Here is a 54543-nt window from a genome sequence, read left to right on the forward strand (position 1 = left end):
GACGGCGGTGAGGGGCCGGACGGCGGCGGAGCCGCCGCGCAGGACGGAACGGCCGACGACCCGCCGGGCGGTTGGGAAACGGGCGTTCCGCCCCGGAGCGGGCTGGGGGAGGCCGGGCTCCAGCCCGGCGCCGTTCCGCTGGCCCGCCCCATGGAGATCGGCGCGGACGTGGGGTGGGACGAGAACGACTGGGCGCAGGTGCGCACCAGGGCGCAGCGCGCCGGGCGCGCCTACGTGTGGCTGAATCTGGTCGAACAGCGGATGCGCGCGGTCGTCTCCGCCGTGCTGCGGCCGATCTACGAGCCGGTGCACGGCGAGGAGTGGGTCATCGCCGCCGCGGGCCCCGCGGGGCAGGAGTGGGTGCAGCGGGCCGTCGCCGTGCGGGAGGTGAGCCGCCGCAAGGGCTATCTGCTCGATCCGGCGGACGACACCCTGATCTCCTTCCTCACCCTGCCGCAGTTGCGCGAGCTGATGGTGCAGCACTGGCCCTGCTTCGAGCCGTACTTCGCCGACCGCAGGGAGGTGGAGCTGGCGCTGGACGAGCTGGAGGTCGCCCGCAGCGCGGTGGCACGCAACCGCGCACTGTCCGAGACGGTGCTCGCGCAGGCCGAACGGATGTGCCGCAGGCTGCTGGAGGTGCTGGGCGCGGCTCCGCGGGGTGCCGCCTCGGTGGAGCGGCTGCCCGTCGACGCCGTCGAGGAGCTGGTCGGAGACCGGTTCGCGGACGTGGTCGGCGTCCATGCGGACCGTGTACGGCTGCAACGTCAGCTGCCCGCCGAGGACCTGTTCGCCGGGGCGCGCAGGCTGGACGCCATCGGCATCGGGCTCAACCTGCTGGTGCAGAACTACAGCGGGCGGCGGCTCGTGCGGCTGGCCGAGGCAGGATGCCGGGTGCGGCTGTTGTTCATGAACCCGGCGAGCAGCGCGCTGCGCCGCAGGGAGCGGGAGCTGGGCCTCAAGAAGGGCGAGCTGGCCCGCTCGGTGGAGACCAACATCCTGCACATGCGGCGGGTCCGCTCCCGGCTGCGGGACGACGGGGCGTTCGAGATCCACGTCTTCGACGAGACCCCGCGCTTCAGCGCCTACCTGGTCGACGGCGACGGTTCCGACGGCCTGGCCGTCGTCCAGTCCTACCTGCGCCACGCGCGCGGCATGGAGACCCCGGCGTTCGTCCTGCGCGGCCCGGGCCGCCAGGTGTCCGACGACTACGACGTGGAGGGGGCGCTCTTCCCGCTCTACCGCGAGGAGTTCGACCACTTCTGGGCGGACTCCCGTCCCGTCTCGTAGCCCCACGCGACCGCCACGGCACATACGGTGTACGGCATGACGAGGTATGCCGCGCTGTTGCGAGGGGTCAATGTCGGGGGGCACAACAAGGTGCCCATGGCCGAGCTGCGCACGGTCATGGCCGAACTCGGGTGGGGCGATGTGCGCACCTACCTGCAGAGCGGCAACGCGGTGTTCACCGCGGAGGAGGAGGACCCGCGCCCCGTACTGGAGCGGGCGGTCGCCGAGCGGTTCGGTGTCCAGGTGTCCGCTCTGGTGCGGACGGGCGAGGAGTTGCGGGCCGTCGCGGCGGCCTGCCCCCTCCCCGTGGCGGAGCTGGATCCGGCCAAGCTGCTGGTGCTGTTCATCGAGGAGGAGCCGGCCGCCGACCACTTCGCGGCGCTGGACGCGGACGCCTTCGCGCCCGAGGAGTTCCGGCACGTGGGGCGTGCTGTCTACTGCCACTTCCCGCACGGGATGGGCCGCAGCAAACTGGTGCCCGCGCTGGAGGGCGTGCGGCCCCGGCTGACCATGACGGGGCGCAACTGGCGCACGGTCCAGCGCCTCATCGAGCTGACCAGCTGAGCCCCGCGCCTGAGGGGCCGGCGCGGGTGCCGGGTGGACGCCGTCCGGGCGCCGTGTGGGCGCCGCTTGGATGCCGGGTGGCCGGCGCGTGGACGCCGCTCGGGTGCCGCGCGGGTGGTTTCTCGGCGGTGTTGTGTCTGTCACAGAACGACATGTCACTTGAGCCGTACACGGCAATCCGACAAGGATTCGATCGGTCCGACACCGGATCGGTCAACCGCCACCAGCGAAAGGCTCCCTGGGCATGCCACTTCACGGCGCACGGAACACCAAACGACGGATATCCCTCGCGCTCGGCGCGGCGCTCGCGGTCGCGGGCGGGGCGACACTGCTCACCCTGCCCGCCGGCGCGGGCGCCCCCCAGGAGGGCACCGTCCTGGGCGCGGACGCCGAGGGTGCCGTCAAGGGCAGCTACATCGTGGTGCTCGACAAGGGCGCCGGGACTGCCAGGGCGCAGGCCGCCACGGAGGCGAGAAGCCTCTCAGGCGAGTACGGCGGCACGGTCGAGCACACCTACCACGCGGCGCTGACCGGTTACGCGGCCGAGGGGCTCAGCGCGCAGGAGGCGCGGCGTCTCGCGGCGGACGACAAGGTCGCCAAGGTCGTGCAGGTACGGCGGATCCGGGCGCAGGCCACCCAGACGGACCCGCCCTCCTGGGGTCAGGACCGCGTCGACCAGGCGGCGACGAAGCGGGACGGCAAGTACACCTACCCCGACAGCGCGGGCGCGGGCGTCACGGCCTACGTCGTCGACAGCGGTATCCGCGTCAGCCACCAGGACTTCGGCGGCCGCGCCGCGAACGGCTACGACGTGGTCGACGACGACAAGACCGCGCAGGACGGCGCCAACCACGGCACCCACGTGGCCGGCACCATCGCGGGCACGAAGTACGGCATCGCCAAGAAGGCCGATCTGGTGGCGGTGCGCATCCTCGGCGACGACAACAAGGGCACCACGGCCGACGCCGTCGCGGGCATCGACTGGATGATCAAGGACCACGAGGGCAAGGAAGGGCCCGCGGTCGCCAACATGAGCATCGGCGGCTTCAAGGACTACGCGCTCGACGAGGCGGTGGAGCGCGCCGTCGACGCGGGCATCACCTGCGTGGTCGCGGCGGGCAACTACAGCAGCGACGCGAGCGAGGCCTCCCCGGCGCGCGTGCCCGAGGCGATCACCGTGGCGGCGAGCGACCAGAACGACAAGCAGACGGACTTCTCCAGCTACGGCAAGAGCGTCGACCTCTACGCGCCCGGCATCGACGTCGTCTCCGCCAGCAACAAGAGCGACACCGCCTCCATGGCCGGATACGGCACCTCCATGGCCACCCCGCACGTCACGGGCGCCGCGGCGCTCTACCTGAGTGAGCACAAGACGGCCACCCCGGCGCAGGTCGCCACCGCGCTGACGAACGGGGCGACGAAGGACGCCATCGCCAACCCCGGCGCCGGCACGCCGAACCGGCTGCTGCGCGTGCCCAAGTAGCCTGCTATGCGGTGTGGTTGGCGGGCTCGTAGCGGTCCTGAACGGGCCACGGCCGTGCTCGCTCGGAGCACCGACCGCACCACCCGCCTCACCCGTTGCGTGTGTCACACCCGCACGGAGAACTTGAGCTGTGCGCGCCCATCCGACAGGGTTTCGAACCAGTCGGCGACGGTCCTGCGCCCCACCCGGGGCGCAGGACCGTCACCCCCCACACGACACCAGGAGAGGCGCTCCCCGCATGGCAACGCACGTGGCCCGCAACACCAAACGCCGGATATCCCTCGCGATCGGGGCGGCTGTCGCCCTCGCGGGCGGCGCCACCCTCCTCACCCTCCCCGCGGGCGCGGCACCCGCCGAGGGCACCGTCATCGGGGCCGGCTCCCACGACGCCGTCAAGGGCAGCTACATCGTGCTCCTCAAGAACGGCGGCTCCGCGCACGGCAAGACCTCCGCCACCCGCGTCGAGAGCGCGGGCAAGGGCCTGGCCGACGAGTACGGCGGCAAGGTCGCACGCACCTACGGGTCGGCCGTCCACGGCTTCAACGCCACCGGTATGAGCGCACAGGAGGCCAGGCGCCTGGCCGCCGACGACCAGGTCGCCCAGGTCTTCCAGAACCAGCGCATCACCACCACGGCCGCCACCCAGAAGAACCCGCCCTCCTGGGGCCTGGACCGTATCGACCAGACGTCGCGGAAGCTGAACAAGACCTACACCTACCCCTCGGGCGCGGGGGCCGGGGTGACCGCGTACGTCATCGACACCGGCGTGCGCATCGGCCACAAGGACTTCGGCGGGCGCGCCTCCTACGGCTACGACGCCGTCGACGAGGACAAGACGGCCCAGGACGGCAACGGCCACGGCACCCACGTCGCGGGAACCGTCGCGGGCACCCGGTACGGCGTCGCCAAGAAGGCCGACATCGTGGCCGTGCGCGTGCTCGACGACGAGGGCTCCGGCACCACCGCGCTCGCCGTGGCGGGCGTCGACTGGGTCACCGAGCACCACAAGGGCCCCTCCGTCGCCAACATGAGCCTGGGCGGCAACAAGGACGCGGCCCTCGACGCCGCAGTCCAGCGCTCGATCTCCTCCGGCGTCACCTACGCCGTCTCGGCCGGCAACGAGGGCGCCGACGCCTCCACCTCCTCGCCGGCCCGGGTGCCCGAGGCGCTGACCGTGGCCGCCTCCGACAAGAAGGACGCGCAGGCGGAGTTCTCCAACCACGGCAAGCTCGTCGACCTCTTCGCCCCCGGTGTCGACATCGTCTCCGCGAGCAACAAGAGCGACACCGGCACCGCCACCATGTCGGGGACCTCCATGGCCTCCCCGCACGTGGCAGGAGCCGCCGCCGTCTACCTGAGCGGCCACAAGGACGCCACCCCGGCGCAGGTGACCGCGGCGCTCACCAAGGGCGCCACCGCCGGCGCGGTGACCGATCCGGCCAAGGGAACGACCGACAAGCTCCTTCGCGTGGTCAAGTGACCGTCTTTCACGGTCAATTGTGAGCTCCTCCTGTGCGTAACCCCGGTTTTCCGGGTAAGCGCAACACCAGGCCCGCCGTGCCCTCCCCCCACGGGGCACGGCGGGCCTTCGCCGTGCCGGGGCCCCAGCGGCGGCGCCCCGCCGCGGCGCGCACGCCCGCGCACGGTTCATACGGACTTCACACGCCGCCCGTTGACGCCCCCGCGGAGCGGCTGGCAGGCTCCATGTCGTGAGCCAGTACAGGAACCTCGTAGCGCGCCTGCACGTCGATCTGCGACGTCACGCCAGCGCGCTGTGTGCCCCCGCCTGCGCCTGACGCGCGCCCGCAGCTCACCTCTTCCCCCTGCCGACGGCAGCGGACCCCGCCCGCCCCACGTCTGCCACAGCCCCCGCGCCGCGTAAGGCCCCGCACGCCAGGCGGGCCGCGCCGACCGGGACCGGCACCAAGGCGTCCGCACCGCGACTGACAGCCATGCCCCCTTCGGCCGTACGCCCGACGCGGACGGCCCACACCCGGCACGGAACGTCCGCGCGCCGTCGCGCTCCGCAACGCAACGGAAGGCACCCGTGCGCCCTCACCAGCTCCGCAGACGGGAGTTCCTCGCCCTCACCGGCCTGACGACCCTCACCGCCACCACCGCGACAGGCTGCGGGCGCGCCTCCGGCAGGTCCGGCGTCCCCGACGACACGCTGCGCTACCAGGGCTGGGCCGGGACCGCCACCCCGGCCGAACTCGCCGAAGACCTCGGCTACCTGCGCGGCCTCACCCTCACCTGCGTCGGCAACACCACCAGCGGTCCGCAGGACATCCAGGCCGCCGCCTACGCCGACCTGCCCGAGGTGCTGCGCACCTTCGCCGACCGGCTGTGGGCCGTGCACACCAACGACCACGACTACGCCGAACCGAAGAACCAGGCGGCGGCCGAGCGGCGCAAGGTGTTCACCGCGCGCCGCTGACAGACCGCGCACCCCGTGGTGCGCGTCCACCCCGTCAGCGGCGAACGGTCCCTGTTCATCGGCGGATTCGCCCAGCGCCTCGTCGGTCTGGGCACCGAGGAGTCCCGCGACCTGCTGCGGATCCTCCAGGCCTACGTCACCCGTCCCGAGAACACCGTGCGGTGGGCCTGGGCACCCGGCGACCTCGTGCTGTTCGACAACCGCATCACCCAGCACTACGCCCCCGACGACTACGGCGACCTGCCCAGGAAGCTGCACCGGGTCACCGTCGCCGGTGACGTGCCCGCCGGTGTGGACGGCGCGCTCAGCCACGTCGTCGAGGGCGACGAGGCCGCCCACTACACCCCCGCGGCGGCCTCCCGATGAGCGCCGGGGCCGCCGCCGTCCTGACCGGGAGTCCGCCGCGCGTGCTGCGGCTGCCCGCCGCCGAGGGCATCCGCGTCGACCGCGAGCGGCGCACCGTCCACGTCGACGCCACCGAAATCGACCTCACCTACCTGGAGTTCGAGCTGCTGGCGCACTTCGTGGAGCAGCCGCACCGGGTGCACACCCGGGTGCAGCTCGTCAGCGGAGTGTGGGGCTACGGGGAGCACGTCGGGGACGGGCGCACCGTCGACGTCCACGTCGCCAGGCTGCGGCGCAAGCTCGGAGCGCGCTACCGCGCCCGCATCGTGACCGTGCGGCGCGTCGGCTACAAGTACACGCCGTAGCCCTCCCCGGGGCGTGGCCCCGTGGCCCTGCTGCCACGGGGCCACGCCCCGCACCCACGAACTCACGCACCCAAGGACCCCCCACGGCACTCATCCTCACCCTCGCGGGCAGCCCCTCACCCTCCAGCCGCACGGAACGGCTGCTGCGTGAGGTGGGCGCACGTACTGGCGCTGGACTACGCACTGCGCCCGGTACTGGCCGCGCTGGGCGGCCACGCCCAGCTCCGCGGCCGCTTCGTGCTGGACGAGCACCTCGCCCCCGAGCCCGGCGACCCGGCCGACGGCGGCGCCGGCCGTATCGGTAGTGCCGGCGCCGCCGTCGGTATCGGCGGTGTCCGGCCCGACCAGCGGCGACAGCCGCCACGTGGTGGGTGGCGGCCACGGCAGCCCGCTGAAACGGGGCGAGCGCCGACCGCCTTCCCACACTCGGCTACCTCACCCAGATCGCCCGCGCCGCCGAACAGCTCGGTTTCGAGGGCGCGCTGACGCCGACCGGCGCCCAGTGCGAGGACGCCTGGCTGACGACGGCGATGCTCTCCCAGCAGACCGAACGACTGAAGTTCCTGGTCGCCTTCCGGCCGGTAGCCAGCTGTTTCGAGCTCGCGCTGGGCGAGGGCGAGCCTAGGACCCGCGCGGCTCACTGGATGTTCCCCGCCTCGCGTAGACCCCGAGGCGTAGCCCGTCGATGGCTACCTCGGGGGTTTACCCCACGGCACAACCAGTGGTTGACGCGACCCAACCTGCGACAGACCTACGGTTGGCACCGACGTCATCGGGTCCGTAGGGGATCGCGATGCGAGAGCTAGGGGGAAGCATGAACGCACGCGGAACACCGTTACGACGCGGCATCGCAGCCACCGTCCTGGGGCTCGCGCTCGCCGGTGGGATGTCCGCACCCGCCCACGCCGGCACCACGGCACAGGGGAGCTCGTCGGCAGCCGTCGAGGCAGCCCGTCCCCCGTCGGGCGGTGAGGGGAGCGCTACAGGGGTTGCTGCCTGCCGTACTCGCGTAACCTACTGGGGCCACACCGGCTACAAGAAGTGCGGCACGAGGACCGCCGCGGTCGACTGGAACCGAGACGGTCGCACGGACGAGATATTCGTCGTCGCTCCTAACCGAACTGTCTGGCATACCTGGAAGGCCGCGGGCCGCTGGGTGGAAATGCCGGGCAACGGACGAGCTGACGAGATGCGCGGCTCGGCAGAGACCGGCAACCCCTCCCGGCGCTGTGTCATCGTCTACGTCAACAACGCGTCCAATCCCTACTGGCAGAACTGCTTCTACAACGGTCGCTGGCACGACTGGGGCGTCACCGGATAGTCACCACCGCGACCGGCAAGACAGCAGCCACCGCCGCCTGCAGACGGCGGTGGCTCGCTCGGTTCTCAAGGCGAAGAGCCCCGGGGCTGAGCTCGACAAGAGGAGCCCCCGCGGGGCTCCTCGTCATGCCGCTGAGGCGGTCAGGGCGGGTGCCAGGGCGGCTGCGTAGCGTTCGAGTACGACGCGGGCGACTTCCGGGGCGGGGCCCAGGACGGGGGCGAGAGCGTCGGCGCCGGCCTCGCGGGCGCCGGCGGCGATGCGGTCGGGGAGGCGGCCTGGGGCCAGCACGTACGGTGCCACCGCCACCCGGCGCGCTCCCGCCGCGCGCAGGTCCCGTACGGCGTCGGCGGTACGGGGCGCCGAGGCGGAGGCGAACGCAGGCCGCACGGCACACCAACCGGTGGTACGCCGCCACTCCCGCGCGATTGCTGCGATCACTGCGCTCGCCTCCGGGTCAGAGGAACCGGCCGCCGCCAGGACGACGCCGGTGTGGGGCGCGTCGCCGGGCGCCACCCCGGCCGCGCGCAACCGCCGCTCCAGGGCGACGGTCAGTGCGTGGTGCGGGCCCAGGACGTCCGCTTGGCGGACGGTCAGGCCCGCCAGTGGCGCGCTCTCCTCGGCCAGCACCCCGGGGATGTCCGTCTTGGCGTGGAAGGCGCGGGTCAGCAGCAGCGGGACGGCGACGACCTGCCGCGCCCCCGCCGCGTGCAGCGACCGCAGTGCGGTCCCCACCGACGGCGTGTCGAAGTCGAGGTAGCCCACCGCCACCCGCAGCCCCGGTGCGCGCCGCCGCACGCGGGCGGTGAGGGCGGCGACCGTGGCGGCGTGCCGCGGGTCGCGGCTGCCGTGCGCGATCAGCAGCAGCGCGGGGGAGGCGGGGGTGAGGGGCGTGGCGCGGGACAGGGACATCAGCGCAGCAGCCCCCGGTGGCGCAGGACGCGCCGTTCGACGGGCGCGAAGACGAGCAGTTCGATGCCGATGCCCACCAGCAGGATGAGCAGGATCGCGCCCAGGACGAGCGGCATGTCCTGGTAGGAGCGGCCGGTGTCCAGCAGCCGGCCGAGTCCGACGCCCAGCTCGGGTGAGGTCGCGATCAGTTCGGCCGCCATCAGGGACCGCCAGGAGAACGCCCAGCCCTGCTTGAGTCCGGCGACGTAGCCGGGCAGCGCGGCGGGCAGCAGTACGTGGCGGACGCCGCGCAGTCCTCGTGCGCCGATCACCTTGCCCGCGCGCAGGTGCAGCGGGTCGATCCGGTCGACGCCCGCGACCAGGCCGTTGGCGATGGAGGGCACGGCGCCCAGCAGCACGACGGCGTAGATGGTGGCGTTGGTCAGCCCGAACCAGATGATCGCCGCCGGCACCCACGCGACCGAGGGCAGCGACTGGAGTCCGGAGAGGATCGGTCCGATCGCGGCGCGCACCGGCCGCACCCTGGCCACCAGCAGCCCCAGCGGCGTCCCGACGACGAGGGCGACCCCGAAGCCCAGCGCCCCGCGGGAGACGCTCTGCCAGACGACGCCGAGGATCGTGCCCTTGTACCACTCCTCGGCCAGCGCGTCCCACACCATCAGCGGGCTCGGCAGCTGGTAGTCGGGCTTGAGGCCGAGCGCGAACGCCGCCTGCCACAGCGCCAGGACCAGCACGACCGCCAGCACCGGCGGCAGCACCTTGCGGCGCAGCACCTCCCGCAGCGCGGGGCGCGCCGTGGCGTGGGTGTCCAGCGCGTCGAGCCCGGCCCCCAGACCGGCCAGGTCGCTGCCGGACGCCGGGGTCTCGCGCGCCGCCGTGGTGACCGCCGCGCTCGTGGCCTTCTCGTCGTCGTCGGGTCGCGGCCTTGAGGCCGTCGGCTGGGTCTCAGTGCTGGCCATGGCGGCGGATCTCCCCCCGGAGCTGTTCGGTGATCTCGACGGACAGCGCGGCCACGTCCGCGTCCTCGATACGGCGCGGGTGCGGGATGCCGACCTCCCACTGTCTGGCGACGCGGCCCGGCCGGGAGGAGAGCAGCACGACGCGCTCGGCCAGCCGTACGGCCTCGCGGACGTTGTGCGTGACGAAGAGCACGGCGACGTTCGTCTCGGACCAGACGCGGGTCAGCTCCTCGTGGAGGACGTCGCGGGTGATGGCGTCCAGCGCGGCGAACGGCTCGTCCATCAGCAGCAGCCTGCTGTCCTGCGCCAGCGCGCGGGCCAGCGCCACCCGCTGCCGCATGCCGCCGGACAGCTCGTGGACGCGCTTGGTGTACGCGCCCCGCAGCCGTACGAGCCGCAGCAGCCGTTCGGCCTCGTCGGGGCGGTCCGTCTTGGGCATGCCGCGCATCTTCAGCGCCAGTTCGATGTTCTTGCCGGCGGTCAGCCACGGGAAGAGCGCGTGTTCCTGGAACATCAGTGCCGGGCGTCCGCCGGGCACCTCGATGGCGCCGGTGGTGGGGGCGTCGAGGCCCGCCACGAGGTTGAGCAGGGTGCTCTTGCCGCAGCCCGAGGCGCCGAGCAGGGTGACGAACTCTCCGGGGGCGACGTCGATGCTGATGTCGTCCAGTACCTGCTGGGGGCCGAACGCCTTGGTCACGTGCGTGAGGCGGGCGGCGGTGCCGGTCGCTGTGGTCACGGTCACTGGTTCACCTCCTTCTCGTAGGGGCTCAGGCTTCTCGTCGGGGGGGGGCTCGGGGCTCACCGGTGGCCGAGTCCCGCGTCGGTCACGGCGGGGCGGCCCTCGCTCTCGAGGACCCGGTTGAGCGGGGCGAGGTCGTAGATCCCGGCCAGGTGCGGCTTCTTCAGCAGTCCGGCCGCGGCGGCGTGTTGTGCCTGCTTGCGCAACGTGGCGGCCAGTGGGTCGTCCGTCACCTCGATACGGCGGAAGGCCGCGTCGAGTACGTCGCCGGGCAGTGGCTTGCCCGCGTCGCGCTGGAGGGCCTGGTTGACGTACTTCTTCGCGGTGCCGGGGTGCGAGCGGATCCACGTGTTGGTCCGCACGGAGCCGCGCAGCACCGCCTCGACCACGTCGGGATGCTCGCTGAGGAAGTCCTGGCGCACCACCAGGTTGGTGGTGACGAACTTCCCCTCTTTCCACAGCTTTCGCTCGTCGAGCAGGACCTTCCCGCCTTCCGCCACCAGCTTGGAGGCGGTCGGTTCGGGGACCCAGGCGCCGTCGATGCCGCCCTGCCGGAAGGTGGTGGGGATCTCCTTGTTGTCCTGGCGCAGCACCGAGGTGGCGCCCTTGCCGGTCTCCGGGTCGACCTCGATGCCCTTGCTCCGCAGGTGGTGCAGGAGTGCCACGTCCTGCGTGTTGCCCAACTGGGGTGTGGCGAGGGTCTTGCCCTTGAGGTCGTCGAGCGAGGTCACCTTCTCCGGGTCGACGACCAGGGAGGCGCCGCCCGAGGTCGCGCCCGAGACGATCCGCAGGTTCTTCCCGCCCGACTGCACCCACCCGTTGACGGCGGGGGAGGGCCCGACCCAGGTCATGTCGACGGCCTTCGCGTTGAGCGCTTCGACGGCGGAGGGCCCGGCGTTGAAGACCTGCGTGGAGACCTTCGTGCCGCCCAGCTCGCGCGGTATCGGGCCGCCGGACCGCAACCCCACCAGGGGGGTGGCGTGGGTGACGTTGGGGAAGTACCCGAGCTTCACCTCGTCGAGCCCGTCGACCTTCTTGCCGCCCACGGGCGCCGGGTCGCCGCTCTCGACGGCCTTCGACCCGTACCCGCAGCCCGCCGTCACGAGCAGTGCGGACAGGACGGCGAGAGCCGCCGGGGCCCGGCGGGAAGGGCGTGGTGGCAGGGCTGGGATGCGGGGCACGGAGGTGTCCTCTCAAGGGGGCGGCGGACGCGGGGCGGTGTCCGTGCGGTGTCCGGGGGTGCCGGGCCTCACGGACGGCGGACGGTGAGCGGGGCGTACGGGGGCGGTACGCACCTCACCGTGCGCATCGCCCCACTCCGCCCTGTCCGCTGCCGCGCGCGCCGCTGCCGATGCGGCCGCCGGTCTGGTCGAAGGTCGAGAAGACCTCTGTCGGGATGCCCATGTCTGTGAAGGTCCCAGTCCAGGAGCCCCGGCCCTAGAAGTCCCAGCCCGCGTCGTCGGCGGCCGTGGCCACCGGCGTCTCCGCGTCGGCGAAGGCCTCGCCCGCCATGCCGGCGGTGAGGGTGCTGCCGTCGGAGGGGTCGACGAGGAGGAAGGAGCCGGTGCGGCGGGAGCGGGCGTAGGGGTCGAGGGGCAGGGGTTCGGCGGTGCGCAGCACGACGCGGCCGATGTCGTTGGCCACCAGCTGTCCCGGCGCGGGGTGCTGGGACAGGTCGGCCAGGGTGAGCCGCGAGGGGATGTCCTTGACCAGCGCCTTGACGGTGCGGGTGGCGACCTTGAGCAGGACGCGGGCGCCGGGGGTGAGGGGCGTGTCGTGGAGGTGGCAGACGGTCGCGGTCACGTCCTGGCTCGGTACCAGGTCGGCCTCGCTGGGCGCGAGCACGTCGCCGCGGGAGATGTCGAGGTCGTCGGCGAGCCGGAGGGTGACCGACTGGGGTGCCCAGGCCGTCTCGACGGCCCGGCCGAGGGCGTCGATCGCGGTGATGGTGGAGGTCTGCCCCGAGGGGTGGACGGTGACGCGGTCGCCGACGCGCACCACCCCCGAGGCGAGCTGCCCGGCGTAGCCCCGGTAGTCGGGGTGCTCGGCGGTCCGCGGTCTGATGACGTACTGCACGGGGAAGCGGGCCGCGTCGTCGGTGGGGTCGTGGGTGACCTGCACGGTCTCCAGGTGTTCGAGGACGGTGGGCCCCGAGTACCAGTCCATGTGCGCGGAGGCGTCCACGACGTTGTCACCTTCGAGCGCGGAGATGGGGATGGCCGTCACCTCCGGCACCCCGAGCGAGGTGGCGTACGTGGAGAACGCGTCGGCGATCTCGGCGAAGACGCTCTCCCGGTAGTCGACCAGGTCCATCTTGTTGACGGCGAGGACGACGTGCGGGACGCGCAGCAGCGCGGCCACGGCGGCGTGCCTGCGGGTCTGCTCCACCACGCCGTTGCGCGCGTCCACCAGGACGACGGCCAGCTCGGCGGTGGAGGCGCCGGTGACCATGTTGCGGGTGTACTGCACGTGTCCTGGCGTGTCCGCGAGGATGAACCGCCGCTTGGGCGTGGCGAAGTAGCGGTAGGCCACGTCGATGGTGATGCCCTGCTCCCGCTCGGCCCGCAGGCCGTCGGTCAGCAGCGCCAGGTCGGGCGCCTCCTGGCCGCGCTCGTGCGAGGCGCGGGAGACGGCCTCCAACTGGTCGGTGAGCACCGACTTGGAGTCGTGCAGCAGGCGGCCCACCAGGGTCGACTTGCCGTCGTCGACGCTGCCGGCGGTGGCGAAGCGCAGCAGCGACGTCGTCGCCGCGGCCGCGGTTCCCAGCGCTTGGCTGTCCAGTGTTCCGGTCATGGTCAGAAGTAGCCTTCCCGCTTGCGGTCTTCCATCGCGGCTTCGGAGAGCTTGTCGTCGGCCCGGGTGGCGCCGCGCTCGGTCAGCCGGGAGACGGCGATCTCCGCGATCACCTTCTCGACCGTGTCCGCGTCCGAGTCGACGGCGCCGGTGCAGGACATGTCGCCGACCGTGCGGTAGCGCACCTGCCGCCGCTCGACCCGTTCGCCGTCCTTGGGGCCGCCCCACTCGCCGGGCGCCAGCCACATGCCGGAGCGGGAGAAGACCTCACGCTCGTGCGCGTAGTAGATCGCCGGGAGTTCGATCTTCTCCCGTGCGATGTACTGCCACACGTCCAGCTCGGTCCAGTTCGAGAGCGGGAAGACGCGGACGTGCTCTCCGGGCGCGTGCCGGCCGTTGTAGAGCTGCCACAGCTCGGGGCGCTGGCGCCTGGGGTCCCAGCCGCCGAACTCGTCGCGCAGCGAGAACACCCGCTCCTTGGCGCGTGCCTTCTCCTCGTCGCGGCGGCCGCCGCCGAAGACGGCGTCGAACCGGCCCGAGGAGATGGCCTCCAGCAGCGGCACCGTCTGCAAGGGGTTCCGCGTCCCGTCGGGGCGCTCGCGCAGGGTGCCGGCGTCGATGTACTCCTGCACCGAGGCCACGTGCAACCGCAGCCCGTTGCTCGCCACGGTGCGGTCCCTGAACTCCAGCACCTCGGGGAAGTTGTGCCCGGTGTCCACGTGCAGCAGCCCGAACGGCACCGGCGCCGGCGCGAACGCCTTGAGCGCCAGGTGCAGCATCAGGATCGAGTCCTTGCCGCCCGAGAACAGGATCACGGGGCGCTCGAACTCCCCCGCGACCTCCCGGAAAATGTGCACCGCCTCCGACTCCAGGGCGTCGAGATGCGAGAGCGCGAATGGGTTGTCGGTCTCTTCCGGTACGGTCACCGCCGTCGTCACAGCAGTCCCCTCTCCCTCAGCAACGTGTGCAGTGCCGTGGCCGACTCGGTGACACTCCGGCCGTCGGTCTCCAGCCGCAGATCCGGGCTCTGAGGCTCCTCGTACGGGTCGTCCACGCCGGTCAGCCCGGTCAGTTCGCCGGCCGCCTGCTTCGCGTACAGGCCCTTCACGTCCCGCTCGGAGCACACCCGCAGCGGCGTGGCGACGTGCACCTCGAGGTACGGCGTGCCCTCGGCGGCGTGGCGCTTGGCGACGGCCTCGCGGCTGTCGGCGTACGGGGCGATGACGGGCACCAGCACGGTCACGCCGTGCGAGGCCAGCAGCTCGGCGACGAAGCCGATGCGCTGCACGTTGGTGTCCCGCTCCGCGCGGGAGAAGCCGAGTCCCGCGGAGAGGAAGGTGCGGACCTCGTCGCCGTCCAGCACCTCGACCCGCCGGCCCTCGCCGCGCAGCCGCTCGGCCAGCGCGGTGGCGATCGTCGTCTTGCCCGCGCTCGGCAGGCCGGTCAGCCACACGGTGGCGCCGCTTGCCCCGCTCATCACGTCCCCCTGCTCTTCTCGGTCATCCGTCATCCGTGCAGCCCGCACTCGGTCTTGCCCCGCCCGGCCCACCGGCCCGCGCGCGCGTCCTCGCCCTCCAGCACGCGGCGGGTGCACGGCGCGCAGCCGATGGAGGCGTAGCCGTCGCTCAGCAGCGGGTTGGTCAGGACGCCGTGTGCGGCGACGTAGTCGTCCACGTCCCGCTGGCTCCAGCGGGCGATGGGGGAGACCTTGACCTTCCCGCGCTTCTCGTCCCAGCCGACGACCGGGGTGTGGGAGCGGGTCGGCGACTCGTCGCGGCGCAGCCCGGTGGCCCACGCGTCGTAGGCGCGCAGCCCTTCTTCCAGCGGCTGCACCTTCCGCAGCGCGCAGCACAGGTCGGGGTCGCGGTCGTGCAGCCTCGGGCCGTACTCGGCGTCCTGCTCGGCCACCGACTGGCGGGGCGTGAGGGTGTGGACCTCCACGTCCATGACGGCCTCGACGGCGTCGCGGGTGCCGAGGGTCTCGGGGAAGTGGTAGCCGGTGTCGAGGAAGACGACGCGGACGCCGGGGAAGACGCGGGAGGCGAGGTGCGCGACGACGGCGTCCTCCATGGAAGAGGTGACGCAGAAGCGGTGGCCGAAGGTGTCGGCGGCCCAGCGCAGGATGTCCAGTGCGTCGGCGTCCTCCAGGTCGCGGCCCGCCTGTCCGGCCAGCTCCTCCAGCTCCTCGGCGGAGCGCTGAGCTGGTATGTGCGCGATGCTCATGACGTGGGGTCCTCTCCGTGTGCCGACCGCAGCCCGGAGGCCAGCAGCCCCAGGAACTTCAGCCGGAAGGCGCGGTTGCAGGCGGCGCACTCCCAGGCCGCGCCCTGCCCCGGGGCCGTCGCCTCCTCGCTGGGCCGCAGGTCCTCGTCGCCGCAGTAGGGGCAGTGGAACGGCGCGGCCCTCTCCCCGCCTTCGGCCGAGCTCATTTCAGGTCTCCCTCGTCGGCGCGAGCCGCCCACTGGGCGAACCGTTCGCCGTCCTCGCGCTGGTCCTGGAAGGCGCGCAGCACCCGTTCGATGTAGTCGGGGAGCTGGTCCGCCGTCACCTTCAGGCCGCGCACCTTGCGGCCGAAGCCCGGCTCCAGGCCCAGCGAACCGCCCAGGTGCACCTGGTAGCCCTCGACCTGGTTGCCGTCGGCGCCGGTGAGCAGCTGTCCCTTCAGGCCGATGTCGGCGACCTGGATGCGGGCGCAGGAGTTGGGGCAGCCGTTGAGGTTGATGGTGAGGGGCTCGTCGAAGTCGGGGAGGCGGCGCTCCAGTTCGTCGATGAGCCAGGAGCCGCGGCCCTTGGTCTCCACGATGGCCAGCTTGCAGAACTCGATGCCGGTGCACGCCATGGTGCCCCGCCGGAAGGGCGAGGGCCGCGTCGACAGGTCGAGCGCCTCCAGCCCCTCGGTGAGCGAGGCCACCTGCTCCTGCTCGACGTCGAGCACGATCATCTTCTGCTCGGCCGTCGTGCGCACCCGGCCTGAGCCGTGGGCCTCGGCCAGGTCGGCGATCTTGCTGAGCGTAGTGCCGTCCACGCGGCCCACCCGGGGGGCGAAGCCCACGTAGTAGCGGCCGTCCTTCTGCTGGTGGACGCCGATGTGGTCGCGCCACTGCTGCGGAGGCTGCTCGGGCGCCGGGCCGTCGAGCAGCTTGCGTCCCAGGTACTCCTCCTCCAGCACCTGCCGGAACCGCTCCGCGCCCCAGTCGGCGAGAAGGAACTTCAGCCGGGCGCGGTTGCGCAGCCGCCGGTAGCCGTAGTCGCGGAAGATCCCGGTGACGCCCTCGTGGACGTCGGCGACCTCCTCCAGCGGCACCCACGCGCCCAGCCGTACCCCCAGCTTGGGGTTGGTGGACAGCGCGCCGCCCACCCACACGTCGAAGCCGGGCCCGTGCTCGGGGTGGTGGACGCCCACGAAGGCCACGTCGTTGATCTCGTGCGCCACATCCAGCAGCGGCGACCCCGAGACGGCGGTCTTGAACTTGCGGGGCAGGTTGGAGTAGGCGGGGTTGCCGATGACCCGGCGGTGGATCTCCTCGATGGCCGGGGTGCCGTCGATGATCTCGTCGGCGGCGATGCCCGCGACGGGCGAGCCGAGGATGACGCGCGGGACGTCGCCGCAGGCCTCGGTGGTGGACAGCCCGACGCTCTCCAGACGCCGCCAGATCTCCGGCATGTCCTCGATGCGGATCCAGTGGAACTGGACGTTCTGGCGGTCGGTGATGTCCGCGGTGCCGCGCGCGAACTCCTGCGAGATGTCGCCGACGACGCGCAGCTGTCCGGTGGTCAGCCGGCCGCCGTCGATGCGGACGCGCAGCATGAAGAACTCGTCGTCCAGCTCCTCCGGCTCCAGCACCGCGGTCTTGCCGCCGCTGATGCCGGGCTTGCGCTGGGTGTAGAGGCCCCACCAGCGCATCCGGCCGCGCAGGTCGGCGCCGTCGATGGAGGCGAAGCCGCCCTTGGCGTAGATCGTCTCAATACGTGTCCGTACATTGAGACCGTCGTCGTCCTTCTTGGTCTGCTCGTTGCCGTTCAGCGGGGTGAAGTGGCCTGCGGCCCACTGCCCTTCGCCGCGGTGGCGTCCCGCCTTGCGGCGGGCGGGGGCTGTGGGAGCTGGGGGGCGCTCGGAGGTGTCGGCCATGGCTCAGATCCTTCGGGCAGGGGGCGCGGGCACACGCGTGGCGGGTGCGGTCGGGTACGCGGACGGGCGGGGCCCGGCGCGCGGTGGCGGACCACCACGCGGGAAGCGCCCGTACGCGGGGGATGCGGCGACGCCGTCCGGAGGCTGTGCCCGCGACGGTGAGGGCGATGGCCTGGGGCCGGGCTCAGGGAAAGGCGTCGGAAGAAGGGTGTCGATACGGCGGTGCTGTGACTGTCAGCCCGCCGGACAGATGGCGCTGGACACGCGAACGAGGTCGACGTGACGTCGACTCACCAAGGCGATTCCAGCGCGAGACATGACGGAAGCGTCGCACGCCCGTCAGACGCCAGTCCACTGCCATCCGTATGATGGACAAAAATATACCGGATGGCGAGACGGCGGCGAGACGGGGCGGTGCGGCTCCGCTGCGGTCCTGCTCAGGGCCTGTCGCGTTCTCGCCGCCCGCCCGGCTGTGTGGCGGGCGGCGCCGCCCGCCACACAGCCGGGCGGAATCCGAACGGGGCCGGTTCAGTGCGGGGACGTGCGGCGTGCGGTGCGGGCGGGCCACCCGGCTGCGGCGTACCAGACCAGAGCCGCACACGCGAAGGCGGTCGCCGCGCTGACGAGCGACCTTGTCGCAGTGTCGGGCCGTAGCGCGGAGGCGAGGGCGATGACGGACGCCAGCGCAAGGGTGAGGGGGGCCGGCGTACGGGGGCTCTCCGCCATGTCCGGCGTGGCGGCCGGCGGCAGGAGCCACGTGGCCAGGCTGGAGCAGACGCAGGCCAGCAGCGTGGCTCCCAGGACCTCGCTGGGCCGGTGCCCGCCGAGGGTCGCACTGGCGGCGGAGATGCAGGACAGCCACAACACGCCGATGGCGACGGCGTAGGGGCGGATGCGGGGGGAAGCCACGAGAGCGGCGGCGAGGGTCAGCGCGGCGGGGATGGCCGTGTGACCACTGGGAAAGCCCTGGTCGAGGAGGTTCTCCGGCGCGCCCACCAGGTCGGGGCGGGGAAGCACCGATGTGAGTACCTGCTTACCTCCCGTCGCGCAGATGACGACCCCGAGCGCCGCGCACCCCTGCCACCAGCGCCGCCGCACCGCGGTGACGGCCGCGACAACGGCCAGGCCCACCAGCAGGGTGGGTTCGGCGCTCAATTCCATCGGTGGCAGGGGAATGGAGCCGTACTCCGCCCCGGACAGGGGGTAGATCCAAGCGGTGTCGCGTCTCTCGCCGAGGCCGAACAGGTAATTCTCGGCTCGTTGCCCCCAGGGGGTGCAGACGCCGAGGAGGTAGACCGCCACAAGGCCCAGGCCGTGCAGCGCAGTCGGCATCCAGGGCCGTGGTGTGCGCGGCGCCCCGGGACCGAGGGGGGCGTGCGGGGGTATCTCCGAAGCCTCCGCACGGCGCGGGCGCAGGGGCGGAGAGTGGTACGGGGTCATCGTCGTCCTGTTCTGGAGTAAGTCCTGTACCAGTGCTGGGCGAAGTCCTGTACCAGCCGCACGTCTTGTGGCGCGACCGGGCCGCCGGCCCCGGTCGGTGGCGCCCGCCGGGGCGCTCTATTCGACGAGTGGCTGTTCCCGTTGGCGCTGGGCGGCGTACGCCATGGCGGGCAGCGGCGCCACGAGCAGGAGGAGGCCGACCAGTTCCGGAACGGCCTGCATGAACGCGTCCGGCTGGGCGACGATCGCCTGCGTACGCACGAGCGCGACCGCGGCGACGGGGATCAGCCACCGACGGTCGCCGGTGGCTGCCGTCGCCGCCCCCGAGGCGAGCAGCGCGACGATTTCGAGAAGGGCCAGACCGCGCTGGAAAAGCGGGCTGACGGAGGTGATGTGCAGTCCACCAGCCGTGATCATGGCGAGCGCGACGGGGGCCAGCCAGCGGTATGAGCGGCGTCGCAGGCGGCTGGGGCGGCAGAGCGCCAGCACGGTGCACGCGGCGCACAGCATCCCTGAGAGCACCAGGTCATGGGCCTTTATGGGGGCTCCCAGGCCGTAGTAGCTGAGGCCCGCCATGCCCTCGTCGCCGAAGAGGGTGCGGCCGCCCGAGGTTGCGCCGGCCCAGATCATCGCAGCGGCCAGCGGTGCCGCGATCCAGGGTTTGCCGCGCAACAGGGCGATGAGGCAGCCCAGGGGGAGGAGTCCGTAGGGCAGGAGCCGTGTCCGGGTGGGCCCGTCGGCCCATGGATACCAGCCGGAGAAGTGGAAGGCGATGGCGTGCTGCCCGGGGTCGATGTGCAGGGCCCAGTGGTACACGTCCTGCAGGTACGGAACCAGCGCCAGCGCGGCGAGCGCCAGGGTGGTGAGGTGGATGCCGTCCAGCCACCACGGGCGGGCCGTGTCGGCGACGACGGCACGGGCGCGGGCCCGCACTCCTGCTCGCGCCAACGCGGCGATCTCCCTGGGAGGGGGGCAGGAACGTCCTGGATACGCCTCCGCAAGGCAGTTCAGCACCTCCTCTCCGTGCCGGGAACGGTAGGAGGAGGGGTATGCCGCAAGGAGCAGACGGTTCATGCGGGCGCCACCCCGCCGTTCGGCGAGCGTCCGATGACGAGGGCCGCCGCCTGCTGCATCCGCAGCGCTTCCCGGCCGAGCACCTCGTTGCCCTTTTCGGTGATCCGGTAGTAGCGCCGCGCCCGACCGTCCACGATCTCCTCGTGGTCGACGGCCACCAGGCCGGCGCGTTGCAGCCGTTCGAGCGCACCGTAGAGCGTGCCCACAGCGATGCGCAGGCGTCCGTCCGTGGCGGCCCCGGCGGCCTTGATGATGCCGTAACCGTGCAACGGGCCCTTCATGAGGGCGGCGAGGATGAAGTACTGCGACTCCGTCAAGGAGGCGTCCCGTCTCGTCATGCCGCGACTATATATCGGCGTACATGATATGTCGCGCCCCGACTGCCGCCGCTCATCCTCGACAGCCTCCGCCCACGCGCGGCCCCACAGGGCACAGGGGCCACCGGCGTGACGGAGTGGTATGCGGTACTAGGCCCCCGGCCAGGGCCCCGGCGAGGGGACGTCCGGCTCGTCGCCGGTCTCGGTGCGGTAGACGCGCAGGCCGCGCCGCTCGTAGTTGGCGCGGGCGTGCCGGCCGTCCCGCGAGCAGGTGTGCAGCCACACGCGGCTGGTCGCGGGGCGGCCTTCCCACCGCTGCGCCAGGTCCCAGGCGCGCGCGAGCCCCACCGAGAGCAGATGGCCGCCGATGCCGCGCCCGCGGAAGGCGGGCAGCAGGCCGAAGTAGCTGATCTCCACCACGCCCTGAGCGGCCTCACTCGCGCCGTCCAGTTCGATGAACCCGGCAGGTGTGCCCCGCTCGTAGGCGACCCACGTCTCGACACCCGGGCGCCCGAGGAAGTCCTCCCACCGCGCGTACGTCCACGGCAGCCGGTCGACCCACGTGGTGTCCGCGCCCACCGAGGCGTACAGGAACCTGTTGAACTCGGGGCTGGGGACCTCGGCGCGGGCGACGCTCACCCCGGACGCCTCCTCGGGCACGCGCGCGGGCGTCAACTCCCGCGCCGCGTTCTGTTCCAGGTACCAGGTGGTGACGGACACGGTCGCGCTCATGGGAGACATCCCACCACGCCGCCTCAGCGCAGCATCCGCAGCCCCCTGATCCGGTTGAGGGCCGCGGCCGTCTCGAACCTGCGCGGCACGGCGAAGTCCTCGTCCCGCACGGTCAGCAGCGGCCACGTCGGCCCGTCGGCCAGCATCTCCTCCAGCAGGTCGAGGGCTTCGGACAGGGTGCGGCGCCCGTCCAGCATGGAGCGGCGCACCATCAGTTCGAGCGCGAGGCCGACGCCGGTGACCTGGCGCGGGTCGGCGAGCTGCTCGACGGCGCGCAGGTCCACTTCGTGGTCGCCGAAGGAGAGCACGTCCTCGCCGCGCGCCCGGATCCGGGACCGCCCGCGCACCTCGGCGTCCAGCGAAGCCGGGTCCGGCACCCGGGCCACGACGCCGGGGAACGCCTCGGCCTCGGCGTGCCTCCCGGTGGGGACGGCCGCGATCTGCCGGGCCCGCTCGGTGACGTCCGAGGGGCGGTAGGCGTCCATCATCACGACGCGGTCGGCGACCTCCAGGTAGTCGCCCGAGCCGCCCATCACCAGCACCGTGGAGACGCCGTGGTCGCGGTGCAGGGAGCGGATGGTGTCCACCAGCGGGGTCAGCGGCTCGCGGTCCTTGGCCACCAGCGCCTGCATGCGCGCGTCGCGGATCATCAGGTTCGTCGCGGCGGTGTCCTCGTCGATCAGCAGCACGCGCGCCCCCGCCTCGACGGCCTCGCACAGGGACGCGGCCTGCGAGGTCGAGCCCGAGGCGTTCTCGGTGGAGAAGTCGGAGGTGTCCGAGCCGTCGGGGAGGTGGTCGACGAAGGCGTGTACGTCGACCCGCTCCACCCGGCGGCCGTCCTCGGCCCGCAGCTTCACCGTCTCGTTCCGTGAGACGACCAGTTCGCGTCCGTCGCCCGGTACGTGGTCCCAGATCCCGGTCTCCAGTGCGCGCAGCAGCGTCGACTTCCCGTGGAAACCGCCGCCGACGACGAGATTCACCCCCTCGGGGACACCCATGCCCGTGACGGCGCCCGCGTGCGGCAGCTCCACCGTCACCCGCAACTCCTCGGGCGCGGCGAACGGCACCACGCCGCCACCCGCCGCCGGGCGGTCGTCGACCCCGCTGCGGCGCGGCAGTACGGCGCCGTCGGCGACGAACCCGACCAGACCGCGCCCCGCCAGCGCGTCCCGCAGCGCCACCGAGTCCTCGACGGTCTCCACGAAGCGCCGCACCTGGCCGGCGTCCAACGCCGCGTACACCAGCGTGCGTTCGGCCGCGCGCGGCAGCACCTGGCACAGCAGCCGCTCGGCCTCGCGCCCGTCGATGCGCCGCCCGTGGCCCGGAAGCGCCACGCCCAGCCGCAGGACGACCGAGCCGTCGTCCCCGCTGACCGTGCACGAGCTGCGCTCCAGCACCTCCTGGCCGCCCGCGTCCACCCGCAGCGCCTTCTCGCCGCGCACCGCACGCGCGGCTCCGCGCGCGAGGTAGGAGGCCAGCGCCCGGCGCCGGGTCGGGGTCGCCCACAGCTCGGCGGGCAGCCCGGCCTGCCCGCCGGGCACGTGGACGGCGACCCGCGCGGGCGGCGCGTACGGGTCGGACTGGCCGCGCACCAGCTCCAGCACCAGGCCACCGGGCAGCTCCCACCGCCCGGTCAGGCTCTTGTACCGCCCGTACTGCGCGCCCTCCAGGCCCCGCAGCTCGGCGGCGAGCCCGGTGCGCGGCGCCCGAGCCCGGCCGTCTGTATATCCGGCGGACCCATCGCCCCCGGCGTGCTCGCGCGGCGGGCCGCCGCGCCCCCGGGGGCGGCCCCCGCGCGGACCGCCGTGGCCGCCCGTATATCCGCCGCGCCCGTACGGCCGCCCGCCGCCGCGCCGCCGGCCCTCAACGCCACCGAACTCCTCGCGCACGCCGCTTTCCGCCTTCCTGTCGTCCATCTCGTCGGCTCCGCTCGCTCCCGACCGGCCGTGCCGGCCAGGGCGCCCGGCAGCCACCGGGGTCGCCGAAGGCCGGTCGGGGCCGACGATACGGGCCGAGGGCGAGCGCCCCGAAACGCCGCCCGGGGGACGCCGAACCGTCCACCGTGCCGGCCCGGCACCGGTCCGGCACCGCCCCGGCACCGCCCCGGCACATCCCCAGAAGGGGTCACATTCCCCAACTCGCCCTTTTCCTGGCGGAAAGCTCCATATTCTCTCTTCGGAGGGGGAGAAGGAGGGGACCATGTCCGCGCTCCGCTGGGCCGCTGCTCTCGGCAACGCCGACTGGCACCTGTGTGCGCCGCTGCTCGTCGCCCTCGCCGCCGCCTGGCACACCGACATCGCCACCGTCACGACCGGGATCGCCGCCTACTCGCTCGGCCAGGGCCTCGCGCTGCCCCTGTGGGGCTGGCTGGCCGACCGCTACGGGCCGGGGCACAGCCTGCGCACCGGACTGGCCGTCGCGGCAGCCGCCTCCGTGGGTTCCGCGCTGTGCCCCGGGCCCGGCTGGTGGGTGGCGCTGCGCACCGCGGCAGGAGCGGGCTTCGCCACCGTCACCCCGTCCGTGTCCCTGTACTACGAGTCGCTGCGCTCCGCCCCCGCCAGACAGCGGGCGTTCGCCACGCTCACCACCGTGACGGCGGCGAGCGCCATCGCCTCACCCGTACTGGCGGACACCGTGCTGCGCATCGGCTCGTGGCGGCCCGCCTTCGCCGTCATCGCCGTCCTCACCGCCGTGACGATCTGGCGCCTCGGCGACACCCGCTCCGGCCAGGCAGAGGCGCAGGCACAGGCACCGGCGCACGGCGGCCGGCGGCGTACGGGCGGCTTCGCCGCGTCGCCCACCGGGGACGGCGCGAGGGAACGCGCACGGGCGGCGGACGGGAGGGCGGCCGGGCCCCGCACACCGGACGCGTGCACGCCCCGGGCGGGCTCAGCGGCGCGGACCTGCGCCGCCTACGGGACCGTACTGGGCCTCGGCGCGGCAGAGGGAGCCGTCCTGCTCGGACTCCCGGCCCTCCTCGCGCCCGCCCTCGCCACCGCGGGCGAGGAGACGTCGACCTCCGCCGTGCTGGTCACCTACGCCCTCGGCGTGCTCACCGGCACCCTCGTGCTGCGCCGCCACGCCAGAGTGTGGAGCCCCAAGCGGCTGCTGGGCACCGGCGGTTCGCTCGCGATGACCGGAGCCTTCCTCGCCGCCGTCCTGCCCGGCACGGGCGTACTGATGCTGTGCGCCGCGCTGCTGGGCGTCGCCTGGAGCTACCTGCACACCACCCTCCAGACCTGGCTGCCGCGGCTGCTGCCGCCCCCGGCCAGGGCCCGCGCGGCCTCCCTGTTCTCGGCCGCCGCCATACTGGCCAGCTCCGCGACGGTCGCCGCCACCACCTCACTCCTCCAGGACGGCAGGCACAGCGCGGTCTTCGCCACCGGCGCGGCGCTGTGCGCCGCGCTCACCTGCTGGACCCTCCTGGTGGCCCGACGCTGGCCAGGCCCTGGACCTCAGCCCGGGTCGCCGCCCTCGGGGATGGGCGCGCCCGAGGGCATGCCGGAGGCCACATAGGCGTCGTAACGGGCCTGCCAGTCACCGGCCGGGCCGCTGTGCGGTCCCGAGGGGGAGCCGCCGGTGAGGAGCTTGTCCAACTCCTCCAGACAGATCTCCCAGCCCGCCGCGTTGCGTGCCGCGGCGCCGCGCTCCTCCAGTACGTCGGTGAGGGCGAGCAGACAGCCCTCGCCGCGCGGGCCGAGCTCGAAGAGCAGCTCGTCGTCCCCCCAGGTGTAGCCCAGGCGCCGCGGCGGGTCGAACTCCAGCACGGTGCCGGAGGCGTCGTCCGCGAAGGGGTCCCCGGCGAACTCCACCCGGCCGCCCACGTGCGCCTCCAGGTGCACGGTGGGCGACGGAAACCACGCCGCCAGGCTGTCCGGCTCCGTCAGCGCCCGCCACACCTGCTCGGCCGGCACCCCGAACGGGCGCTCCAACCGCACCGCGGGCAGCCCGTCCCGCTCCACGAAGATGCCCAGCTCCACGTTCATGGCCTCATGCCCTCTTGCCTCATGCTCGCCTTCGCGCTCTTGCCTCTTGCGTACTTGCCTCTTGCGCACTTGCCTCTTGCCCTCGTGGCCCGCCGCCCGTCGGGGGCTCGCCACAGGTGACCGTCCATGCGATCCTCCCGCCACGGGCCCGCGCCCGCTGTCGGGCAGGGGCCGTACGGGGGACCGGGGACACGGACTCGTCAGGGGAGGGCATGTGGTGGACGTCCGTGCGCGCACACGCGGGGCGGGGAATCCGAGGGACCCGGGGACTCCGGGGAAACCGGTGCCGGCCCACACCGGGCCGGGGGAGAGCAGGTGAGCGGGCGGCGGCCGGTCCGACGGCCGGTGCGGCGGCCCGTCCGCCGGGCGGCCCGACGGCCGGGCGGGCGGGTGCCGGTGCGGCGTCGCGGGTGGCGCACCAGGCGGCGCGGCCGGCGGCAGGAGGAGAAGCCGATCGTCGCTCTGGCAGTCGCCGTACTCGGCGTCGGCCTGGTCGTGGCGGTGGTCCAGTGGCTCCTCGCGCACTGGTGGGTGCTCGTTCTCGCCGCCGTGCTGGGCGCGGGGGCCGGTGCGCTGTGGTGGCAGCAGCACCTGAACCGGCGGCGCTGGGAGGCGGCGCGGGCCCAGGGGCTGCGCTACCAGGTGGCCCAGCTGGACGCGCTGGACCACGCGGCGTTCGAGCAGGCGGTCCGCGACCTGATGTTCCGGGACGGCTGCCGGGACGCGGTGCGGACCGGCGGCCGCGGGGACAGAGGCGCCGACGTGATCGCGACCGATCCGGCGGGCCGCCGGTGGGTCATCCAGTGCAAGCACCGGCGCGACGGCCTGGCCGGATCGGCCATCGGCACGCCGGACCTGCAACGGCTCAACGGCACGGCCCGCCCGGTGCACGGGGCCGACGTGGTCGTCATGCTGACCAACGGCCGCTTCACCAGGGACGCGGGGCCGTTCAGCGAGGACACCCGGATGCACCTGGTCGACCGGCAGCTGCTCGCCCGCTGGGCCGCCGGCTCCTGGCCGCTGTGGGACCTGCTGCACAGAGTCCCCCCGCCCCGCCACCCGCGACGCTGACCGCTTCCGCGCGGGGGCCGACACTCTCGGGTGCCGGCCGACCCGGCGGTTGCCATCGTCCTGCTGCTACGGCTCCGCACCGAGGCGCACAGCCTGTGAGGCGCCCGGCTTCCGGGTTCGGGCACGCGTCCCCGTCCGGCTGGCTAGGGTGGCCGGATGACCGCCACTTGGGACCCCGGGGCGCCGGGAACACTGCGTCTGCCCTCCGGACGCCTCGTCCGCGGCAGAGGGCTGCGCCATCCGCTGCCCTCCGGGCCCGAACCAGCCTTCGGCCTCTACCTGTTGGGCCGTGAGCCCGCGCCTCTCGCGTGGGAGTACCGCTGGCTGCGCTGGCCCGACTTCCGCCTGCCCGCCGACCGCGCCGCGGCCCGCGACGCCTTCCGCCAGGTGTGGGAACGCAGTGGAAGCGAGCGCGTGGAGGTGGCCTGCGGGGGCGGTCAGGGCCGTACGGGAACGGCACTGGCGTGCCTGGCCGTCCTGGACGGCGTCCCGCCTCACGAGGCCGTCGCCTACGTCCGTACGCACTACGCCCCCCGCGCGGTGGAAACACCCTGGCAGAAGCGGTATGTCCGGCGCTTCACCGCGCCGGACACGGCGCCGTCCGGACAGGGGTAGGGCAGGCCCGGAGCCGGGCCCCGGCGGTGGTCACGCCGCCGGAGCGAGTACGTAGGCGCCGTCGGCGAAGGTGAGGAGAGACGGGGCCGCGCCGGGCTGTGACGGGTCGGCGGTGGCCGTCCGTACATGGCCGCCGTAACCGGGTTCGGCCGCGTACGGCGCCAACAAGCCCAGCAATGCGTCCAGTTGGCCCAGGTCGTCCTCGTGCCGGCACGTGCGGCTGAACAGCCCCCATGCGTGGTGGTCCTCGCCGCGCAGTACGCCGTAGTCGCCGCCGGGTAGCGGGCTGCCGGGATCGGGTTCGAGGAACGGGTACGGGTGGGCCTCCTCCTCCAGCCCGCCGGGGCGGGCGGCGGAAGCGCCCAGATGCCAGCGCAGCGCCTCCAGTACGTGCGACGGCGTGTCCTCGCGCAGGAAACAGGTGACGACGACCTCGTAGCGCTCGCTCATGACGTGCAGTGTGCCGTGCGGTGCGCCGGGGATTTCACCTGCCCCGGGGCGGGCCGCCTGCGCTCGCCTCCACGGCAGCGGCCACCCGTGCCGTCAGCCGGGCGTGGTGGGCGCCCGGCCAGTACAGGCGGGCGCACGACGTGCACCGGGTGAAGGTGTCGTACGTGCGGCGGGTGCCCGGCGGCAACCGGTCGGCGATCTCCTCCTTGGCGACGGACTCCAGCGTGCCGTTGCAGGCCGGGCAGCGCGTCCACGGCGCCGTCGGCGGTGCGAACCGGGAGAGTACGTCGGTGAGCTGGTCGTCGGGCCCGCTGCCCCGTACGTACGCCCCGCACCACAGGGCCCGCCTGCGCAGCAGACCACGGTCCTGCGTCAGCAGGACGCGCCGCTCGGCGTTGGCCTGCTCCACCAGTTCGGGGTCGTCCGCGTCGTTGCGGTACGCGGTGTCGACGCCCAGCAGCCGCAGGCGGCGCGCCAAGGCGCCGAGGTGCACGTCGAGGACGAAGCGCGGCGGGAACGGTGCGGACGCGGGCAGGCTCTGCGGGCGTACGACGGGCTCCACGTCGATGTGCGCCCCGGCGCGCGGGCGGTACGCGGCGGGGGTCACCTCGCCGTCCACGCGGAGCCCGGCCACCTCCGTCAGCGGCACACCGAGGGACTGCACGACGTGACCGAGTGAGGACGTACCGTCGTACCCGCACCACAGGCCGTCCTCCGCCTCGCGGCGGAGGCGGCTCGGCAGGAAGAGCCGCAGCGTGCGCGGCACCCGGACGCGGAGCCCGGCGGACTCGTCGGCCGGCTGACGGGGTCCCCTCACCCGTCAGCCGCCCCCGGCCCGGCGGTGGGCCGCACCTGGAACGCGGAGTGCCCGCGCGGCTCCCGGTCGGTGACGGTCACCTCCTCGACGACCGCCGCCGTGGGGCCCTCACGGGCCCACTCCACCAGCGCGTCCACCGCCTGCGGATCGCCCTCGAAGACCGCCTCGACGGTGCTGTCGGCGCGGTTGCGGACCCACCCGGTGACGCCGCGCGCGGCTGCCGTCCGGCGGCAGGTGTCCCGGAAGAACACGCCCTGCACCTGCCCCGTCACGCTCACATGCTTCGCCGCCACAGCCATCCCCCCATGGTCGCGCGGAGCGGCCCCGAGAGCATCACGGGACCGCGGACCTCAGCCGCGGGGGCTCCTCTGGCGGAGGGCGCTGACGAAGTGCGTCCACTGGTGTGCGGGGAAGGTGAGCACGGTGCCGGTGGGTGCGGTTTTGGTGTCGCGGACCGGGACGGCGCCTGTCGCGGCGCTCGTGTCGACCTCCACGCAGCTGCCGCCGTCGCCGTTGCTGTAGCTGCTCTTGTGCCAATGGGCGGTGCTGAGGTCAGGGAGGCTGTCGCGTGCCATATCCGGATGCTCCTTCGCCGTGGGATCAGCCGTCCAGTTGCCTCTGGTGGAGGGCGTTGAGGAAGTGCGTCCACTGGGTGGCGGGGAAGGTGAGCACCGTGCCGGTGGGGGCCGTCTTGGTGTCGCGGACCGGCACGGTGCCTGCGGCGGCGCTCGTGCCGACCTCTACGCAGTTGCCGCCGCTGCCGTTGCTGTAGCTGCTCTTGCGCCAGCGGGCGGTGCTGAGGTCAGCGCGGCTGCCTGCCATTTCGGTGCTCCTCTGCCATCTTCCGAACCATGGCCAAGGACGCCTCGGGAGGCGAGGCGGCGGCCCTGAGGAGATCGTACGACGTGCGGTATTGCTGCACGAGGCCTGGATCATCGATCGTCTCGCCGCTGTGCAGCGACTCCGTGTATACGAGCGGAGGTGCGTCTGGGAAGGTCATGACCATCGCTGTGCCGAGCATGAAGGGGTGTGTCCCAACGTTCCACGGAAGGACCTGCAAAACGATGCGGCGGCGCAGCGCAAGCTCCGCCAGGTGATCCAGTTGGTATGCCATCTCTTCACCTGGCAGGACCTGCTGGCGCAGCGCGAATTCGTGCAGGATCACCCAGTACGTGGGTTTCCCATGGTCACCATCGAGTAGTTGAGCGCGTGCAGCGCGTCCCTTCACCTTCGCTTCGACCTGCTCGGCATGTTCCATCGGATGTGTCGCCTCCACGACCGCGCGCGCGTACGCCTCCGTTTGGAGCAGCCCAGGAAAGACCGTCGGCGCCCATTCCTCAATGGTCGAGGCTTGCTTCTCAGCTTCGAGCACTTTCGCGAAGTAGGCGGCGTGCCCTCTTAGGCGCGCCTTGCGCACATCCTCACACCGGCGGGTGAAGAAGCCGTCCGTCTTGAGGACTCGGTCCACGTGTTCCGCCAGATCCAGCGGCATGCGGCGCTCGCCGCGTTCGATCTCGCTCAGGTGGCTGTAGCCGTAGAAGCTGCCCTCCACCAGCTGTTGCTGGGTCATTCCGGCCTGCTCGCGCTGCCAGCGCAACTCCGCACCGTAGAAGGTGGGAACGCCCACTGAGCCGTCGATGTCTTTGGGTCCTGGCACGGTTCACCGCCGAGAGTTGGTGGCTGTTTTCGTTCGGGTGGGGCCATTCCCGGTGGGTCCGCAATGGGGCGTAGCTGAGGGGCAGTTCGCTTGCGGGAGCCCTGTAGGCGGTAACGCTACCCGGACTGGGGTCATGGTGTGAGGGGTCCGTCACACAGTGCTCAGGAAAGGTGCGACATATGAACGAACATGCGTACAGCCGATCGAGAAATGTCGAGGAATGCGTTGCCGGGCTGCATGAGGCGCTTCGTGCGCACGGGCTGACGCTGCCGTCGCTCGGAGTCGATCCGGTGACGTACGCCGGGTACAGGCCCGACCCGCTGATCGCGCTCGGCAACTGCAACGTCGAGACGGTGCGCGCCCTGACGGCCGTGCTGCGCGCCGCTGCGGCGGAGGGGCGAGCCGAGGGGTGAGGTCTCAGGTGTGGCGGGTCGCCACGGCCCCGCAGCGGCCCGCGCTGTCCCTCGCGGTGCTGGCGCGGGCCGCCGACGTCGGCGCGGTGCGCCACGAGGTGGCCGCGCACTGCACGCGGTGGGGCGCGCCGCGTGCAGTGGCCGACGCGGCAGCGCTCTGTGTGGGCGAGTTGCTCGCCAACGTCGTCGTGCACGTGGGGGAGGCGGCGCCCGCGACCGTACGGGTCGCGTGGTGCGGCGGTGAGCGGCTGCGGATCGCGGTCAGCGATTCCGACCCGCGTCCGCTGCCTGTGCTGCTGGCCGCCGCGCCGGAGGCCGAGTCCGGCAGGGGGATCGCTCTGATCGAGGCGTTCGCGCTGCGGTGGGGTGTGGAGCAGGGGGCTTACACGAAGACCGTGTGGTGCGAGTTGAGCGCCACGCACCCGCCGGGCGGGAGCGGTTGTTGACAGGTGTTATCGCCGCGCCCACTCTTAGCTGCGCCGTGTACATGCCATCTTCACCTCGACCGGGTGGCATACGGCCCCGAGACGGTGAGGGAGTGGCGCATGGCAGCCCAGCGGTCCTGTGACGGCGTCAGCAGGCGGACGGTACTGGCAGGGGCCGGGGGAGTGGGCGCTGCCGCCGTGCTGGGCGGCGGCGCCGTGGCGCAGCCGGCGTGGGCCGCGCCCGCCGCCGGGAAGCTGCCGCTGCCCGACAAGGCCGAGCTGACCGTGCTGCTGACCGGGGACGCCGGTACCGGCGGGGACGGTCAGTGGGCCGTCGCCGACGCGGCCCGCGCGCTGTGCGAGCGGCGCGGGGTGGACCTGGCGATCGGGCTCGGGGACAACATCTACGAGAACGGCCCCGAAAGCGACACGGACGACGAGTTCCGCATCAAGTTCGAGCGGCCCAACACGGGGATCGACGTGCCCTGGCTGATGGTGCTGGGCAACCACGACACCAGCGGGATCATCCCGGGCAGCGGCGGGTGGCCCTCGCGGGGCGACCACGAGGTGGCCTACCACCGGCACTCGGCGCGCTGGTACATGCCGGACCGGCACTACACGGTCGCCGTCCCGGCCGGGAGCGGCGACCCCGTGGCCGAGTTCTTCGCCGTGGACACCACGCCACTGTCCTCCTACGTGCTCCAGACCGACCCGGAGTACTACTGGGACGGGCCCTTCGCCCGCAGGCAGCGCGCCTGGCTGGAGGAGTCGCTCGCGGCCTCCCGCGCCCGCTGGAAGTTCGTCTTCGCGCACCATCCGCTGCGCAACAACGGCACCCACCGCAACGCGGGGGAGTACGAGGGCATCTCCTGCGGCGACTACCTCAGCGGCAAGCACGTCAAGGAGCTGTACGAGGAGGTGGTCGTGGGCCGGGCGGAGTTCCTGCTGGCCGGGCACGACCACTCCCTCCAGATCCTCGACACCGCCGCCGCGTACCGGGGCACCCAGCAGCTCGTGTGCGGTGCCGCCGCGAAGACCTCGGGGCGGGCGGACGAGCCGAGCAACAAGGCGTTCTGGGAGGCCTACGAGACCCTCGGCTTCATGCTGTTGACCGTCAACGCGCGGCAGGTCGTCATCGACGCCTACACCGTCGACCCGGGCACGCACGCGTACAGCCACGCCTACCAGCACATCCGCACGGAGCGGCTGCCCGCGGCCTGATCGGTCCCCCCTGGCGCGGCACGGGCACACCGACCAGTCGCCAGGGCCCGGCACGCCGGCCGGTCGGCACGGCCCGGCCGGCGGATTCACACTTCGTCATCCACTCCGCATAGGTTGACCGGATGGTGGACGGGACGCGGGCGACGGCCGGACAAGGTGCGGCATCCCGAGAAGGCGCGGCATCCGGACAAGGCGCGGCAGCAGCGCAGCCGGCGACAGCGGCGGCGGCCCCCGCGCGGCCTGGGCTGGCGCGCTCTTCGCTGGTGATGGCCGCGGGCACCGTCGTCTCGCGGGCCACCGGGCTCGTCCGGCAGGTGCTCCAGGCCGCCGCGCTCGGCACCGGGCTGCTCGCCAGTACCTACAACACGGCCAACACCGTGCCCACGAGCCTCTACACGCTGCTGATCGGGGGCGCGCTGAACGCGGTGCTGGTGCCGCAGCTGGTGCGGGCGCGCGCCACCCACCGCGACGGCGGGGCCGCGTACGAGCAGCGGCTGGTCACCCTCGTCGTCACCGTGCTCGCCGCCGGGACGCTGCTCGCCGTGTGGGCCGCGCCCGGCATCGTCGGCCTCTACATGCGGGACACGCCCGCCAACCACGAGGCGTTCGAACTGACCGTCGTCTTCGCCAGGTTCCTGCTGCCGCAGATCTTCTTCTACGGGCTGTTCGGGATGCTGGGCCAGGTGCTCAACGCGCGCGAGAGATTCGGCGCGATGATGTGGACGCCGATCCTCAACAACGCCGTGCTCATCGCCATGTTCGGCGCCTACCTGACCATGATGACCGTGCCGGACCGCGTCGCCGACATCACCGCGGGCCAGGTGCGGCTCCTCGGCCTCGGCACCACGGCGGGCATCGCCCTCCAGGCGCTGGCCCTCGTCCCGTTCGTGCGCGCGGCCGGCTTCCGCTTCCGGCCGCGCTTCGACTGGCGCGGCACCGGGCTCGGCAGCAGCGCGCACGCCGCCAAGTGGACGCTGCTGTTCGTGCTGGCCAACCAGGTCTCGCTGACCGTCGTCACCAACTACGCCAACGCCGCCGACCAGCAACTCCCGCACGCGGGTGCCGGATACTCCGCCTACACCTACGCGCAGACCATCTGGATGCTGCCCCAGTCCGTCATCACCGTCTCCCTGGTGACCGCGCTGCTGCCGCGCATGAGCCTGGCCGTGGCCGAGGGGCGCCTCGCCGACCTGCGCGGCCACCTGACCCGCGCGCTGCGGCTGACCGGCGCGCTCATCGTCCCCCTCGCCTTCCTCTTCCTCGCGCTGGGGCCGCAGCTCGCCGCGCTGCTGTTCGCCCACGGCACCGCCGACGCTCAGTCCGCGCGGCCGCTGGGGCAGATGCTCCAGGCCTTCGGGCTCGGGCTGATCCCGTTCTCGGCGCAGTACCTGCTGCTGCGCGGTTTCTACGCCTTCGAGGACACCCGGACGCCGTTTTGGGCGGCCTCCTTCATCGCGGCCGTGAACATCGCCCTGGCCACCGCCTGCCATCTGCTGCTGCCCGCGCGCTGGGCGGTGACCGGAATGGCCGCAGGCTACGCGCTCTCCTACGCCGCCGGACTGCTGCTCACCGCCTGGCTGCTGCGCCGCCGCCTGGCCGCGCCCCTGGACCCCGGCCAGCGCCTGATCCGCTGCTACGGCCTGCTGGTGGTGGCCGCGGCCGTCGCGGCGGGGCTCGCCCGGGCGGCGTCGGACGCGACCGCGCACGCGCTGGGCGAGGGCACGGGCCCGACCGCCGCGGCACTCGGCGCGGGCACGCTGGTGCTCGCGCTCGGCTACCTCGGGCTGGGGCGGTTGCTGCGCGTTCCGGAACTGCGCGGCCTCGCGGGCCGTTTGCGGGGGCGGGGCTGAACAGCGCCCGTGGAGGTGCGGCCGACGGGGCTCGAACGGGGGTCCGTAGGGTGGCGAGCCGACAGGGCGGGACAGCGCCCTGCACGGAACGCGGTGCCGGCCGCCTTCCGGGGGCAGACACGAAAGGGCCGAGATGACCGCTGACCACCCCGTGGCCGTGCTGGGCGAATGCGTCGCCGACGCCTTCGTGGCCCCGCGCACCACCCCGCCCTCCCCCGCAGCCGAGTCCCCGGCGCCGCTCACGCTGGACGTCCACCCCGGTGGGGGGCCCGCCAACACCGCGGTGGCGCTGGCCCGGCTGGGCACGCCCACCCGGTTTCTGGGACGGCTCTCGCACGACGTGTTCGGACGCCTGTTCGCCGACCACCTCGCGGGCTCGGGCGTCGACCTGAGCCACGCGGTGCACGCGGCCGAACCCAGCACCCTCGCCGTCGCCGACCTGGCCGACGACGGCAGCGCCGACTACTCCTTCCACGCGCAGCGGACAGCCGACTGGCAGTGGAGTGACGAGGAGCTGGCCCGCGCCGCCGACGCGCCGACGACCTGCCTGCACACCGGCTCCCTCGCCCTCGTCCAGCAGCCGGGCGGCGCCGCCGTCGAGCGCCTGCTGGCACGGGTGCGGCAGCGCGCCACCGTCTCCCTCGACCCCAACGTGCGGCCGCTGCTGGTCGATCCCGCCGTCTACCGCGAGGCGCTGCCCCGCTGGTGCGCGCTCGCCGACATCCTGCGCCTGTCCGACGACGACCTGGGCCACCTGCGCCCCGGCGCCACACCGCGGGAGGCCGCGGACGCCTTCCACGCCGAGGGCACCGAGCTGGTGGTGGTCACCCTCGGCGGAGACGGCGTCATGGCCTCCCTCCGCGGCGAGAAGATCCAGGTTGCCGCGCCCTCGACCCGCGTGGTGGACACGGTCGGCGCGGGGGACTCCTTCATGGCGGGCTTCCTGCACGCCCTCCATACCGCGGGAGCCCTCGGCGGCCGCCTGGAGGCGCTCACGCCGGAGCAGGTGCGCGACGCGCTGGCGTGGGGGGTGCGGGTGGCCGCGGCCGTCGTCGCCGTCCGCGGCGCGAACCCGCCCTGGGCGGCGGACCTGGACGGCGGGCGCTGAGTTCACAGCACCAGCGGTACGACGTGGTCGCGGATGGCCGGGGCCAGCCTCACGTCCTTGCCGTCCGTCCAGCGCAGCGCCGCGATCTCGGCCGCGGCGCGGGGCGGCTCGTCCAGGGCCGCGCGGAAGACGGCCAGGCGCATCGGCACCCCCTCCAGCGCCGCGGTCGCCCGTATCTCGGTGAGCGGGGCGACCGCCCTGGGGACGACGCCCAGCTCCTCGTCCAACTCCCGTACGAGAGCCGCGTGCAGGGTCTCACCGGGCTCGGGCTTGCCGCCGGGCAGGTAGAAGAGGTCGGGGGCCGCCGTCTTGCTGACCACCAGCAGGCGGCCGTCCACGACGACGGCCGCCGCCGAGACGACCAGCTCGGCGGCGGCTTCTCCGGGCCGCGGCGCGTACCGGTTCTGGGTGTCGTCCATGGTCCGATCGTCGCAGGGGATGCCGGACGAACAGGTTTCAGGGGCAGCGCACCACCTGGCCCGCCCACGACATGCCGCCGCCGAAGCTGAGCAGCAGCACCGGAGCGCCCGGCTCCAGCTCGCGGCGCTCGACCAGCTTGGACAGGGCGAGCGGGACGGAGGCGGCCGAGGTGTTGCCGGAGTCGACCACGTCGCGGGCGATCACCACGTCCTCGGCCAGGTCGAGCCGGCCCAGCGCGGCCTCGATCAGGCGCAGGTTGGCCTGGTGGGTGACCACGCCTGCCAGGTCGCTCGGCGCCAGCCCCGCCCGCTCGCAGGCCCGGCGGGCCAGCGCGGGAAGTTCGGCCGTGGCCCAGCGGAAGACGGCGGGGCCCTCCTGGGCGAAGCGCGGCTGCCAGGCGTCCAGCAGCCGCACCATGTCGCCCCGCGAGGGGTCCGAGCCCCACTCGACGGGCCCGATGCCGTCCTGCTCCCCGTCCGCCGCGCTGTGGGGCTGGGCGCTGACGACCGCTGCGCCCGCGCCGTCCGCCAGCAGGATGCAGGTGCTGCGGTCACTCCAGTCGGTGATGTCCGACATCTTCTCCGCGCCGATCACCAGGGCGTGCCGTGCTGCGCCCGCGGCCACCGAGTGGCTCGCGGAGGCGAGCGCCGTACAGAAGCCGGCGCAGCCGTTGTTGAGGTCGTAGGCGACGGGGGAGGGGATCTCCAGGCGGCGTGCCACCTGCGCGGCGGTGCTCGGGCAGCGGTCCCGCGCGGAGCAGGTGGCGACGACGACCATGCCGATGTCCCAGGGCGCAAGCCCCGCCGCGGCCAGCGCCTTGCCCGCCGCCGCGGTCGCCATGTCGGCGACGGTCTCGTCCTCGGCGGCGATGCGCCGGGTGGCGATGCCGGTGCGCTGGCGTATCCACGCGTCGTTCGTCTCGACCAGCTCCGCCAGGTCGTCGTTGGTGAGGACGCGCTCCGGCTGATAGTGGCCCAGCGCTGCGATACGGGTTCCCGGCACGGTGCGGTTCTCCTCACGGAAGGGGATGTGGCCGGTGGCCGCCCGCGCGGGGACGCGGCAGGCCGACCGGTGGCGGGAATATAGCAACCGACCGATCGGAAGTTAAATGTGCCCGGGTGGCTACGATGGGCGCATGAGCCCACGCAAGTCCGTCGCCGAGGCGCGCAGAACGCGCGAGCGCATCATCGAGCGCAGTGTCGCCATCGGCTCCGTCGAGGGACTGGAGGGGCTGACCATCGGACGGCTGGCCACCGACCTGGGCATGAGCAAGGCCGGCGTCCTGGGGCACTTCGGCTCCAAGCAGGCGCTGCAACTCGCCGCCCTGCACGGCGCCTCCGAGCTGTTCACCCGGCTGGTGTGGGAGCCGGTCGCCGCACTGCGGCCCGGGCTGGTACGGCTGCGGGCCTGTAGCGAGGCGTGGATCCGCTACCTGGTCAGCGAGCGCACCGCCTTCCCCGGCGGCTGCCTGTTCACCGCCGCCTCCGTGGAGTTCGACGCGCGCGGCGGGCCCGTGCACGACACGGTGGCACGCTTCATGCTGCGCGGCAGACGGCTGCTCGTGAACGACCTGCGCATCGCCGTCGAGGCCCAGGAGCTGCCCGGCGACCTCGACCCCGAACAGCTCGCCTTCGAGATCCACGGCCTCTACATGGCGCTCAACCAGGAGCTCCAGCTCTTCGCGGACGCCACGGCGCCCGTCAGGACCCGCCGCGCCCTCGACCGCCTGCTGGGCCCCGTGCCGCCGCACGCCTGAACACCAACCTGCCGGACGCGGGCCGTCACGTCGCGGGCGGGCGCGGGTCAGCCCGCCACAGGCCGCGCCCGCTCCACGAGCGCCTCCAGGTCCGCGCCCGAGGGCAGGGTTCCGAACGCGGCACCCCAGTCGCCGCCCAGCCGGGAGGCGCAGAACGCGTCGGCGACCTCGGGCGGCGCGAAGCGCACCAGCAGCGAGCCCTGGAGGACCAGCGCCATCCGCTCCACCAGCCGCCGCGCCCTCGCCTCGATGCCCTCCAGGTCCGCGAGCCGGGTGAACACGTCCTTGACGGCCGCGTCGAGCCGGTGGTCGGCACCGTGCGCCCGGCCGATCTCGCCGAGAAAGGCGTCCAGCGACCCGGGCGAGCGCTGGAGCGCGCGCAGCACATCCAGCGCCTGCACGTTGCCCGAGCCCTCCCACAGCGAGTTGAGCGGCGACTCGCGCAGCAGGCCCGGCATCGGCGACTCCTCCACGTAGCCGTTGCCGCCCAGGCACTCCAGCGCCTCACCCGCCAGCGGCACACACCGCTTGGTCACCCAGTACTTCGCCGCCGGCAGGGCAAGCCGCAGGAACGCGCGCTCGGACCCGGCCCGCTCGCCGCCGCCCGCCACGGTGTCGTGCGCCGCCGCCAGCCGCAGCGCCAGCGCCGTGGCCGCCTCCGACTCCAGCGCCAGGTCCGCCAGCACGTTGCGCATCAGCGGCTGCTCCACGAGCGGCCTGCCGAACACCGAGCGGTGGACCGCGTGGTGGACGGCCTGCGCCACGGACTGGCGCATCAGCGCCGCCGAGCCCGTCACGCAGTCCAGCCGGGTGGCCGCCACCATCTCGAGGATGGTCGCCACCCCGCGCCCCTCCTCGCCCACGCGGCGCGCCCACGTCGTCCCGTCGAACTCGACCTCGCTGGAGGCGTTGGAGCGGTTGCCCAGCTTGTCCTTGAGCCGCTGGACGCGGAAGCCGTTGCGGGTGCCGTCCGGCAGCACGCGGGGCACCAGGAAGCAGGTCAGCCCCCCGGGAGCCTGCGCCAGCACCAGGAAGACGTCCGACATCGGCGCGGAACAGAACCACTTGTGGCCCAGCAGCGTGTACTCGGCGCCGTCCGCCCCCGCGCCGGTCAGCAAGGTGGCCTCCGTCGTGTTGGCCCGTACGTCGCTGCCGCCCTGCTTCTCCGTCATGCCCATCCCCGCGATGGCGCCCAGCTTGGCGCTCGCGGGACGGTCCAGCCCGTAGTCGTAGCGGTGGGAGGTCAGCAGCGGTTCCCACTCGGCGGCCAGCGCCGGATCCTGGCGCAGCGCCGGCACCGCCGCGTGCGTCATCGAGACCGGGCAGCCGTGCCCCGGCTCCACCTGCGACCACACCAGGAACGCGGCGCTGCGCCGCAGCTGCCCGTCGGGGCGCGAGAACGGGTCCGTCAGCCCCGCGCCCACCGCCCGCTCCATCAGCTGGTGCCAGGCCGGGTGGAAGTCCACCTCGTCGACGCGGTGCCCGAACCTGTCGTGGGTGCGCAGCACCGGAGGGTTCGCGTTGGCCTGCCTGCCCCACTCCTGTGCCTGCGCGGAACCGGCCGCCCTGCCCAGCTCGGACAGCTCGGCGCGTACCTCCTCGGCACGCTCGGGGGCCACGTGGCGGGCCACGCCCTCGGCGAGCGCGGAGTCGGCCGCGAAGACGTCGTAGTCGACCAGCGGCGAGGCCTGATTGGTCACGGTGTGAGTCGAGGGTGGCATGGCAGATACGTTAAAGACGTGCGTGCAGTCGAGGAAACCCCTGAGCAGACCGTCGCGGAAGGCCCGAAGTGGGCTCCGCGGCGCTCCCGCGGCCCGTTGCGGCGAGCGCGGGTCAAATACCGCGACGTCCCCAAACGGAGGATGGCGTGGCTGCTGCTCAAGGACACCGTGAACTCCTGCATGGAGTACCGCGTCCTCGGACTGGCGGCCGAGGCGGCGTTCTTCACCCTCATCTCGATCCCGCCGCTGCTGCTCGGGCTGATCGGCTCCCTCGGCTACCTCGACTGGATCGGCGCCGACACCGTCGACACGCTCCGCCAGAACACCCTCGACGCCTCCGCCACCGTGCTGTCCGACAAGGGCGTCGACCAGCTCGCCAGACCGCTGATCGACGACGTGATCAGGGGCGGAGGCCCCGACGTGATCTCCCTCGGCTTCGCGCTCGCCCTGTGGTCGGGCTCCCGTGCCGTGAACGTCTTCATCGACACCATCACCGTCATGTACGGGCTCGACGGGCGGCGCGGCATCGTCAGGACCCGGCTGCTCGCCTTCGGCCTCTACCTCGTCGCACTGGTGATCGGCGCGGTGGCCCTGCCGCTGATGGTGGCCGGACCCGACGCGGTACTGCGGCTCGCCCCGCAGGCCGAGGGGGTGGTCAGCGCCTTCTACTGGCCGGTCGTGCTGCTGCTGTCCATCGTCTTCCTCACGACGCTCTACCACGTGTCCGTACCGGTGCGCTCCCCCTGGCGCGAGGACGTCCCCGGCGCGCTGGTCGCGCTGGTCATGTGGGTGCTGTGCAGCTTCCTGCTGCGGTTGTACCTGACCAACACCGTCGAGGGACCCACCATCTACGGATCGCTCGCGGCGCCCGTGGCCGTGCTGCTGTGGATCGGCGTGTCCGCCTTCGCCGTGCTGGTGGGGGCCGCCGTCAACGCGGCCATCGACCACGTGTGGCCCTCGGTCGCGACCGCCGCGGCGCGGCGGGCCAACGAGCGGCGGCGGGAGGAGGCGGCCGCGGAGGTCGTCGCCGCCGTCGCCGCGCGCCGGCGCGCCGCAGGTGAGGACGAGCCGGGGGGCGAGGACGCCCCCGCCGAGTTCCCGGAGCGCTGGACGAAGTTCCTGCCACCTTCGGACGTGCGCGGGCGCCTGCTCCGGCCGCGTGCCCGTGACCACGACGAACGGGACGGGGCCCCCGACGACGACGGACGGTGAGGCACGGGCCGGCCGGCGGGTGCCGGTTCCGCCCCGCGCGGCCTCCGGGGGAAAGCCGGGCGGCACCGGCGTGCCAGGACGGCGGCGCTCCGGCGGAAGGCCAGGCGGCGCTCAGGCGGAAGGCCGGGCGGCGCTCAGGTGGAAGGCCAGGCGGCGCTCCGGTGGAAGGCCGGGCGGCCTCCGGTGGAAGCAGCCGGCCTCCGGTGAAAAAGCGGTGGCTTCCGCGGCAGGGCCGCGCTACATTCTCGGTGATCCGCGCGACGGCACCGGCCGTCGCCCGCACGGGACGAGAAACGGAGGTGTGACCGATGGCTGTCTCCCCACAGGGCGCTGCCCTCTTCCAGACCGTCACATCCACCTCCGTGGCCACCGGCTGACCGCGCTTCTCCGCGCGCCGGGGCCGCCCTTGTGAAGGGCCACACCCTTGTCCCACAGCACGAACACGTCTTCCTCTTCCGCTTCTCCTTCCGTGCAACTCGACTTCTCCCGCCTCGCCCCCTACGGCTGGGACGACGACTGGGCGGCCGCGTACGCCGACGCCGTGGCCGACGCACCCACCGCGGCCCCCGACCCCCTGCCCGGCAGGGTGGTGCGCGTCGACCGGGGCCAGTGCGACCTGGTCACCCCCGCCGGCACGCTGCGGGCCGACACCGAGTTCGTCGTCCCGCGCGACCCCATGAAAGTGGTCTGCACGGGCGACTGGGCCGTCGTCGACGCGGACGGGGCGCCGCCGTACGTGCGCACGCTGCTGCCGCGCCGCACGGCGTTCGCCCGCTCCACCTCCTCCAAGCGCTCCGAGGGCCAGGTGCTGGCCGCCAACGTCGACCACGCGCTGATCGCCGTGTCCCTCGGCGCCGGGCTGGACCTCGGCCGCATCGAGCGGTTCCTCTCGCTGGCCTGGAGCAGCGGCGCGTCTCCGGTGCTCGTCCTCACCAAGGCGGACCTCGTACCGGACACCGCCGCCCTCGCCCAGCTGACCGCCGACGCCGAGACCTCGGCGCCAGGGGTGCAGGTGCTGCCCGTCAGCGCGGAGACGGGGGAGGGCGTCGACGTGCTCGCCGCCGTTCTCGCCGGGGGCACCACCGCGCTGCTCGGCCAGTCGGGCGCGGGCAAGTCCACGCTGGCCAACGCGCTGCTCGGCCGGTCGGCGCAGACGGTGCAGACCATCCGCGACCGTGACGGCAAAGGACGGCACACCACGACGACCCGCAACCTGCTGCCGCTGCCCGCTGCCGGTGGGGGCGGCACTCTCATCGACACCCCCGGGCTGCGCGGCGTCGGCCTGTGGGACGCCGAGGAGGGGCTCGGACAAGCGTTCGCGGAGATCGAGGAACTGGCCGCCCGGTGCCGCTTCCACGACTGCGCACACGACGCGGAGCCCGGCTGCGCCGTCCTCGCCGCCGTCGAGGACGGCACACTGCCCGAGCGCCGGCTGGTCAGCTACCGCAAGCTGCTGCGCGAGAACGTGCGCCTGGCGGCCCGTACGGACGCCCGCCTGCGCGCCGAGCAGCGGCAGCTGTTCAAACAGCGGCAGGCACTGGGCCGCCACATGATGGAGCGCAAGCGCGGCCCGCGCCGCAAGCCGTGACCGGCGCACGGTAGCCGGGGAGCGCCCACCTCGGAGGGCGGGGCGGCGGGGACGGTCGGCAACCGTCCCCGCCGTCCCTCCGCCCGCCCCGACGGTCATGTCGCATTTCCGCTGGCTCGCGCGCGCGGCGCCCTCGCACACTGGAGGTGTGACCACAGACGAGAGCAGGTACGAGGCCGTCCGCAGCAGGGACGCGCGCTTCGACGGAGTGTTCTTCCTCGGCGTGCGCACCACCGGAATCTACTGCCGGCCGAGCTGCCCGGCGGTGACACCGAAGCGCGAGAACGTGCGGTTCTACCCGACCGCGGCGGCCGCCCAGGGCGCGGGCTTCCGCGCCTGCCGCAGGTGCCGTCCCGACGCGGTGCCGGGCTCCGCCGAGTGGAACGTGCGGGCCGACCTGGTGGGCCGCGCGATGCGGATGATCTCCGACGGCGTGGTCGACCGCGAGGGCGTCGCGGGCCTGGCGGCACGGCTGGGCTACAGCCCCCGCCAGGTGCAGCGGCAGCTGACCGCCGAGCTGGGCGCGGGACCCGTCGCCCTCGCGCGGGCGCAGCGCGCCCACACCGCGCGGGTGCTGCTCCAGACGACCGGACTGCCGGTCACCGAGATCGCCTTCGCCGCGGGCTTCGCGAGCGTGCGGCAGTTCAACGACACGGTGCGGGAGGTCTACGCCCGCACGCCCAGCGCCCTGCGCGCCGCCTCGGTGCGCGGCGGGCACGGGCCCGCGGGACGCCCCGCGGCGCGGGCGGGCACGGCACGGGCCGACACGGCACGGGCCGACACGGCACCGGACGGCGGGCCCGTCAGCGGGGTGACGCTGCGGCTGGCGTACCGGGGCGACTACGCCGCCGCGCAGATGTTCGGCTTCCTGGAGCGGCGCGCCGTACCCGGCGTCGAGGAGGTGCGCGGACAGCCCGGAGGCCGCACCTACCGGCGCACCCTCGACCTGCCGTACGGCACCGGCGTCGCGGAGGTCGACGAGAGCCCCGCGCGCGGCGGCGGCTGGCTCGCCTGCCGGCTGCACCTGGGAGACCTGCGCGACCTGACGACGGCCGTGCAGCGCATCCGGCGCCTGTTCGACCTCGACGCGGACCCGTTCGCGGTCACCGAGCACCTGAGCAGGTACGAGACGCTGGCGCCGCTGCTGGAGCGCACCCCGGGGCTGCGTTCGCCCGGCGCGGCCGACGCGCACGAACTGGCCGCGCGAGCGGTGCTGGGCCAGCAGGTCACGGTGGGCGCGGCCCGCACACTGACCGGCCGGCTCGTGCAGGCCTACGGCAAGCCGCTGGCGGCACCCAGCGGCGCGCTCACCCACCTCTTCCCTGAGCCCGGGGCGCTGGCCGAGGCGCCGCTGGGCGAGCTGGGCATGCCCGAGTCGCGCCGCCGCACCCTGCGTACCGTCGCCGCGGCACTGGCCGACGGCACCGTCGTCCTCGACCCGGGCGCCGACCGCGACGCGACCGAACGCGCCCTGCTCGCGCTGCCGGGGATCGGCCCCTGGACGGCGGGCTACATGCGGATGCGCGCCCTGGGCGACCCCGACGTGTTCCTGCCGGGCGACGTGGGCGTGCGGCACGGCCTCGCCCTGGCCGGGGCCGATCCGACGCAGGCCGACCACTGGCGGCCGTGGCGCTCGTACGCACTGCACCACCTGTGGCACGCGACCACGCAGGCCGGAGCAGACGGATCGTCGCAGCGCGCTCCCCGGGCCGCGTGAGGGCGAACGGAGTGGGCCGTACGGGCTTTTCGAGAGGCCCACGCGGGCAACAATGAGCCCATGGACGGCCAGGGGACACGCAACGGCGCGGGCAGCGGCCGCGACCGTGACTGGTGGGCCCGGCTGTACGACCCGTACACGCCCGACACGGGCCGTACCCGCGCCGGAGACAGCGTCGACGACCGCTTCGCCTCGGTCGCCCGCACGCTCGGCACCACCGAGGACGGCGGAGGGCCCACCACGGCGGGCGGGCGGGAGCCACCGGATGCCGCCGAGCGGCCGGGAAAGGCCGGCCTGCCGGGTGCGGGGGAGCCGTCGGGCATGGGGGAGTTGCCGGGCGCGGCCGAGCCGTCGGGCCCCGCGGCGCTGTTGCCGCGCGCCGACCCCGACGCGCCGGCCGAACTCGTGCCGGACACCGTGCTGGAGGAGGCGCGGCACGGACACACCACGCTGCGGGCGGTCTCCCTGCGGGGCGAGGCGGCCCGCGAGGCGGGAGAGCCGCGCGGGGACGCGCTGCTGGTGGCACGGTTCGGAGCGGGTGCGGACGCACTGGTGCTCGTGGTGGTCGCCACGGGTGCGCGCACGGGCGGCGCCAGTGGGCACCGCGCCGCGCGCGAGGCCTGCCACGCGCTCGCGGCCGCCGTCGGCCGCAGCGCCTCGCGGCTCGTGGAGGACCTGCGAGCCGACCGGCGCGACGCGCTCAGGCCCGGACTGCACCGGCTGACCGACCGCGCCCTGGGCAGGCTCCGCGCGCAGGCCGCCGCGTGGGGGCTGACACCCGCCCAGCACACGGCCGACGTGCGGTGCCTGCTGGTGCCCACCGACCCGCGCTGCCGCGCCCGGGTCTGCTTCGGCGCTGGAGAGGGCGGCCTGCTGAGGCTGCGAGACGGTACCTGGGACGACATCGAGCCGCGAGCCACACCGGTGCCACCGCCCGCGGCTCAGCCCGTGGCCGGCCCCGGGCGTGCTGCGGACGCGGCCGGTGCCGCCGCGGCCCGGGACGGCTTCACCGCCGCTGAGCCTCCCCCCTCCGCGCTCGCGGAGCCGTTCCGCTTCCGGGTGTGCGCGGCCGAGCCCGGCGACGCGCTGCTGCTGGCCTCCCCGGGGCTCGCCGAACCGCTGCGTGCCGAGCCGTCGTTCGCGGACCGGCTCGCCGCCCGCTCGCCGCGCACCGAAACGGGTCCAGCCGCCCTCGCGGCGCACCTCGCCGACCTCGGGCACCACGTCGCAGGGCACACGCGCGACCGCACGGGCGTTCTCCTCCGAGAGGACTGAGTGCGGCGCCGTAGGCGGGCGTGCGGGCCTGGGTCACGTGGTCAGGACGCTGTCCCGGGACGGCTGTCCGAGTCCGCTCGGCGACGCCATCGGCACTACAGCATCGCGGCTGCGGCCACCGTTGCCGGCGGGGCGTGATCAGCGAGTACGCGGTGCAGGTGGACCTGCCGTCACTCAACCGCAGCGTGCAGGCACTGGTCGCACTCCAGGTGCGACCGTGACGGCTTCCGCAGCTCGGTGGTCTTCCAACAGGGCCGGAAACCGGTCGTCCCGCCGTTGCCGAGGGCGAGCCGGAGTCTTGTCACTGCTTGACGGCGTGCAGCACGTACATGCCGCGAGGGCCGGCGGCGTGGCGTCGTACGTCGAGTCCGGCCGCGCGGCACTGGTCGGTGAGCCACTGGGGGGACAGGCGGAGCTTGGGGTAGCTGCTGGTCCTCAGCTCCCAGCCGTCGACGTGGCGGGTGTGGACCAGGTCGTGAACGAGGACGGTGTCCTTGTCCTGGTAGTCGAGGAAGCAGGTAAGGATCCGGTCACCGGTGCTGCGGACGGGGATGAACCGCTGTGGGCCGTGGAGTTCGTGGGTCAGGTCACGGTAGGTGGCCACGAAGCTTCCACCGGGGCGCAGCGCTTTGGCCACGTCCGTGATCAGTACCTGCACGTCCCGACTGCCGGGCAGGTGCGGAAGGGTGTCGCCCATGCACGCGACGGCGGCGAGGGAGCCCGGTGAAGCCAGACGGGGCAGGGCCCCGCGGATGTCCTGGCGCACGGTGCGGACGGCCTGGGTGTGCCCGGAGCGCGTGGCCAGTTCCGTGAGCTCCTCCAGGAGACGGGCGCTGGTGTCCACCGCCGTCACGGAAGCGAAACCGAGGGACGCGAGGGCGAGAGTCTGCGGGCCCGGACCGCAGCCGAGGTCCACCGCGGCGGCTCCCTCCCGCGCCGGAACTGCCAGCCCCAACTCACGGAAGAGGTCGGCTTGCGCCGCCGCCGCTTCCTCGATGTCTCCGCCGAGCATCCAGGTGTAGTGCTCGGCGAGCAGGCTCTCGTAATGATCGGCAGCGGTGGCCATACGGGTCCTTTCGTGAGACGGATCGGTCAGGTTGCGGAAGTTGGGCCTTTGTCCGTGTTCTGCAGCGCGGGAGCCCCGTGCACGGACGACTCGCCTGTCAGAACCCAGGCGGCGAGATCGAGGAGGTACACGTTCGCCCGAGCACTCTCCAAAGCGCCGCCGAGCGCGGCTCGATACGTCGGCGTCGCCGCCGCGTAACGCTGCCTGCCCGCCGGCGTAATGCTCGTGGTGACCGTCCGCCCGTCGCCGGACCCGGACGACCGCTCCGCAAGGCCCCGCTTCTCCAGCCGGCCGACCAGACGCGTCACCGTGCTGTCCTTGAGCCCGATCCGGTCGGCCAACTCCCCCATGCGCAGGGAGGAACCACTGTCCGTGCGACTCAGCGCACACAGCGCCCGGTAATCCGACAACGGCAAGCCGTGCTCATGCTGCAAGGCACCGTCCAACTGCTTCTCCACACGCCCCAGCAGCCGTACCGCCATGCACCATCGATCGTCCTGCGCATCGTCAGCAGGACGCGGCTCTCGGGAACTCGAGGACTCAGGCATCACGCCACTCTACTTGCTTGGCGAAGCAAGTACTAGAAGCGTACTGTGCCGCGACCTCCCCAACGACCCACACAGGGAGGCCCGGTGAGCCACGCAGAGGTGAACGGCGCCACGCTTCACTACGACGACTCCGGCCCGTGACCGGGCTGCCGGTTCTGCTGATCCACGGGCACCCCTTCAACCGCACGCTGTGGGCCCGCAGAGCGACACGCTGGCCGCGGCCGGTTACCGCGTCATCACCCCGGACCTGCGCGGACACGGCGACAGCGACGTCACGCCCGGCCGGGTGCGCCTTGCGACCTCGCAGACGACCTCATCAGCCTCTTGGACCTGCTCGCCCTCGATCAGGCCGTGGTCGGCGGCGTCTCGATGGGCGGCCAGATCGCCAGCCGGGCGATGCCTGCGTCCCAGGAGACGGCCTCCACGAAGACCTCACGGGGGGGCGCCGCGACCCCGGTGCGCTGCCTGGCGGCCTTTGCTTGCACCGGTGTCCGGCGCCCGGCCACGGCCGGCTCCTCGATGTTGATGCCGGATCTCCTCCGGCCGCGCGACGGTCTCGCACGGAGTCCGCCACAGCGCCGTCTGCCCGCAGGTGCACTCCGCGCGGCGCGATCAGCCGGTCGACCGCCTTCTTCGAGCGGGCCGGCATCTCGGAGACCGCTGGGTCCTCCGCTCCACCAGGCCGAAACCACCGGGACGGCGCAGCCGCGCTCATCGCACCAGCCCAGCCACGTCAACCGAACTGGCGCTCGATCTCGGCCAGTTTCTCCTCCAGGGTGTCCAGCCGCGGGCTCGCGGCGTTGCTCTTCTCGTCCCGCCCCGGGCCACCGGACCCCTGGTCGCCCTCGGAGCCCTCCCCACGCCGCCGCGCGGCGCCGCCGCCGTCGTCCACGACGGCCTGCAGCGCGGGCCTGCCGCGCGACGCGGGCGCTGCCTGGGACTCGGCTGCGGGCAGTTGGTTCGCTCCCGCAGCGTCGGAGCCCGGCTCGCCCGCACCGGCGGCGGGAACGGGGCTCCCGATCTCGACGTCCACACGGCGTGAGCTGTCCGCGCGGCCCCTGCTCCACAGCCGGTGCTGCCGGTTGATGGCCTTGACCCGCGCCCGGTCCAGACGCTCCTGGTCCTTGCGGCGCAGCCGCTCCTGCTCGCGCTGCTTGCGGTCGTCGCGCACCTCGTCGACGGCCTCGTCCAGCGTCCGCACGCCCTCCAGCAGCATCAGCGACCAGGCGCCGAACGTCTCGCGCGGTGCGCGCAGCCAGCGCACGATGCGGATCTGCGGCAGCGGGCGCGGTACCAGGCCCTGGTCCCGCAGCGCGGCGCGGCGCGTCTGCTTGAGCGCCCGGTCGAACAGGATCGCCGCCGACAGCGACATCCCCGCGAAGAACTGGGGTGCCCCGTCGTGTCCGAGGCCGCGCGGCGCGTGCACCCAGTTGAACCACGCCGCGGCCCCCGCGAAGATCCACACCAGCAGCCGGGAGCCCAGCGAGGCGTCCCCGTGGCTGGCCTCGCGCACGGCGATCACGGCGGAGAACATCGCCGCGCCGTCCAGCCCGAACGGCACCAGGTACTCCCAGCCCCCGCTCAGCCCCAGGTTCTGCCGACCGAAGCCGACGAGCCCGTGGAAGGAGAGCGCGGCGGCGACGGCGGCGCAGCAGAACAGCAGCAGGTAGGCGGCGGTGGCGTAGAGGGTCTCCTTGCGGCGCCGCCGCTCCTGCGCGCGTTCCCAGGAGTCGGGCGCCGGCTGCTGTTCTGAGGCGGTGGCCGTGGTGTCCCCTTCGGTGGTGGAGCTGTGGCGGCGCGAGCGCGCCCTCACGAGCACCGCGGTCAGAGTGCCGACGAGCAGCACGGCGCTCGGCAGCGCCCAGTTCAGCGATATGTCGGTCAGTCTCATCGGGTGTGCCCCTTGCCGCGCGGTGCCGGGGCGCACGGGGGTGTCTGCCGGGTGGGGCGGAGGGTCCGTGCGCGGGGCGGTGCCGCGCTCGCGCTCTGGCTTTCTTCGTGTCGCCGAGCATCTTTACGGCAGCGCGCCACCCCGCAGGGGGGTTTCGGGGCAAGTGAACGCGAAAAGGGGGCGGCGGTGGCCTGCCGGGGCGTCCGGGTTCGAATCCTCTACGGAGTCGCGGTCATCCGTTCGACACGTTCCGCGTCACAGGTGCGCGGGCACGTGACGCAGGTGTCCTGGGGGCGCAGGGTGTAGAAGAGACAGCAGCTCGCCCGGTCGCGGGTGGTCAGCTCCTGCCCCCCGGGACCCGTCAGCCTGCGGAAACCGGCCCCCTGGGCGAACGGCTTCAGCGAGCCGGGCAGCAGCAGTTCGGCCTCCGCCATGGCGCGCGGTTCCTCGCCCAGCAGGTGCCCCAGATACCACAGGCCCTCGGTGACCTCGTCCGTCGCCATGCCCCACAGGGCGCGTGCGCCGCGCCGCATCCTGGGCCTGAAGCCCTCCAGCACGGGTGCCAGGTGGTCGGCGACCGCGCCGCGCACCTCGGCGCGCAGCGCCTCCTCATCGGGCACCACCCGGGCGCCCGGTGCCGCCGCGGCCGGATCGTCGGGCAGACAGGCGAACTCCTCGACGCGGACGGCCAGCCGTCCCAGCGAGCGCTGGAACGCCACCGCCTCCACCGGCACCCGCGGCACCCGCCGCTGGAGGAACCACGGAATCGTCACCAGCAGGCAGACGGGCCAGGCGTAACGGTGCAGTCCGAAGCTGGCGATCACGTCGGGGCGGCCCGGCCGCCCGTAGTCCCGCACGATCTGCTCCGCGTCCCAGGCCAGGAACGACTCCAGGGCCTGCCCCCCGGCGGCCAGCTCGCTCGCCCGTACCCAGCCGGGGCCCTCGGGAAGGGATTCACGAGCCGTGGTCTCGGTCACACCCAGCGACGGGAACACCTCGGCGAGCCGCGCGTACGCCGCCTGGAAAGGCGAGACGTCAGGGGCTACACGGGCGAGGGTGGGCACAGCCATGGGGACCACCGATTCGACGATCGTCAGCAGGTAAGCCTTACCTTAACTGATTGTCCCCGAGGTGTGATCTCCTGTCGCGTCGGCCTATGGTGCTGCGCAGTGTTCCGGAGGGCACAGCCGGAGGAGAACGATGGAGCAGAGCCGAACCAGGGCACCCGGCGTGCCGGCCGCCGGCCGGCCGACGCGGCTCACCACGCAGGGCGTCACCGCCCGCGCCCCCGCGGATCCCGCGCCGCGGGGACAGACGACCGGCCCCCCACGCCGGGGACGGCCTGCCCCGGGCCCAGCCCCGCAGCCGTGGTTCGCCACCGGCTCCGCTGCGCAGCCGCGGTCCGCTCGTGGTGAGCACACCCACAGCGAGCCCTCCGCGCCGCGAGTGGTCCCGCAGCGGCACTCGGTGCGGGACCAGATACTGCAGGCCCTCAGGGCGGCCCTGCTCTCCGGGGAACTCGCCCCCGGAGAGGTCTACTCGGCGCCCGCGCTCGCCGAACGCTTCGGCGTCTCCCCGACACCCGTGCGCGAGGCCATGCAGGTGCTGGTGAGCGAGGGCTGTGTCGCCACGGTGCCCAACCGGGGTTTCCGCGTCGCCCGGCACAACCCGCGCGACCTGGCCGAACTCCACGAGATCCGGGCGCTGCTGGAGGTGCCCGTCGTGCTGACCCTCGCGCGGACGCAGCCCGCGGAGCGCTGGGAGGAGCTGCGCCCTCTCGCCGAGGACACCCTCCAGGCGGCGGTGTGCGGCGACCGCGGCGCCTACGCCGAGACCGACCGCGCCTTCCACCGCTCCCTGTTGGAACTCGCCGGTAACGCGCAGCTGGTCGCCCTCGCCGAGGACGTCAGACGGCGCGCCTCCCTGTCATCCTCGCGGCAGGCACCGACGCGCCGCACCACCGACCTGCTCGCCGAGGCCGCCGACCACCTCGCCCTCCTCGACGCCCTGAGCGACCAGGACCTCCCCACGGTGGAACGCCTGGTCCGCGACCACGCCTGAGCCCACCCCGAAGGCGCGCGGGAAACCGCTCCCCCCGGGGGTACCTCCCGGCCGGAGGGCAGCCCCGCGGCAGAAGCGCTAACCGTTCGACCCCGGCTCCGTCTCGGTCCCGGTCTCCGCCTCGGGGAGTTGGCTGGTCAGCCAGGTGGGGACGCCGCCCAGCAGGCGGTGGAGCCGGCCGGCCTCCTCCCGCAGGCGGGTCGCGTCCGGCTCGGGCTCGACGTCCGCCAGCGAGACGAGAGCCGGTGCCATGCCGACGAGGAACCCCAGCTCCTCGCGCAGCCGCAGCGACTCGGCGAAGCCGTGCCGCGCCTCGGCCAGTTCGCCCTCGCGTGCCGCGATCCCCGCCAGGTGCCGGAAGGTGGACGAGCACAGCAGGCCGTCGCCGCGCGAGGTGGCCCCCGCGTGCGCCCTGCGGTAGGCGGCGCGCGCCGCCTCGGGGGTCTCACTCAGGTTCTCGGCCAACAGCCCGCGCCGGTAGTCCAGCAGCGCTCGTCCTGGGGCGCCCGGCTCCAGCAGCGCGGCCGCCCTGCCGAGGGCGGCCCTGGCCTCGTCCGTACGGTCGCGTACGCCCAGCACGGTTGCCGCGTAGGCGAGTTGTCCGCGCTCGCAGGCGGCGGCTCCGCGGTCGTCGTCCACCTGGGCGGCGGCCTCGGCGACCCGCAGCGCGTCCTCGGCCGGCGCCCAGCCTTCGCCGGTGTACATGCACCGTTCCACGAGCAGCGCGGCCCGGCCCACCGCGGCCTGCGGCAGCTCGTGGGCGTACGGCTCCAGCAGGGCCGCCGCGTCTTCCCAGCAGCCGCGTGAACGCAGCCGCCACACCGCCCGGCCCAGCGGGCTGTCAGGCCCCGTGGACGGCGGCTGCGGCCCGCCGTCCGAGGGGTTCGCGGGATCCAGCCGTGCCGAACGTGACATGGCGGTGTCCGCCACAGTGCCCTCCCCAAGCGCGCCGTCGAGCCGGATGTGACCGCATCTCAGCACGCCGTGCCCCGCCCGGCCAAGGGGCTGGTGTGAATCAGTTCACAAAGTTTTACCGGAGGGGCTCTTCTGCCAACTGCCGTCGGGCGCGCTGCCGCACGGGGCGGCTGAGGGGGTAGGGCCTGCCCTACCCCAGGTCGGCACCTGGGTGCAGTGAACCGTGCGGCGGCGCGCGGTTCGCTGAGTACGTGAATCCGCACACCGCACACCGCACACCGCACACCGCACGGCGCGCCCGGCTCGCCGCCTCCGCCCTGTGCGCCGTCTCGGCCGTGCACGCGGCGGTCACGGCGGCCGCGACCGCGCTGGAACCCCGCCGGGTGTGGGGCGTGTACGCGGCACTCGCCTACACGGCACTCGCCCTCGTCCTCGCCCTCTGGGCGCACTGGAGGAAGCCCGATGCACCGCCGCACGCCGCCACCCTCACCGCCACCGTCACCGTCATCCACGGGTTCTCGCCGTCGGCCGGGGGAGGGGAGTGGGCGCACCCTGGTGGTGACCAACGACTTCCCGCCCCGCCTGGGCGGGATCGAGAGGTTCGTGCACGAGATCGCGCGCCGCTTCCCGCCCGGTGAGGTCGTGGTCTACACCGCCGCACAGCACGGCGGTGACGCCTTCGACGCGGCGCAGCCCTTTCCGGTGGTCAGGGACCGGGCCCGCACCCTGCTCCCCACCCCGCGGGTGGCCCGCACCGCCCGGGCGCTGGCCTTCCGGTACGGCTGCGACCGCGTGTGGTTCGGCGCCGCCGCCCCGCTCGGGCTGCTGGCCGCACGCCTCGCGCTGCCCTCGGTGGCGACGACGCACGGACACGAGGCGGGGTGGGCGGCTCTCCCCGGAGCGCGGCACGCGCTGGCGCGCATCGCGGGCAACGCCGACATCGTCACCTACCTGACCGCCCACGCACGCCGGCGCATGGCGGGCGCGCTCGGCCCCCGTGCGCGCACGGCACGGCTGGTGCCCGGGGTGGACACCGCGCTCTTCCGTCCGGCCGGGCCCGAGGAGCGCCTGCGGGCGCGGCGCGAGTTGGGCCTGGGGGAGGGCCCGCTGGTGCTCAGCGTCTCGCGCCTCGTCCCGCGCAAGGGCCAGGACGTGCTGCTGCGTGCCCTGCCGCTGCTGCGCGCCTCGGTACCCGGGGCCACCCTGGTCATCGTCGGCTCGGGGCCCCACGAGCGGGCGCTGCGGCGCCTGGCCCGCCGGCTGCCCGCCACCTGCCGTGACGCGGTGGTCTTCGCGGGCGCCCGCGAGCACGGCGCCCTGCCTCCCTACTACGCGGCAGCAGACGTCTTCGCGATGCCGTGCCGCACGCGGCGCCTGGGCCTGGAGTCCGAGGGGCTCGGCATCGTCTACCTGGAGGCCGCCGCCGCCGGACTCCCCGTGCTCGCCGGGGACTCCGGCGGTGCGCCCGAAGCGGTCGAGGACGGTGTGACCGGCTACGTCGTGGACGGCGGCGACGCAGCCGCCGTCGCCGAGCGGCTGACCGGGCTGCTCACCGATCCGGCCGCCCGCGCCCTGATGGGTGCGCGGGGGCGGGCCCGGGCCGAGGCGGAGTGGAGCTGGGAGGCCTCGGCGGGGCAGTTGCGCACGCTGCTGTCCCGTACCGTCAAGGCGTGGTGAGCGGGAGGGCGGCGGGGGAAGCGCGCAGCGGCAGCGGTGCGGCGAAAGGCGCAGGGGGCGGGGTCTGGCAGGCGCTGGGGGCGGGGCCGCGGGCCTTCCTCTGTTCCGCCTGGCCCCTGCGGGCGCTGGGCTATCTGCTGGCGGGCGGAGTGCTGGGCGTCGGCTGGTTCTTCCTCGCCCTGGCGCTGGCCGTCGCCGGCGTCCTGCTGCTGCCCGTCGGCGTCGGGGCGGTCGCGCTGGCGTGCGTACCCGTCTCGGCCGCCGGACTGGCCGCGCTGGAGCGCCGGCGCCTGCGGTGGCTCCAGCCCGGGGCCGTACCCTCACCGCACGAGAGCGGCGACGCGGAGGGGGCCGAGCCGCACGGCGGGCCGGTGCGGCGCGTACTGCGCCGCCTGCGGCGGCGTACCGCGGCGCCCGCCACCTGGATCGAGTTCGGGTTCGCGCTGCCCCACGCGGTGCTGTCACTGGTGGATCTGTTCGTGGTGGTGGCGGGGATCGGCCTGGTCGTCAGCCAGCCGCTCGCCCTGCTGCTGGTCGGCAACGGTGAACAGGTCATGTACGGGGAGCACGTCGTGCTGACCGAGCCGGGGCAGGTGGTGCCGTGGCTGCTGCTGACCCCCGTCTTCGCGGTGTTCGTCTCGTACGTGTGGGCCGGCCTCGCCGGAGTGCGGGCCGCGCTCGCGCGCGCCGTGCTGGTGGGGCCGCGCCGGGAGAGGGAACTGGACGCCAGGCTGACCGAGGTGACCGCCTCGCGGGCCCGGCTGGCCGACGCCTTCGCGCTGGAGCGCCGCCGCATCGAACGCGACCTGCACGACGGCGCGCAACAGCGCCTCACCGGGCTGATCATGACGCTCGGCCTGGCCAAGCTGGACGCCGACCCCGCGCTCGTCGCCGACGCGCAGGACGAGGCCCGCGCCGTCCTGGCCGAACTGCGCGAACTCGTCCACGGCATGCACCCCTCCGTGCTGACCGACCGCGGTCTTGGCGCCGCGATCGAGGCGCTGGCCGAGCGCTCGCCCGTGCCTGTCGAGGTGGACGTGCGCCCGGGCGCGGGGCGGCCGGAGGACGCGGTGGAGGCCGCCGCCTACTTCGCCGTCGCCGAGGCGCTGGCCAACGTGGCGAAACACAGCGGCGCCTCGCGCGCGACCGTCACCGTGCGGGCGGGGAGCGCGCTGGTGGTGGAGGTCCACGACGACGGCAGAGGCGGCGCGGACCCGCGGCACGGCACGGGCCTGACCGGACTGGCCGACCGGCTCGCCGTGCACGAGGGCAGATTGAGCCTCTCCAGCCCCGCGGGCGGGCCGACCCTCCTGCGGATGGAACTGCCCTGCCGGCCGGGCCGCGCAGAAGAGGGGCACGAGGCCACCGGGAACAAGCGGTGCGGGTAAGACGGGACGAGAGGCGGAGGGGACGCATGCGGCTGGTGCTGGCCGAGGACTCGGTACTGCTGCGCGAGGGGCTGACGCAGATCCTCACGCGGTTCGGACACGAGGTCTGCGCGGGTGTCGGCGACGCGCCCGCGCTCCTCGACGCCGTCCACGCACACGACCCCGACGCCGTGGTCACCGACGTGCGGATGCCCCCGGGGCTGCGGGACGAGGGGCTGCGCGCCGCCCTCGCCCTGCGCGCCGAGCGGCCCGCGCTGCCGGTGCTCGTCCTTTCGCAGTACGTCGAGAACTCCTACGCGGCCGAACTGCTGGCGACGGGCGACGGGGTGGGGTACCTGCTCAAGGACCGGGTCGGGGAGGTCACCGAGTTCGTCGAGGCGCTGGAGCGCGTGGTGGCGGGCGGTACGGCCATCGACGCCGAGGTCGTCAGACGGCTGCTGGCCCCCGACCGCCGACCCGCTGCGCTGCGCCGGTTGACGGCGCGCGAACACGAGGTGCTGGCCGCCATGGCGGAGGGGCGTTCCAACGGGGCCATCGCCCGCGCGCTGGTCGTCAGCGAGGCCGCCGTGGTCAAGCACGTGGGGTCCATCCTCACCAAGCTCGACCTCCCGCCCGCCCCCGACGACCACCGCCGCGTCCTCGCCGTTCTCGCCTACCTGCGGCACCCGGAACGCGGCCGGGGCGCGGCGCCCCCCACCGCCCCCCGCATCTGAGGGGAGCACAACAGGGCCGGCCGCCCTCAGCTCATCCGCAGCGCCAGGCTGTGCTTGCCCGGGGGCGACCCCCGGACCCCCGGCCGGA

56 protein-coding genes and 3 pseudogenes (1 of these 59 running past the window's edge) are annotated in these 54543 nt (G+C 73.7%); 27 read left to right on the forward strand and 32 right to left on the reverse strand.

What is annotated here, in order from left to right; translation table 11 throughout:
- The 9 genes and pseudogenes from MMF93_RS26285 to MMF93_RS33425 form a co-directional block, all read left to right on the forward strand.
- On the forward strand, nt 1–1287 hold the 3' portion of the coding sequence (locus MMF93_RS26285) for an SAV2148 family HEPN domain-containing protein (RefSeq protein ID WP_242757789.1). It extends 33 nt beyond the left edge of the window; 1287 of the gene's 1320 nt are visible here — the last part of the coding sequence; its start codon lies beyond the left edge, outside the window; it ends in the stop codon at nt 1285–1287.
- A gap of 36 nt (nt 1288–1323) precedes the next feature.
- A complete protein-coding gene (locus tag MMF93_RS26290) occupies nt 1324–1851 on the forward strand; it encodes a DUF1697 domain-containing protein (protein ID WP_242755354.1) in 528 nt (175 codons plus the stop codon).
- 244 nt (nt 1852–2095) lie between these two features.
- Nucleotides 2096–3334 (forward strand): S8 family peptidase, encoded by a 1239-nt coding sequence (locus MMF93_RS26295; protein WP_242755355.1) that lies wholly within the window; start codon nt 2096–2098, stop codon nt 3332–3334.
- 238 nt (nt 3335–3572) lie between these two features.
- The gene (locus MMF93_RS26300) at nt 3573–4814 is read left to right on the forward strand and encodes a S8 family peptidase (protein ID WP_242755356.1); all 1242 of its coding nucleotides are present in this window, start codon (nt 3573–3575) and stop codon (nt 4812–4814) included.
- A gap of 229 nt (nt 4815–5043) precedes the next feature.
- The gene (locus tag MMF93_RS33540; protein ID WP_341483331.1) at nt 5044–5130 is read left to right on the forward strand and encodes a putative leader peptide; all 87 of its coding nucleotides are present in this window, start codon (nt 5044–5046) and stop codon (nt 5128–5130) included.
- Between the two features lie 251 nt (nt 5131–5381).
- Nucleotides 5382–6137: pseudogene (locus tag MMF93_RS26305) on the forward strand (TauD/TfdA dioxygenase family protein).
- A pseudogene (locus tag MMF93_RS26310) lies at nt 6110–6481 on the forward strand (winged helix-turn-helix domain-containing protein); the annotation flags it as partial. The pseudogenes MMF93_RS26305 and MMF93_RS26310, both read left to right, overlap by 28 nt.
- A 331-nt stretch (nt 6482–6812) precedes the next feature.
- Nucleotides 6813–7062 (forward strand): annotated as a pseudogene (locus MMF93_RS26315) (LLM class flavin-dependent oxidoreductase); the annotation flags it as partial.
- A gap of 608 nt (nt 7063–7670) precedes the next feature.
- Complete coding sequence (locus MMF93_RS33425) at nt 7671–7802, forward strand: hypothetical protein (RefSeq protein ID WP_274709506.1); 132 nt, start codon at nt 7671–7673, stop codon at nt 7800–7802.
- Between the two features lie 123 nt (nt 7803–7925).
- Here MMF93_RS33425 and MMF93_RS26320 read toward each other — a convergent pair whose 3' ends face one another.
- The 16 genes from MMF93_RS26320 to MMF93_RS26395 all read right to left on the reverse strand — a co-directional run bounded on the left by MMF93_RS26320 (nt 7926) and on the right by MMF93_RS26395 (nt 22810).
- Nucleotides 7926–8711: a sirohydrochlorin chelatase gene (locus MMF93_RS26320; protein WP_242755357.1), complete on the reverse strand. Its 786-nt coding sequence runs from the start codon at nt 8709–8711 to the stop codon at nt 7926–7928.
- Entirely contained in the window at nt 8711–9670 is a 960-nt protein-coding gene (locus MMF93_RS26325; RefSeq protein WP_242755358.1) for an ABC transporter permease, read from the reverse strand. Before MMF93_RS26325 ends, MMF93_RS26320 begins: the two co-directional genes overlap by 1 nt.
- A complete protein-coding gene (locus MMF93_RS26330) occupies nt 9657–10412 on the reverse strand; it encodes an ABC transporter ATP-binding protein (RefSeq protein ID WP_242755360.1) in 756 nt (251 codons plus the stop codon). The genes MMF93_RS26325 and MMF93_RS26330 overlap by 14 nt, the downstream gene beginning before the upstream one ends.
- Nucleotides 10413–10468: 56 nt before the next feature.
- Entirely contained in the window at nt 10469–11590 is a 1122-nt protein-coding gene (locus MMF93_RS26335) for an ABC transporter substrate-binding protein (protein ID WP_423835532.1), read from the reverse strand.
- Between the two features lie 256 nt (nt 11591–11846).
- Nucleotides 11847–13202, reverse strand: coding sequence for a sulfate adenylyltransferase subunit 1 (locus MMF93_RS26345; RefSeq protein WP_242755362.1), 1356 nt, complete (start codon nt 13200–13202; stop codon nt 11847–11849).
- 2 nt (nt 13203–13204) lie between these two features.
- Nucleotides 13205–14140: a sulfate adenylyltransferase subunit CysD gene (gene cysD / locus MMF93_RS26350; protein ID WP_242755364.1), complete on the reverse strand. Its 936-nt coding sequence runs from the start codon at nt 14138–14140 to the stop codon at nt 13205–13207.
- Nucleotides 14137–14679: an adenylyl-sulfate kinase gene (gene cysC / locus MMF93_RS26355; RefSeq protein WP_242755366.1), complete on the reverse strand. Its 543-nt coding sequence runs from the start codon at nt 14677–14679 to the stop codon at nt 14137–14139. Before cysC ends, cysD begins: the two co-directional genes overlap by 4 nt.
- A gap of 29 nt (nt 14680–14708) precedes the next feature.
- On the reverse strand, nt 14709–15425 hold the full coding sequence (locus MMF93_RS26360) for a phosphoadenylyl-sulfate reductase (RefSeq protein WP_242755368.1): 717 nt from the start codon (nt 15423–15425) through the stop codon (nt 14709–14711).
- Nucleotides 15422–15631 (reverse strand): hypothetical protein, encoded by a 210-nt coding sequence (locus tag MMF93_RS26365; RefSeq protein ID WP_242755370.1) that lies wholly within the window; start codon nt 15629–15631, stop codon nt 15422–15424. Before MMF93_RS26365 ends, MMF93_RS26360 begins: the two co-directional genes overlap by 4 nt.
- On the reverse strand, nt 15628–17331 hold the full coding sequence (locus MMF93_RS26370) for a nitrite/sulfite reductase (RefSeq protein ID WP_242755372.1): 1704 nt from the start codon (nt 17329–17331) through the stop codon (nt 15628–15630). The genes MMF93_RS26365 and MMF93_RS26370 overlap by 4 nt, the downstream gene beginning before the upstream one ends.
- 234 nt (nt 17332–17565) lie before the next feature.
- Nucleotides 17566–17649, reverse strand: a complete 84-nt coding sequence (locus MMF93_RS33545; protein WP_312000843.1) for a putative leader peptide — start codon at nt 17647–17649, stop codon at nt 17566–17568.
- Nucleotides 17650–17859: 210 nt separating this feature from the next.
- Entirely contained in the window at nt 17860–18663 is an 804-nt protein-coding gene (locus MMF93_RS26375; protein ID WP_242755374.1) for a phosphatase PAP2 family protein, read from the reverse strand.
- Between the two features lie 225 nt (nt 18664–18888).
- Nucleotides 18889–19845 (reverse strand): hypothetical protein, encoded by a 957-nt coding sequence (locus MMF93_RS26380; protein WP_242755376.1) that lies wholly within the window; start codon nt 19843–19845, stop codon nt 18889–18891.
- Nucleotides 19842–20183: a PadR family transcriptional regulator gene (locus MMF93_RS26385; RefSeq protein WP_242755378.1), complete on the reverse strand. Its 342-nt coding sequence runs from the start codon at nt 20181–20183 to the stop codon at nt 19842–19844. Before MMF93_RS26385 ends, MMF93_RS26380 begins: the two co-directional genes overlap by 4 nt.
- 129 nt (nt 20184–20312) lie before the next feature.
- Nucleotides 20313–20894 (reverse strand): GNAT family N-acetyltransferase, encoded by a 582-nt coding sequence (locus MMF93_RS26390; protein WP_242755379.1) that lies wholly within the window; start codon nt 20892–20894, stop codon nt 20313–20315.
- A 23-nt stretch (nt 20895–20917) separates the two neighbouring features.
- Nucleotides 20918–22810, reverse strand: a complete 1893-nt coding sequence (locus MMF93_RS26395; protein ID WP_242755380.1) for an ABC-ATPase domain-containing protein — start codon at nt 22808–22810, stop codon at nt 20918–20920.
- A gap of 283 nt (nt 22811–23093) precedes the next feature.
- Here MMF93_RS26395 and MMF93_RS26400 point away from each other — a divergent pair, with 283 nt between their 5' ends.
- Nucleotides 23094–24410: an MFS transporter gene (locus MMF93_RS26400; protein WP_242755381.1), complete on the forward strand. Its 1317-nt coding sequence runs from the start codon at nt 23094–23096 to the stop codon at nt 24408–24410.
- Here the strand turns inward: MMF93_RS26400 and MMF93_RS26405 are convergent.
- Nucleotides 24350–24880, reverse strand: coding sequence for an SRPBCC family protein (locus tag MMF93_RS26405; protein WP_242755382.1), 531 nt, complete (start codon nt 24878–24880; stop codon nt 24350–24352). The two genes, MMF93_RS26400 and MMF93_RS26405, sit on opposite strands and share 61 nt — an antisense overlap.
- 396 nt (nt 24881–25276) lie before the next feature.
- On the opposite strand from MMF93_RS26405, the gene MMF93_RS26410 reads away from it, so the two are divergent.
- Nucleotides 25277–25951: a restriction endonuclease gene (locus MMF93_RS26410; protein WP_242755383.1), complete on the forward strand. Its 675-nt coding sequence runs from the start codon at nt 25277–25279 to the stop codon at nt 25949–25951.
- A gap of 156 nt (nt 25952–26107) precedes the next feature.
- Nucleotides 26108–26566, forward strand: coding sequence for a protein-tyrosine phosphatase family protein (locus MMF93_RS26415; RefSeq protein ID WP_242755384.1), 459 nt, complete (start codon nt 26108–26110; stop codon nt 26564–26566).
- Nucleotides 26567–26596: 30 nt separating this feature from the next.
- Here the strand turns inward: MMF93_RS26415 and MMF93_RS26420 are convergent, their stop codons facing one another.
- Genes MMF93_RS26420 through MMF93_RS26445 form a run of 6 tightly spaced genes read right to left on the reverse strand, consistent with a single transcriptional unit; the run spans nt 26597 to nt 29460 of the window.
- The gene (locus MMF93_RS26420) at nt 26597–27016 is read right to left on the reverse strand and encodes a hypothetical protein (RefSeq protein ID WP_242755386.1); all 420 of its coding nucleotides are present in this window, start codon (nt 27014–27016) and stop codon (nt 26597–26599) included.
- A 34-nt stretch (nt 27017–27050) separates the two neighbouring features.
- Complete coding sequence (locus MMF93_RS26425; RefSeq protein ID WP_242755388.1) at nt 27051–27833, reverse strand: Mut7-C ubiquitin/RNAse domain-containing protein; 783 nt, start codon at nt 27831–27833, stop codon at nt 27051–27053.
- Nucleotides 27830–28132, reverse strand: coding sequence for an acylphosphatase (locus MMF93_RS26430; RefSeq protein WP_242755390.1), 303 nt, complete (start codon nt 28130–28132; stop codon nt 27830–27832). Before MMF93_RS26430 ends, MMF93_RS26425 begins: the two co-directional genes overlap by 4 nt.
- A gap of 51 nt (nt 28133–28183) precedes the next feature.
- Nucleotides 28184–28408, reverse strand: a complete 225-nt coding sequence (locus tag MMF93_RS26435) for a DUF397 domain-containing protein (RefSeq protein WP_242755392.1) — start codon at nt 28406–28408, stop codon at nt 28184–28186.
- 25 nt (nt 28409–28433) lie between these two features.
- A complete protein-coding gene (locus MMF93_RS26440) occupies nt 28434–28655 on the reverse strand; it encodes a DUF397 domain-containing protein (protein WP_242755393.1) in 222 nt (73 codons plus the stop codon).
- Nucleotides 28636–29460: a helix-turn-helix domain-containing protein gene (locus MMF93_RS26445; protein WP_423835533.1), complete on the reverse strand. Its 825-nt coding sequence runs from the start codon at nt 29458–29460 to the stop codon at nt 28636–28638. Before MMF93_RS26445 ends, MMF93_RS26440 begins: the two co-directional genes overlap by 20 nt.
- A 209-nt stretch (nt 29461–29669) precedes the next feature.
- Between MMF93_RS26445 and MMF93_RS26450 the strand changes: the two genes are divergently transcribed.
- The 5 genes from MMF93_RS26450 to MMF93_RS26470 all read left to right on the forward strand — a co-directional run bounded on the left by MMF93_RS26450 (nt 29670) and on the right by MMF93_RS26470 (nt 34507).
- Entirely contained in the window at nt 29670–29903 is a 234-nt protein-coding gene (locus MMF93_RS26450) for a hypothetical protein (protein ID WP_242755395.1), read from the forward strand.
- Nucleotides 29900–30349, forward strand: a complete 450-nt coding sequence (locus tag MMF93_RS26455) for an ATP-binding protein (RefSeq protein ID WP_242755396.1) — start codon at nt 29900–29902, stop codon at nt 30347–30349. Before MMF93_RS26450 ends, MMF93_RS26455 begins: the two co-directional genes overlap by 4 nt.
- 99 nt (nt 30350–30448) lie before the next feature.
- Complete coding sequence (locus tag MMF93_RS26460) at nt 30449–31549, forward strand: metallophosphoesterase (RefSeq protein ID WP_242755397.1); 1101 nt, start codon at nt 30449–30451, stop codon at nt 31547–31549.
- Between the two features lie 266 nt (nt 31550–31815).
- Nucleotides 31816–33399, forward strand: coding sequence for a murein biosynthesis integral membrane protein MurJ (gene murJ / locus MMF93_RS26465; protein ID WP_242755398.1), 1584 nt, complete (start codon nt 31816–31818; stop codon nt 33397–33399).
- 133 nt (nt 33400–33532) lie between these two features.
- Nucleotides 33533–34507, forward strand: coding sequence for a carbohydrate kinase family protein (locus tag MMF93_RS26470; protein ID WP_242755399.1), 975 nt, complete (start codon nt 33533–33535; stop codon nt 34505–34507).
- 2 nt (nt 34508–34509) lie between these two features.
- On the opposite strand, the gene MMF93_RS26475 is transcribed toward MMF93_RS26470, so the two are convergent.
- Both MMF93_RS26475 and MMF93_RS26480 read right to left on the reverse strand, forming a co-directional pair.
- On the reverse strand, nt 34510–34926 hold the full coding sequence (locus tag MMF93_RS26475) for an NUDIX hydrolase (RefSeq protein ID WP_242755400.1): 417 nt from the start codon (nt 34924–34926) through the stop codon (nt 34510–34512).
- A 37-nt stretch (nt 34927–34963) separates the two neighbouring features.
- Entirely contained in the window at nt 34964–35929 is a 966-nt protein-coding gene (locus MMF93_RS26480; protein ID WP_242755402.1) for a beta-ketoacyl-ACP synthase III, read from the reverse strand.
- A gap of 133 nt (nt 35930–36062) precedes the next feature.
- Here MMF93_RS26480 and MMF93_RS26485 point away from each other — a divergent pair, with 133 nt between their 5' ends.
- Nucleotides 36063–36683, forward strand: a complete 621-nt coding sequence (locus MMF93_RS26485; protein ID WP_242755404.1) for a TetR/AcrR family transcriptional regulator — start codon at nt 36063–36065, stop codon at nt 36681–36683.
- A gap of 47 nt (nt 36684–36730) precedes the next feature.
- Here the strand turns inward: MMF93_RS26485 and MMF93_RS26490 are convergent, their stop codons facing one another.
- Nucleotides 36731–38404 carry an acyl-CoA dehydrogenase family protein gene (locus MMF93_RS26490; RefSeq protein WP_242755406.1) on the reverse strand — a complete coding sequence of 558 codons (1674 nt, stop codon included), beginning with the start codon at nt 38402–38404 and terminating at the stop codon, nt 36731–36733.
- A gap of 141 nt (nt 38405–38545) precedes the next feature.
- Between MMF93_RS26490 and MMF93_RS26495 the strand changes: the two genes are divergently transcribed.
- The 4 genes from MMF93_RS26495 (at nt 38546) to MMF93_RS26510 (ending at nt 44196) form a co-directional block, all read left to right on the forward strand.
- Nucleotides 38546–39616, forward strand: coding sequence for a YihY/virulence factor BrkB family protein (locus MMF93_RS26495; RefSeq protein ID WP_242757792.1), 1071 nt, complete (start codon nt 38546–38548; stop codon nt 39614–39616).
- A gap of 424 nt (nt 39617–40040) precedes the next feature.
- Entirely contained in the window at nt 40041–41204 is a 1164-nt protein-coding gene (gene rsgA, locus MMF93_RS26500) for a ribosome small subunit-dependent GTPase A (protein WP_423835534.1), read from the forward strand.
- A 97-nt stretch (nt 41205–41301) separates the two neighbouring features.
- Nucleotides 41302–42921 carry an AlkA N-terminal domain-containing protein gene (locus MMF93_RS26505; RefSeq protein ID WP_242755407.1) on the forward strand — a complete coding sequence of 540 codons (1620 nt, stop codon included), beginning with the start codon at nt 41302–41304 and terminating at the stop codon, nt 42919–42921.
- A 60-nt stretch (nt 42922–42981) separates the two neighbouring features.
- Entirely contained in the window at nt 42982–44196 is a 1215-nt protein-coding gene (locus MMF93_RS26510) for a protein phosphatase 2C domain-containing protein (RefSeq protein ID WP_242755408.1), read from the forward strand.
- Nucleotides 44197–44497: 301 nt separating this feature from the next.
- On the opposite strand, the gene MMF93_RS26515 is transcribed toward MMF93_RS26510, so the two are convergent.
- The 5 genes from MMF93_RS26515 to MMF93_RS26535 all read right to left on the reverse strand — a co-directional run bounded on the left by MMF93_RS26515 (nt 44498) and on the right by MMF93_RS26535 (nt 48771).
- Nucleotides 44498–45262 carry a class I SAM-dependent methyltransferase gene (locus MMF93_RS26515; RefSeq protein ID WP_242755409.1) on the reverse strand — a complete coding sequence of 255 codons (765 nt, stop codon included), beginning with the start codon at nt 45260–45262 and terminating at the stop codon, nt 44498–44500.
- A 26-nt stretch (nt 45263–45288) separates the two neighbouring features.
- On the reverse strand, nt 45289–45810 hold the full coding sequence (locus MMF93_RS26520; RefSeq protein WP_242755410.1) for a MarR family winged helix-turn-helix transcriptional regulator: 522 nt from the start codon (nt 45808–45810) through the stop codon (nt 45289–45291).
- 344 nt (nt 45811–46154) lie between these two features.
- Entirely contained in the window at nt 46155–46316 is a 162-nt protein-coding gene (locus MMF93_RS26525; protein ID WP_242755411.1) for a hypothetical protein, read from the reverse strand.
- 227 nt (nt 46317–46543) lie between these two features.
- The gene (locus tag MMF93_RS26530; RefSeq protein ID WP_242755412.1) at nt 46544–47701 is read right to left on the reverse strand and encodes a DUF2637 domain-containing protein; all 1158 of its coding nucleotides are present in this window, start codon (nt 47699–47701) and stop codon (nt 46544–46546) included.
- A gap of 218 nt (nt 47702–47919) precedes the next feature.
- The gene (locus tag MMF93_RS26535; protein WP_242755413.1) at nt 47920–48771 is read right to left on the reverse strand and encodes a (2Fe-2S)-binding protein; all 852 of its coding nucleotides are present in this window, start codon (nt 48769–48771) and stop codon (nt 47920–47922) included.
- Nucleotides 48772–48901: 130 nt separating this feature from the next.
- On the opposite strand from MMF93_RS26535, the gene MMF93_RS26540 reads away from it, so the two are divergent.
- Nucleotides 48902–49762 carry a GntR family transcriptional regulator gene (locus tag MMF93_RS26540; RefSeq protein ID WP_242755415.1) on the forward strand — a complete coding sequence of 287 codons (861 nt, stop codon included), beginning with the start codon at nt 48902–48904 and terminating at the stop codon, nt 49760–49762.
- Between the two features lie 78 nt (nt 49763–49840).
- Here the strand turns inward: MMF93_RS26540 and MMF93_RS26545 are convergent, their stop codons facing one another.
- Complete coding sequence (locus MMF93_RS26545) at nt 49841–50677, reverse strand: hypothetical protein (RefSeq protein ID WP_242755417.1); 837 nt, start codon at nt 50675–50677, stop codon at nt 49841–49843.
- Between the two features lie 251 nt (nt 50678–50928).
- Between MMF93_RS26545 and MMF93_RS26550 the strand changes: the two genes are divergently transcribed.
- The 4 genes from MMF93_RS26550 to MMF93_RS26565 are packed head-to-tail and all read left to right on the forward strand — an operon-like array spanning nt 50929 to nt 54455.
- On the forward strand, nt 50929–51315 hold the full coding sequence (locus tag MMF93_RS26550) for a hypothetical protein (RefSeq protein WP_242755419.1): 387 nt from the start codon (nt 50929–50931) through the stop codon (nt 51313–51315).
- On the forward strand, nt 51236–52354 hold the full coding sequence (locus tag MMF93_RS26555; RefSeq protein ID WP_242755420.1) for a glycosyltransferase family 4 protein: 1119 nt from the start codon (nt 51236–51238) through the stop codon (nt 52352–52354). Before MMF93_RS26550 ends, MMF93_RS26555 begins: the two co-directional genes overlap by 80 nt.
- Nucleotides 52348–53742 (forward strand): sensor histidine kinase, encoded by a 1395-nt coding sequence (locus tag MMF93_RS26560; RefSeq protein ID WP_242755421.1) that lies wholly within the window; start codon nt 52348–52350, stop codon nt 53740–53742. The genes MMF93_RS26555 and MMF93_RS26560 overlap by 7 nt, the downstream gene beginning before the upstream one ends.
- Before the next feature lie 26 nt (nt 53743–53768).
- Nucleotides 53769–54455, forward strand: a complete 687-nt coding sequence (locus tag MMF93_RS26565; RefSeq protein WP_242755422.1) for a response regulator transcription factor — start codon at nt 53769–53771, stop codon at nt 54453–54455.
- The last annotated feature ends 88 nt before the right edge of the window (nt 54456–54543 follow it).

This window comes from Streptomyces tubbatahanensis (assembly GCF_022699385.1).
In the GTDB taxonomy this organism is placed as follows: Bacteria; Actinomycetota; Actinomycetes; order Streptomycetales; family Streptomycetaceae; genus Streptomyces; species Streptomyces diacarni.

Bases quoted from the DNA above. Each gene is read 5' to 3' on its own strand.
- MMF93_RS26290 (WP_242755354.1), top strand. From the start codon at position 1,324: ATGACGAGGTATGCCGCGCTGTTGCGAGGGGTCAATGTCGGGGGGCAC.
- MMF93_RS26295 (WP_242755355.1), top strand. From the start codon at position 2,096: ATGCCACTTCACGGCGCACGGAACACCAAACGACGGATATCCCTCGCG.
- MMF93_RS26300 (WP_242755356.1), top strand. From the start codon at position 3,573: ATGGCAACGCACGTGGCCCGCAACACCAAACGCCGGATATCCCTCGCG.
- MMF93_RS33425 (WP_274709506.1), top strand. From the start codon at position 7,671: ATGCGCGGCTCGGCAGAGACCGGCAACCCCTCCCGGCGCTGTGTCATC.
- MMF93_RS26320 (WP_242755357.1), bottom strand. From the start codon at position 8,711: ATGTCCCTGTCCCGCGCCACGCCCCTCACCCCCGCCTCCCCCGCGCTG.
- MMF93_RS26325 (WP_242755358.1), bottom strand. From the start codon at position 9,670: ATGGCCAGCACTGAGACCCAGCCGACGGCCTCAAGGCCGCGACCCGAC.
- MMF93_RS26345 (WP_242755362.1), bottom strand. From the start codon at position 13,202: ATGACCGGAACACTGGACAGCCAAGCGCTGGGAACCGCGGCCGCGGCG.
- cysC (WP_242755366.1), bottom strand. From the start codon at position 14,679: ATGAGCGGGGCAAGCGGCGCCACCGTGTGGCTGACCGGCCTGCCGAGC.
- MMF93_RS26360 (WP_242755368.1), bottom strand. From the start codon at position 15,425: ATGAGCATCGCGCACATACCAGCTCAGCGCTCCGCCGAGGAGCTGGAG.
- MMF93_RS26365 (WP_242755370.1), bottom strand. From the start codon at position 15,631: ATGAGCTCGGCCGAAGGCGGGGAGAGGGCCGCGCCGTTCCACTGCCCC.
- MMF93_RS26370 (WP_242755372.1), bottom strand. From the start codon at position 17,331: ATGGCCGACACCTCCGAGCGCCCCCCAGCTCCCACAGCCCCCGCCCGC.
- MMF93_RS33545 (WP_312000843.1), bottom strand. From the start codon at position 17,649: ATGTCTCGCGCTGGAATCGCCTTGGTGAGTCGACGTCACGTCGACCTC.
- MMF93_RS26375 (WP_242755374.1), bottom strand. From the start codon at position 18,663: ATGCCGACTGCGCTGCACGGCCTGGGCCTTGTGGCGGTCTACCTCCTC.
- MMF93_RS26380 (WP_242755376.1), bottom strand. From the start codon at position 19,845: ATGAACCGTCTGCTCCTTGCGGCATACCCCTCCTCCTACCGTTCCCGG.
- MMF93_RS26385 (WP_242755378.1), bottom strand. From the start codon at position 20,183: ATGACGAGACGGGACGCCTCCTTGACGGAGTCGCAGTACTTCATCCTC.
- MMF93_RS26390 (WP_242755379.1), bottom strand. From the start codon at position 20,894: ATGAGCGCGACCGTGTCCGTCACCACCTGGTACCTGGAACAGAACGCG.
- MMF93_RS26395 (WP_242755380.1), bottom strand. From the start codon at position 22,810: ATGGACGACAGGAAGGCGGAAAGCGGCGTGCGCGAGGAGTTCGGTGGC.
- MMF93_RS26400 (WP_242755381.1), top strand. From the start codon at position 23,094: ATGTCCGCGCTCCGCTGGGCCGCTGCTCTCGGCAACGCCGACTGGCAC.
- MMF93_RS26405 (WP_242755382.1), bottom strand. From the start codon at position 24,880: ATGAACGTGGAGCTGGGCATCTTCGTGGAGCGGGACGGGCTGCCCGCG.
- MMF93_RS26415 (WP_242755384.1), top strand. From the start codon at position 26,108: ATGACCGCCACTTGGGACCCCGGGGCGCCGGGAACACTGCGTCTGCCC.
- MMF93_RS26420 (WP_242755386.1), bottom strand. From the start codon at position 27,016: ATGAGCGAGCGCTACGAGGTCGTCGTCACCTGTTTCCTGCGCGAGGAC.
- MMF93_RS26430 (WP_242755390.1), bottom strand. From the start codon at position 28,132: ATGGCTGTGGCGGCGAAGCATGTGAGCGTGACGGGGCAGGTGCAGGGC.
- MMF93_RS26435 (WP_242755392.1), bottom strand. From the start codon at position 28,408: ATGGCACGCGACAGCCTCCCTGACCTCAGCACCGCCCATTGGCACAAG.
- MMF93_RS26440 (WP_242755393.1), bottom strand. From the start codon at position 28,655: ATGGCAGGCAGCCGCGCTGACCTCAGCACCGCCCGCTGGCGCAAGAGC.
- MMF93_RS26450 (WP_242755395.1), top strand. From the start codon at position 29,670: ATGAACGAACATGCGTACAGCCGATCGAGAAATGTCGAGGAATGCGTT.
- MMF93_RS26460 (WP_242755397.1), top strand. From the start codon at position 30,449: ATGGCAGCCCAGCGGTCCTGTGACGGCGTCAGCAGGCGGACGGTACTG.
- murJ (WP_242755398.1), top strand. From the start codon at position 31,816: ATGGCCGCGGGCACCGTCGTCTCGCGGGCCACCGGGCTCGTCCGGCAG.
- MMF93_RS26470 (WP_242755399.1), top strand. From the start codon at position 33,533: ATGACCGCTGACCACCCCGTGGCCGTGCTGGGCGAATGCGTCGCCGAC.
- MMF93_RS26475 (WP_242755400.1), bottom strand. From the start codon at position 34,926: ATGGACGACACCCAGAACCGGTACGCGCCGCGGCCCGGAGAAGCCGCC.
- MMF93_RS26485 (WP_242755404.1), top strand. From the start codon at position 36,063: ATGAGCCCACGCAAGTCCGTCGCCGAGGCGCGCAGAACGCGCGAGCGC.
- MMF93_RS26490 (WP_242755406.1), bottom strand. From the start codon at position 38,404: ATGCCACCCTCGACTCACACCGTGACCAATCAGGCCTCGCCGCTGGTC.
- MMF93_RS26495 (WP_242757792.1), top strand. From the start codon at position 38,546: ATGGCGTGGCTGCTGCTCAAGGACACCGTGAACTCCTGCATGGAGTAC.
- MMF93_RS26505 (WP_242755407.1), top strand. From the start codon at position 41,302: ATGTCGCATTTCCGCTGGCTCGCGCGCGCGGCGCCCTCGCACACTGGA.
- MMF93_RS26510 (WP_242755408.1), top strand. From the start codon at position 42,982: ATGGACGGCCAGGGGACACGCAACGGCGCGGGCAGCGGCCGCGACCGT.
- MMF93_RS26515 (WP_242755409.1), bottom strand. From the start codon at position 45,262: ATGGCCACCGCTGCCGATCATTACGAGAGCCTGCTCGCCGAGCACTAC.
- MMF93_RS26520 (WP_242755410.1), bottom strand. From the start codon at position 45,810: ATGCCTGAGTCCTCGAGTTCCCGAGAGCCGCGTCCTGCTGACGATGCG.
- MMF93_RS26530 (WP_242755412.1), bottom strand. From the start codon at position 47,701: ATGAGACTGACCGACATATCGCTGAACTGGGCGCTGCCGAGCGCCGTG.
- MMF93_RS26535 (WP_242755413.1), bottom strand. From the start codon at position 48,771: ATGGCTGTGCCCACCCTCGCCCGTGTAGCCCCTGACGTCTCGCCTTTC.
- MMF93_RS26540 (WP_242755415.1), top strand. From the start codon at position 48,902: ATGGAGCAGAGCCGAACCAGGGCACCCGGCGTGCCGGCCGCCGGCCGG.
- MMF93_RS26545 (WP_242755417.1), bottom strand. From the start codon at position 50,677: ATGTCACGTTCGGCACGGCTGGATCCCGCGAACCCCTCGGACGGCGGG.
- MMF93_RS26565 (WP_242755422.1), top strand. From the start codon at position 53,769: ATGCGGCTGGTGCTGGCCGAGGACTCGGTACTGCTGCGCGAGGGGCTG.